The sequence below is a fragment of the Kumtagia sp. genome, assembly GCF_059502445.1.
On record NZ_JCACER010000017.1, the window covers coordinates 1 to 54,986 of the forward strand.

The window sequence follows — 54,986 nt, forward strand, 5'->3', positions numbered from 1 at the left end:
CGATCTCCCCCCTTGCGGGGGAGATGTCCGGCAGGACAGAGGGGGGTGCGAAGGAGCGCGCCCGGGCATAGAAATGACCACCTCTCCCTTCGCCCTCTTCCGCGACGATCTTGCCGGCCGCGGCGTGCTGTTCGAGCGGCCGCGCGACATCATCTCGGCCGACGATGCGGAGAGCTTCGAAGCCGCACTGGCCAACGCAGAGGCCGCGCGGCGCGGCGGCAAATGGCTGGCCGGCTATTTTTCCTATGAAGCCGGCTATCTGCTGGAGCCGAAGCTTGCGCCCCGCCTGCCCGACGGACGGCGCGTGCCGCTCGTCCTTCTCGGCGTCTTCGACGCGCCTTCCGACGCCCCGGTGCCGGCCGGGGCGCCCCGCCCGACCAACGGGCCGATCTTCGACGCGCGCGCCGCCTGGTCCTTCGACGACTACCGGCGCCGGTTCGAGCGGCTGCACGGCCATCTGCGCGCCGGCGACTGCTACCAGGGCAATCTGACCTTCCCGGTCCGCGCCGAATGGAGCGGCGAGCCGCTCGCCGCCTTCGACGCGCTGACGGCGCGCCAGCCGGTGAAATACGGCGCGCTGGTCGATCTCGGCGGACCGGTGGTGCTGTCGCGCTCGCCGGAGCTGTTCTTCGAGATCGGCCGCGACGGCTGGATCGAGACGCACCCGATGAAGGGCACGGCGCGCCGCGGCGCCAGCGAGGCCGAGGATATTCGGCTGAAGGACTATCTGCGCAACGATCCGAAGAACCAGGCGGAAAACCGCATGATCGTCGACCTCCTGCGCAACGACATCTCGCTGGTGAGCGAGGTCGGCACGCTCGACGTGCCGGAGCTGTTCAAGGTCGAGACCTATCCGACGCTCCACACCATGGTCAGCCATGTGCGCGCAAAACTGCTGCCCGGCCGCACCATCCGCGACGTCTTCGCCGCGCTGTTCCCCTGCGGCTCGATCACCGGCGCGCCGAAAATCCGGGCGATGGAGATCCTGCACGAGCTGGAAGGCACGCCGCGCGACGTCTATTGCGGGGCGATCGGCTGGATCGCGCCGGGCGGGCCGATGCGCTTCTCGGTGGCGATCCGCACCATCACGCTCTTTCCCGGCGGCGAGGCCGTCTACAATGTCGGCGGCGGCGTGGTGTTCGATTCCACGGCCTTGTCGGAGTATCAGGAATGCCTGTTGAAGGCCCGCTTCGCGACGGGAACGGTCCCGGCTTCGGACTGATCGAGACCCTGCGCTGGGAACCGGCGGCCGGATTCGTCCGGCTGGAACGGCATCTGGCGCGGCTCAGCCGCTCGGCGGCCGAACTCGGCTTCGGCTATGAGCCGGCGCGGATCGACCGGGCGCTGGCCGGTGTCGGCGGCGGCGCGCCGCTGCGGGTGCGGCTGCTGCTTTCGCGCGAAGGTGCCGCCGAAGTGACCGCGCAGCCGTTCGTTCCGCGGCCCGAAAACGCCGTCTGGACGCTGCGGATCGCCGCCACGAGGCTGGGTTCCGGCGATCCTCTGCTGCGCCACAAGACGACGCGGCGCGATGTCTTCCAGCGGGCACGCGCCGAGTTTTCCCCGGACGAGGCGGACGAGGTGATCCTGCTCAACGAGAACGGGTTTGCCTGCGAGGGCACGATCACCAACCTTTTCGCCGATTTGGGCGACGGCGGCCCGCTGCGCACATCGCCGCTGTCCTGCGGGCTGCTGCCGGGCGTGTTGCGCGGCGAACTGCTGGATACAGGCGAGGCGCGGGAGGCGGAGCTGACGCCGGCCGACCTGATGCGGGCGAAACGGCTGTTCGTCGGCAATTCGTTGCGCGGGTTGATTGCGGCCCGACTGTCCGAGGATTCCGCGGCCGATTTCTGAACATTACGATTTGACGGCTCGGGCGTGCTGTCTTACACTGTGTTCGCCTGAGTTCACCTGTGTTCGGGAGAAAAAATGGCTGCGAGCGAGACTTTTTCGGTACGCCTGCCCTCCGAGACCAAGAAGGAATTGGAGGAATACGCGCGCGCCACCCAGCGCTCCACTGCCTTCGTCGTCAAGGAGGCGGTCGAGGCGCATCTCGCCGAACGGCGTGCCTATCTCGCGGCGATCGAGGAAGCCGAGCGGGAGGCCGATGAAGGCGTGTTCGTCTCGGGCGAAGCGGTCATCAAGTGGCTGGAATCCTGGGGCACGGAAAACGAGCTGCCGCCACCCGAGCCCGATATATTTCCTGACGGCCGCAAGTGAAGCTCAAAGTCCTTCCGCGAGCGGTCCGGGACTTGGCCGGAATTCACGCTTACATCGGCGCAGACAATGAAGCGGCAGCCGACGCCGTGGCGGCGCGGATCAAGAAATCGCTGGTTCTTATCACCTTGCGGCCGGAGATCGGCCGTCCCATCCCGCAATCCAGGATCCGCGAACATTCCGTGCCCGGCCTGCCCTACGTGATTCCATACCGCGTCCGGGGCGAGACGGTGGAAGTCCTGCGTGTCTTTCACACGAGCCGCGAGCGGCCTTCGAAATGGATCGGATGACCGCGCTCCCCACCCACACCCCCTATGACGGCTCGTCGAAGCCGTTCACCATCGGGCTGAAGCCGCTCGAGCTCGCCGACTGGATCGAGATCGACGCGACCTTCGACCGGCAGCTGCGCGAGAAGCGGCGGCTCTATGCCGAGCGGGAGAGCGATGTGTTCGTCGCCGAGGCCGGCAGCGAGGACGGCCAGAGCGAGGTGCTGGCGCTGCTGCGCGAGCATCTGACGGCGCGTTTCCCCGAACGCTACCGGCAGCACTGCCGCGGCATCGAGATCGCCGGCCATCCCGCCTTGTCGACCGACGCGATCAAGGCGATGCCGCCCTTGCGCGCCGCGTCGCTGCTGGTGCAGGAGGATCTCATCCTCATGCGCAGGGGCGAGGCCGGCTGGCGGCTGGCCGCCGGGGCGCTGTGCTTTCCGTCCTCGTGGTCGCTCAGGGAAAAGTTCGGCAAGCCGCTGCACGAGATCCACGCGCCGGTGCCGGCCTTCGGGCCGGGCACGCGCATGGCCGAGCTGATCGCCCGCATGTTCGACAATCTGCAAGGCCAGGGCGCCCAGCGTTTCAACTGGTCGATCCAGGCGGGCGACGACCTCTATCACCCGCTGTCGAGCGTCGCGCGCATCGACCGCGCCACCAACCGCCCGTCGCGGTTTCCCGACCCCGAAGCCGCGGCCCGCGCCTTCATCCGGGTCGAGCGCCAGACTCTGCGGAAACTGCCGGTATCCGGCGACATCCTCTTCACCATCCGCATCCATCTCGATCCGCTGGCGCTGCTCGCGCGCCATCCCGAGCGCGCGGTGCTGGCAAGATCCTTCGCCGCACAGCTCGACGCGCTCGACGAGGCGCAGCTCGACTACAAGGGGCTGACCGCCGACCGCGACCGGCTGACGGAGCAGTTGCAGATCATCGCCGCCACCTGAAACGCCAGCCTATCGCCGGGCCAGCGCGCCGCTCACCAGCGAGAAGGCGGCGTCCCCGGCTGCGTCCATGTAGGCGGGGTCGCGGTTGAGCAGCACGACCGCGAAGGCGCCGTCGAGCAGGATAACCACCTGGCGGGCGAGCTGCGCGGCGTCATCGAGACCTTCAGCCGCGAACATCGCCGCGAACCAGCTCTCGAAATCCTTCTTGTGGGCGACGCCGATCCGGATCGCCGGATGTCCCGGCATGTTGGCGAGCTCCGCCGAGGTGCGCAGGAAGGCGCAGCCTTTCCAGCTCGGACGGCCCGCCGCGCGCGCCAGGTTGCGGAAGACGGCGCGGGTCTTCTCGGCGGCGCTGCCCTCGGCCTCGGCGTACCAGCGCCGGAAGCGCGCGAGGTTCGGCTGCTCGCGCTGCCGCAGATAGGCGGCGATCAGGTCGTCCTTGCTGGCGAAGTGATAATACAGCGTGCGTTTTGTGACGCCGGCCTTTTCGGCCACCGCGTCGACGCTGACGGCGCGGATGCCCTCTCCGTAGAACAGGTCGGACGCCGCGTTGACGATGCGGTCGCGGGTGGAGGGCTCGGCTGAAGTCATGCGCCTATGTATACCGACTAGTGAGTGTAATCAATCGCGGCGCGGACATAGGCTGGCGGCGACCGAAAGGAGCCTTCCATGCTGCATCGGACCCCCTCCCCCCGACCTGTCGCCATTCCCTGTTGCGACGGCGTGATGCTGGGCGGTCATTTCTGGAAAGCCGCGGGCGGCGAATGCGGCGGCACCGTCATCGTCAACCCGGCGACCGGCGTGCTCGCCCGCTACTACGGCCGTTACGCCGCCTTCCTCGCCGCCCACGGCTTCAACGTCTGGACCTACGACTATCGCGGCATCGGCGAGTCGCGGCCCGCCGACCTGCGCGGCTGCGGCTACCGCTGGCGCGACTGGGGCGAAAAGGATTTCGAAGCCGTGCTTCGCCTCGCCAGGGCGCGGGCCGGCGAAGCGCCGCTGCTCGTCGTCGGCCACAGCATCGGCGGTTTCCTGCCCGGCCTCGCCGAAAGCGCGCCGGCGATCGACCGCATGCTCACGGTCGGCGCGCAATATGCCTACTGGCCGGACTACGCGCCCCGGCACCGGACCCGGCTGTTCCTGAAATGGCATGTCGCGATGCCGCTGATCACGGCGCTCTGCGGCTACTTTCCCGGAAAGCGGCTCGGCTGGCTGGAGGACCTGCCGGCGGGCGTCGCCGACGAGTGGAGCTTTCGCGGCGCCCGCATGGAACGCAGCCATCCGCGCGCCGAGCGGCGGAAAATCCTTCGCCGTTTCGCCGCCGTGACCGCGCCGATCCTGGCGGTGACGGTCTCGGACGACGATTTTGCCACGCCGCGCGCCGTCCGCCGCGCTCTCGACTACTACCGCAATGCCGCCAAATGCGAGGCAATGCTGACGCCGGCCGATCTCGGCATGGATGCGGTCGGCCATTTCGGCCTGTTCCACGACCGCCACGCCTCGGGTTTCTGGCTGGACACGCTGATGTGGCTGCGCGACGGCACCAATCCGTGGCCGGACAAGGGTTTCGAACGGCAGCCGGACATGGGCGACGGCGGCACGCGGCAGGTGCGGCCTTACATCGTCCGCTACTATTGAAGACCGCCCGCCCAGCCCTGGCACGGCCGGAAACGGGAGATTTCGCTTTATTGTGACGCCATTCTATGGGAGCGAGAGGGATCGCCCGCTTTTCGGGCGTCAACCCACGGTTCAAATGGAGGGACCAGCATAAAATGGCGAAAGACAAATGGCCTGTTCACGGTGAGATCACCGGCCCCGTCGTGATGATCGGCTTCGGCTCGATCGGCCGCGGCACCCTGCCCCTCATCGAGCGCCATTTCAAATTCGACAAGTCGCGCATGGTGGTGATCGACCCCAGCGAGGAGAACCGCAAGCTCCTCGACGAGCGCGGCATCGCCTTCGTGAAGGAGGCGGTCACCAAGGACAATTACAAGGACCTGCTGACCCCGCTGCTGACCAGGGGCGGCGGCCAGGGTTTCTGCGTCAACCTGTCGGTCGACACCGGCTCGGTCGAGCTGATGCATCTGTGCCGCAAGCTCGGCGCGCTTTATGTCGACACCGTCATCGAGCCGTGGCTGGGCTTCTATTTCGACGCCAAGGCGAGCAATGCCGACCGCACCAACTATGCCCTGCGTGAGACGCTGCTGGCGGAACGCCGCAAGCACCCGGGCGGCCCCACCGCGGTCTCCACCTGCGGCGCCAATCCCGGCATGGTCTCGTGGTTCGTCAAGCAGGCGCTCGTCGACCTCGCCAGGGATCTGGGCATCGATTTCGACGAGCCCGAGCAGCATGACCGCGAAGGCTGGGCAAAACTGATGAAAAAGGCCGGCGTGAAGGGCATCCACATCGCCGAGCGCGACACCCAGCGCACCAAGAAGCCGAAGCCGATGAACGTGTTCTGGAACACCTGGTCGGTCGAGGGTTTCATCTCGGAAGGCCTGCAGCCCGCCGAACTCGGCTGGGGCAGCCATGAGAAGTGGATGCCCAAGAACGCCAAGGAGCACAAGAAGGGCAGCAAGGCCGCCATCTACATCGAGCAGCCCGGCGCCAACACGCGCGTGCGCACCTGGTGCCCGACGCCCGGCCCGCAATACGGCTTCCTGGTCACCCACAACGAGGCGATTTCGATCTCCGACTTTTTCACCGTGGTCGACAAGAAGGGCGAGGTCTCCTACCGCCCGACCTGTCATTACGCCTATCATCCCTGCAACGACGCCGTGCTGTCGCTGCACGAGATGTTCGGCGCTGCCGGCAAGTCGCAGCCGGTGCACCATGTGCTCGACGAGAACGAGCTGGTCGACGGCTCGGACGAGCTCGGCGTGCTGCTCTACGGTCACAAGAAAAACGCCTACTGGTACGGCTCGCAGCTGACGCTCGAGGAAGCACGCAAGCTGGCGCCATACCAGAACGCCACCGGCCTGCAGGTGAGTTCCGCCGTGCTGGCCGGCATGGTCTGGGCGCTGGAAAACCCGCAAGCCGGCATCGTCGAGGCCGACGAGATGGACTACCACCGCTGCCTCGAAGTGCAGCGGCCCTATCTCGGCCCGGTCAAAGGCTACTATACCGACTGGACGCCACTCGACGACAGACCGGGCCTGTTCCCGGAAGACATCGACACGGCGGACCCCTGGCAGTTCCGCAACATACTGGTCCGCTGACCGGCGCTTTCTGCCGCAACGGCAAAGCCTTGCAATCGCCCGGAAATCGGGCGATTGCTTTTTCGCGCGGACCCCACGGCATGTCGCGGAAGAAGGCCTTCACGCGACATGCCTAGGGTTCTTGATCTGCGCACGTCTTTGCCCCGGAACCGCGGACTCTTTCGGGAGACATGCTTTAGGAGAGGACTTACGATGATCCAAGCACGCAAGCTGCTCAGCGCAACGGCGGTTGCAATCCTGGCGGCCGGCATTTCCGGCTGCGTCAGCGGCGGCCCCTCCGGCCCCAACTCCTCGGCGATGCGCGGCGTCGAGGGCGACTGGGTCAGCACCGACGGAGTGGCGGTATCCCGCTTCTCGGGCGGGGTGTTCACCACCAACGCGCTCGATACCGGCAACAAGCTCGCCGACGGCAGCTACAGGATCAACGGCAACGTGGTCGAGATCACCGTCGTGTCGCTGATCCGCAATACCACCACCAACGTCAACTGCGCCCAGGTGTCGCCGAATCAGCTCAACTGCACCAGCTCGACCGGCCAGAACTTCGTGCTGACCCGCCGCTCCGCCGGCACGGCTTGACGCCATAGGCAAGCCCTGAAAAGGCATCGCGGCGATGGTCTTCCTCTTCGCCGCCATTGCCGCGATCATCCTCCTTCCGCAGCTATGGGTCCGCCTCACCATACAGCGGCATGCCGAAGACCGCCCGGACCTGCAGGGGACCGGCGGCGAGCTTGCCCGCCATCTGCTCGACCGCTTCGGTCTCGAGGACGTGAAGGTCGAGACGACCGATCGGGGCGATCATTACGACCCGGACACGAGGACGGTGCGGCTGCTGGCCCGGCACCATGACGGCCAGTCGCTGTCCGCCGTCGCCATCGCCGCGCACGAGGTCGGCCACGCCATCCAGCACGCCCGCGGCGACCGCTGGCTGGCCCTGCGCCAGCGCCTCGCCGCCTTCGCCATGCGCACCGACAGACTGGCCGTCGTCTTCTTCATCGCCGCCCCCGTGCTCGCCGGCCTCGCCCGCACGCCGGTGGCCTTTTTCGCGGTGGCCGCGATCGGCATCGCGCTGATGGCGATCCGCGTCGTCGTCGATCTCGTCACCCTGCCGGTCGAGTTCGACGCCAGTTTTTCAAAGGCGCTGCCGATCCTGCGGGAGGGCCGCTACGTCGACGACGGCGACATGCCGGCGGTGAAGAGCGTGCTGCGCGCCGCCGCCTTCACCTATCTCGCCGGGGCGCTGATCGCGCTCGTCAACCTTGCGCGGTGGATCAGGGTATTGCGATAACAGGCCGACCGGAGGAAGCGGCCATGACCGATCATTTCGACACGCTGGAGACGCGCACACCGTCGGACCGCGAGGCGGCGCTCTTCGGCGCACTGCCGTCCTTTCTCGACAAAGCGACAAGGGCCGCGCCGGCATTGGCCGCCCGGCTGGCCGGCATCGACCTCTCCACCGTCACCGACCGCGCGGCGCTGGCGAAGCTGCCGGTGCTGCGCAAATCCGAGCTGATGGCGATGCAGGCCGAGACACCGCCCTTCGGCGGTTTCGCCGACCTCGGCGCGCTCGCCGGCAGGCGGGTGTTCCAGTCGCCGGGGCCGCTGTGGGAGCCGGAGGACGACAGCGGCGAGGCGGCCCGCGCAACCGCCCGCGCCTTCTTCGCGGCCGGCGTGCGCGCCGGCGACGTCGTCCACAATGCCTTCAGCCATCACATGACGCCGGGCGGCTTCCTGCTCGACGCCGGCGCCCGCACGCTCGGCTGCACCATCTTCCCGGCCGGTGTCGGCAACACCGACATGCAGGTCGAGGCCGCGGCCGCGCTGAGGCCGTCCGTCTATTGCGGCACGCCCGATTTCCTGAAGACCCTGCTCGACCGCGCCGCCGAGACGGGCAAGGACCTTTCCTCGTTCAAGCGTGCGTTGGTGAGCGGCGGCGCGCTGTTCCCGTCGCTGCGCGCCGAGTATCTGTCGCGTGGCATCGCGGTGATGCAGTGCTACGCGACGGCGGAGTTCGGCGTCATCGCCTACGAGACGGCGGCGCCGGACGGCACGCCCAATCCGGGCATGCTGGTCAACGAGCACGTCGTCGTCGAGATCGTGCGGCCTGGCACCGGAGAGCCCCTGGCCGACGGCGAGGTCGGCGAGGTGGTGGTGACCGGCTTCAATCCCGCCTATCCGCTGGTCCGCCTCGGCACCGGCGACCTGTCGGCGGTGCTTTCCGGCCCCTCGCCCTGCGGCCGCACCAACATGCGCATCCGCGGCTGGATGGGCCGCGCCGACCAGCGCACCAAGGTCAAGGGCATGTTCGTCGATCCGGCACAGGTTGCCGAGGTGGCCCGCCGGTTTCCGGACATCGCCAGGGCACGGCTGGTGGTAAGCCGCGACGGAGCGGCGGACGTCATGACGCTGCAGGTCGAGCCGAAACCGGGGGCGGTTGTCGATGCCGCCGCCATAGGCACCGTGCTGCGCGACGTCACCCGCCTGGGCGGCGGCGTGACGATCGTGGAGCCGGGCGCTCTGCCCAATGACGGCAAGGTGATTGCCGATGAGCGCGACTACGAGAAGTGAGCCTGATGGCAGGCATCTTTCCTGCACCCGATTCCGCTTGCATCGGCCCGGCGCCGATGAAAACATGCGGGGACCGGCCGTGTCAGATAACAGTCAAGACGACGCGCTAGAGGCGCGTGGCATGGCTCACCCGGGGAGAAACAGATGAAGAAGCTTGCCGCCCTTGCCGCCCTGTCGGCATCGACGCTCGGCCTGTCGGCCGGCGTATCCTTTGCCGACTACACGCTCACCATCCTGCATATCAACGACTGGCACAGCCGCATCGAATCGAACAACAAATACGAATCGACCTGCTCGGCCGAGGAGGAAGGCAAGGGCGAGTGCATCGGCGGCGCCGCCCGCCTGGTGACGGCGATCGCCGACCAGCGCGCGCAGCTGAACGGCCAGAACGTGCTGCTGCTCAACGGCGGTGACAATTTCCAGGGATCGCTGTTCTACACCACCTACAAGGGCGCGGTCGAAGCCGAGTTCCTGAACCAGATGAAGTTCGACGCCATGACCGTCGGCAACCACGAATTCGACGACGGCGAGGACGCATTGGCGCCGTTCCTCGACGTGATCAAGTTCCCCGTGCTGTCGGCCAACGTGCAGGCGAGCGCCGCCGCCAAGGTGGGCGACCGGATCAAGCCGTCGGTGGTGCTCGACGTCGGCGGGCAGAAGATCGGCATCGTCGGGGCGGTGACCAACGACACCCCCGAAGTGGCCTCCCCCGGCCCGAACATCACCATCGAGGACGACATCAAGACCATCACCGCCGAGGTCGAGAGGCTGAAGGCCGAGGGCGTCAACAAGATCATCGCGCTCACCCATGTCGGCTATCCCCGCGACAAGGAGCTGATCGCCAAGATCCCGGGGGTCGACGTGGTGGTGGGCGGCCACTCGCATTCGCTGCTGTCGAACACCGACGCCAAGGCCGAGGGCCCCTACCCGACGATGATCGACAATCCGGACGGCTACAAGGTGCCGGTGACGCAGGCGGCCTCCTACTCGAAATATCTCGGCAAGTTCCAGGTGGTGTTCGACGACAACGGCGTCGTCAAGGAGGCCAAGGGCGACCCGATCTTCCTCGACAATTCGGTGAAGCCGGACGAGGCGGTGCTGGCCCGCATCGCGGAACTCGGCGCGCCGATCGAGGAGTTGAAGAAGAAGGAGGTTTCGGAGACGACCGGGCCGATCGACGGCAGCCGCGAGAGCTGCCGGGCGCGCGAATGCGAGATGGGCAACCTCGTCGCCGACGCCATACTCGACCGGGTGAAGGACCAGGGCGTGCAGATCGTCTTCCAGAACGGCGGCGGCCTGCGCGCCTCGATCGACGGGGGCGTCGTCACCATGGGCGAGGTGCTCGAGGTGCTGCCCTTCCAGAACACGGTCGCGACCTTCCAGCTTTCCGGCAAGGACGTCGTCGCCTCGCTCGAGGCGGGCCTGAGCGAGATCGAGGAAGGCAAGGGCAAGTTCCCGCAGGTGGCCGGGCTGAAATATTCCTTCGACAAGTCGGTGGCGCCGAATGGCGGCCGCGTGAAGTCGGTCGAGGTGATGGAGAACGGCGCCTGGGTGCCGATCGACGAGGCGAAGGAATACCTGATCGCCACCAACAACTATGTCCGCCAGGGCGGCGACGGCTACAAGCTGTTCGCCGACAACGGCAAGAACGCCTACGACTACGGCCCGAGCCTCGAACTCGTCGTCGCCGACTATCTCGGCGCCAACCGGCCCTACACGCCGAAGCTCGACGGCCGCATCACCGAGTTGGCGCAGGCCGCCGAACCGGCCGCGCCGGCCGAAACGGCCCAGGCTCAACAGCCCGCGCCGGCCGAAACCGCACCTGCCGCTACGGCTCCGGCCGGCGAGGTGAAGATGCCAGAACTCCCGGCCGGCTCCGGCGACATCGCCGCGCAGGCGCCCAAGGTCGACACGCCGGCGCAGCCGGCACCGGCCGCGGAGGGCACGGTGCCCGCGCAGACGACCCAGCCGGCGGCAGCCGAGACCGCTCCGGCGGGAACGGCAGCACCGGCCGAGGCCGCCACGCGAGCCCCGGCCGCGCCGGCGACGACCGAGCCCGCGCCGGCAGGCACCGCGGCGCAGGCGCCCGCCGCGCCGGCGGAGGCCTCGCATGTCGTGGCGGCCGGCGACAACTACTGGGACATCGCCGAAAAGGTCTATGGCGACGGCTTCCAGTGGAAGCGGATCGGCGATGCCAATCCCTACAAGCCGCGCGCTCTGCCGATCGGCGCGACGCTGACCATCCCGCCGGCCAACTGAGGCGGCGCGACGGCTCGAATGGCGGCCGGTCCGATCCGATCGGCCACCATTGGCGATGGGCCGCGCGCATGCGGCCAGACGCTGCATTGAATCCCGCTGGTTTCCGGCTAGGTAACGGCTGTCGCGGAGACCAGCCGAAATGAACGAACCGAAGCCCACCGACCGGAGCGTCACGCCTGAGGCAGGGCCGACGGCGCCACGCTCGAAGATCGGCGTGCTGCTGGTCAATCTCGGCACGCCGGATGGCACCGACTTCGGCTCGATGTGGCGCTATCTCAGGGAGTTCCTGTCCGATCCGCGTGTCATCGAACTGCCGCGCATCATCTGGTATCCGATCCTCTACGGGCTCGTGCTCACGACGCGGCCAAGCAGGTCCGGCGCGAATTACGCAAAGATCTGGAACCGCGAGAAGAACGAATCGCCGCTGCGCACCATCACCCGCGCCCAGGGCGAGAAGCTGGCGGACATCCTTGCCGGCGAGCCGGAGATCGTCGTCGACTGGGCGATGCGCTACGGCAGCCCGTCGATCAGGAGCGTGGCCGGGCGGCTCGCCGCCCAGGGCTGCGAGCGCATCCTCGCCTTGCCGCTCTATCCGCAATATTCGGCGACGACCACGGCGACCGCCAACGACAAGCTGTTCGCCGCGCTGGCGACCATGCGGCATGCGCCGGCGGTTCGCACCGTACCCCCCTACTATGCCGAGCCGGTCTATATCGACGCGCTGGCCCGCTCGATCGAGTCGCATCTGGCCACGCTGGATTTCCAGCCGGAGGTGGTGCTCGCCTCCTATCACGGCATCCCGAAACCCTATTCCGACAAGGGCGATCCCTACCGGCAGCATTGCGAAGAGACCACCCGGCTGCTCCGCCAGCGCCTGGACTGGAGCGCGGAGAGACTGGTGACCACCTTCCAGTCGCGTTTCGGCGCGCAGGAATGGCTGCAGCCCTACACCGACAAGACTGTGGAGAAGCTGGCGCGCGACAGCGTCAGGTCGATCGCCGTGGTCAATCCCGGCTTTTCGGCCGACTGCATCGAGACGCTGGAGGAGATCGCGGTGGAGGCGCGGGAGATATTCCGCCATGCCGGCGGCCGGAATTTCGCCCACATCCCCTGCCTCAACGACAGTCCGGACGGGATGCGGGTGATCGAGGCGCTGGTGCGCCGCGAACTGTCCGGCTGGCTCTGATCGCAATCGCCCACGCACGAACCTTCATCGGCGCGTCGGCATGCGCGTGATTGTATAGTCCGCGAAACGAAAGTGATTCGCGGGAATTCTGCGGACCACCGCAGGTCTGTCACGCAGCGCGAGGGGGAATGCATGACGTTCACCGGCTTCGACATCGTCATCCCGGCCCTGGTCATCCTGGTCTTGCTTGTCCTGTTCATGGGCATCAAGACGGTGAGCCAAGGCTACAACTACACCGTCGAGCGCTTCGGCCGCTATACCAGGACGCTGACGCCCGGCCTCAACCTGATCATCCCGTTCATCGACCGCATCGGCGCCAGGTTGAACGTCATGGAGCAGGTGCTCGACGTGCCGACCCAGGAGGTCATCACCCGCGACAACGCCACTGTGGCGGTGGACGCCGTCGCCTTCTACCAGGTGCTCAACGCCGCGCAGGCCGCCTATCAGGTCTCCAATCTGCAGAATGCCATCCTGAACCTGACCATGACCAACATCCGCTCGGTCATGGGCTCGATGGACCTCGACGAGCTGCTGTCGAACCGCGACCAGATCAACGAGCGGCTGCTGCGCATCGTCGACGAGGCGGCGCATGTTTGGGGCATCAAGGTCACGCGCGTCGAGATCAAGGACATCAACCCGCCGGCCAACCTGGTCGATTCCATGGCCCGGCAGATGATGGCCGAGCGCAACAAGCGCGCCCAGATCCTCGAGGCCGAGGGCCTGAAGCAGGCACAGGTGCTGGAGGCCGAGGGCCGCAAGGAAGCCGCCTTCCGCGACGCCGAGGCGCGCGAGCGCGCGGCCGAGGCCGAGGCCCGCGCCACCCAGGTCGTGTCGGAGGCGATCGCCAAGGGCGACGTCCAGGCGATCAACTATTTCGTCGCGCAGAAATACACGGACGCATTGGCCAAGATCGCGTCGGCCGGCAACAGCAAGATCGTGCTGATGCCGCTCGAGGCCTCCTCGCTGATCGGCACGCTGGGCGGCATCGGCGCGATCACGCGCGATGTCTTCGGCGCCGACGGGCCGGCTGCGGCGCCGCGTTCACCGGCGCGGCCACCGGTGACCAGGACGCCGGAGCAGAGCTGACGGAGTTTTCCGATGATCGAGTGGCTCATCACCGAGCTCGGCCCCTGGAACTGGATGGTGCTCGGCCTGCTGCTGCTGGCGATCGAGATCGTCACGCCCGGTTTCTACCTGCTGTGGATCGGCCTCGCCGCGCTCGTCGTCGGCGCGATCTCGCTGGTGCTGGGCGACGCCGCCTTCTGGCACTGGCAGGTGCAGGTGCTGGTCTTCCTGGCGCTGTCGCTCGCCGCCGCCTATGCCGGGCGCCGCATCATGGCCGGCCGCGAGGCCGAGAGCGACCAGCCGCTGCTCAACCGCCGCGGCGAACAGCTGGTCGGCCGGACCGCGACGCTGACCGAACCGATCCGCGAGGGTTACGGCCGCATCCAGCTCGGCGACACGCTGTGGCGCGTGAGGGGTCCCGACCTGCCGGCCGGAGCGCGGGTGAAGGTGGTGTCCGTCGACGACCTGGAGCTGGTGGTGGTCGCGGTGTGATCGCCGTTACCCGGCTGCCGCCCGCGACCGTCGCCGGGCGGAGGCGCGAAGCCTCGCCGTCCGCTCAGGCGGCGCCGATCTTCAAGAGGTCGTGCAGGTGGACGAAGCCGACCACCTTGTCGTCCTCGATCACGACCAGCGCCGTGATCGACGCCGTCTGGATGAGCTGCAGCGCGGCGGCGGCGAGCATGTCGGGCCCCACCGTCTTCGGATTGCGCGTCATCACCTGGTCGACGGTCTTCGACGGCAGGTCCTCGCCGATGCGGCGCCGCAGGTCGCCGTCGGTGATGATGCCCGCAAGGCCTCCCGCCGGGTCGACGATGACCGCGCAGCCGAAGCGCTTGCTGGACATGGCGACGATCGCGTCCATCATGCTGGTGCCGGCCGCGACCATGGGAATTTCGGTTCCCTGGTGCATGACGTCGCGGATCTTCGTCAGGCTGGCGCCGAGCTGCCCGCCGGGATGGAAGGTACGGAAATGATCCGGCGTGAAGCCGCGCATCTCCAGCAGCGCGATCGCGAGCGCGTCGCCGATCACCAGTTGCTGTAGCGTCGAGGTCGTCGGCGCCAGCCCGTGCGGGCAGGCTTCCGGCATCCTGGGCAGCAGGATCACCGCGTCGGAGGCGCGCGCCAGCGCCGAATTGGCACCCGACGTCACCGAAATCAGCGGGATGGAGAAGCGGCGGGAGTAGGCGATGATCCCCTTGAGCTCGGCCGTCTCGCCCGACCAGGACATGGCGATGATGGCGTCGTCGCGCGCGATCATGCCGAGATCGCCGTGATTGGCCTCCGCCGGATGGACGAAGAAGGCCGGCGTTCCGGTCGAGGCGAGCGTCGCCGCGATCTTCGAGCCGATATGGCCGCTCTTGCCGACGCCGGTGACGATCACCCGGCCGTTGATGCCGGAAATGATGTCGACCGCTTCGGCGAAGGGCTGCGACAGGCCATTCTGCAGGGCTTCCGCCAGCGCGTTCACGCCGGCCTGCTCCATCGCGACGGTCCTGAGCGCCGAGGCGATGGCAGATGAATGGTCCGACTGCTTCTTAAGTGTCCCCAAAGGCATGGTTGATGCGCTTAGCGCTTTGACGCGCCGCTGTCCATCGGGAAGACGCATCGACGTCAATCCGGCGCACCCTCAACCCAACGTTAACCATCCCGATTTACGGTTCGGTAAGCATGGCGCGCTGGCGCTGCCGAAGCATTGGGTATTCATGCCGCGGGTTCGCACACAGATACCGTCCAGCCTGCGCGCCGCGACATTCGGCCTGCTGCTCGCCTGCGGCCTGGCGATGGCGCTGCCGGCGGCCGGCCAGGAGGCCGGCGGGCTGCGCGGCGCCATGCGGCCGGAGGGCAACGCGGGTGCCCAGCAGCCGGGGCAGCAGCCTGGACAGCCGCCGAACCCCGGCCAGGATGCCCAACAAGCTCCGGTCTACGTGCCGGCCAGCGAGGGCGCCGTTCCGGACGATCCCGCCGTGGTGAATGCCGACGGCACCACCAGCCTGTTCGGCCAGCCGCAGGAGCAGCGCGGCGCCTTCACCGAGGATCTGCCTATCCCCAGGGCCAGGCCGCCTTCCACAGCACGCGACCGCAAGGCGGCGGCGTCGCGGACCAGCGAACCGGCGGAGCGCGCGACGGCACAGGAGCCGATCGGCCGGGATGGGCAGGACGACACGACCACGGGCACCATCCGCACCGAGGCGATCGGACCGGCCGAGCGGATCAGCGTGCCGGAGGGTGCCGGCCGCCTCGAGGCGATCGAGGACCTCGATCCGCTGAAGCCGGAGGACAACCCGTTCGCTCCACTGGGGATCAGGGTCGGCACCTTCGTGCTGCGGCCTTCCCTCGAGCAGGGCATAACCACGACCTCCAACGCCGACTACAGCGTCGACGGGCAGGAGGCGGTCCTTTCCGAAACGACGCTGCGCCTCAACGCCATCTCGGACTGGACGCGCCATTTCGCCACGCTCGACGCCTATGCGACGTTCCGCGAAACGCTGTCCGGCTACGAGATCAGCGAGACGCGGGCCGGCGGCGTCGCCGCGCTCGACCTCGACATCAACGAGGAGCTGCGCGGCCGGGCCACGCTGACCTACGAGCGCGCGCCGGAGACCGCCGCCTCGCCCGTGGTCATCGAAGGCACGGTCGAAGACCCGATCCGGCAGACTTTCGGCGGCAGCCTCGGCCTGGAGAAGGACGTCGGCAAGGCACGCTTCGGCATCACCGGCCGCGTCGAGCGCGACGTATATGGCGAGGCCGACCTGTCTGACGGCACCACCCTGTCGCAGGACGACCGCAACGCCACCCTGGCGACGCTGACGCTGCGCGGCGGCTACGAGATCTCGCCGGCGCTGACGCCGTTCGTCGAAGTGGAGGGCGGCCACCGGTTCTACGATGAGGACGTCGACAGCAGCGGCTTCCGCCGCTCCTCCGACCGGTTCGGGGCGCGTGGCGGCGTCGAGGTGAACCTCAGCGAGAAGCTGAACGGCGAGCTGTCCGCCGGCTGGATCCGGGAAAAATTCGAAGACGACCGCCTGACGCCGATCGAGGGCCCGACCCTCAACGCCCTGCTGACCTGGGAGCCGGAGCGCGCCACCCGGGTCGACCTCTCGGCCTCCACCACGGTGGAAGGCACGACGACCGCCGGCGAGAGCGGATCGCTGCTGCACTCCGGCAAGATCATCGTCGAGCGGCAGGTCCGCTCCAACCTGACGGCGAGCGCCGAGGTCGGCGCCAGCTATCGCGACTATTCGGGCAGCGACGACCACGACATCCTGTTCAATGCGCAGCTCGGCGCCACCTGGTGGCTGAACCGCTATGCCGGCCTGACCGGGCGCCTGCGCCACGAAAGCCAGACGAGCACGATCGAGGGCCGCGGCTACGAGGCCAACAGCGTCTTCCTCGGCGTCAAGCTGCAACGCTGATTCCGGGGCCTCGCGGTTCGGCCGGTCTACTCCGCGGCCTGCTTACGGCCGGACGGATCGAGGTCGGCGATCAGCCGGTCGAGCATGGCGAGCACGCCGGCCCGCATGTCCGGGCGGGCGAGCGCGAAGGCGATGTTGGCCTCGACGAAACCCTCCGGCGAGCCGCAGTCATAGGTGCCGCCGCGATAATGGTAGCCGAAGAAGGGCTGACGCTTCTCCAGCTTCAGCATGGCGTCGGTGAGCTGGATCTCGTTGCCGGCGCCCCGCTCCTGATTCTCCAGCACCCCGAATATCTCGGGCTGGAGGATGTAGCGGCCGTTGATGAACAGGTTGGACGGCGCCGTGCCCGCTTTCGGCTTCTCCACCATGCCGGTGATCTCGAAACCCGTATGGACGTCGTTGCCCTTGCCGACGATGCCGTATTTGTGGGCCTCGGCCGGGTCGCATTCCTGGACCGCGACGATGTTGTTGCCGGTGCTCCCGTAGAGCTCCACCATGCCCTTCAGGCAGCTCTTCTCCGACTGCATGATCATGTCGGGCAGAAGCAGCGCGAAGGGCTCGTCGCCGACCAGGTCGCGCGCGCACCAGACCGCGTGGCCGAGCCCGAGCGGCACCTGCTGGCGCGTGAAGCTGGTCTGGCCGGGCCCCGGCTGCAGGCGCTTCAGATAGTCGAGCTGCTCGGTCTTCCCGCGCTGCGACAGCGTGTCGTAGAGTTCGAACTGGAGATCGAAATGGTCCTCGATCACGGCCTTGTTACGGCCCGTGACGAAAATGAAATGCTCGATGCCCGCCTCGCGCGCCTCGTCCACGACATACTGGATTACTGGCCTGTCAACGACGGTGAGCATCTCCTTGGGAATCGATTTGGTCGCGGGAAGAAATCGGGTGCCGAGGCCGGCCACCGGGAAAACAGCTTTTCTGACTCGCTTCATGCCGCAATTTGATCCGTTTCTAGGGACGCCCCCGTAGGGAGCGACGAGACATCTTGATGCCGGAATTTAAGATTAGTTCATGGCGAAAGACAACATGGGGTGTCGCTTAGAACTTCCGTCGGAAATTTTCGTTCCGGCCGGCCTATGGTAAACTGATCGCTAACCGCCTCCTGTGATGAATGGGTATCCCTGAGTTCGTATTGGAGGAACACATGCTCGTTCGCACGACCGCAAGACGCGTTGCAAGCGTGGTGGCCGCCGCCGGCTTGTCGCTCGCCCTTCTCGCCGCCGCGAGCCCGGCTTTCGCCGATGCCGGCTTTCAGCGCTGGGTCGCGGGCTTCCGCGCCACGGCGGCCGAAAGCGGCGTCTCCAGGGCGACCTATGACCGGGCTTTCCGCGGCGTCACCGCTCCCGATCCGGAGGTGATCGAGAAAGCACGCTACCAGCCGGAATTCACCGCACCGGTCTGGGACTATTTCGACAACCGCGTGCATGAGCACTCGGTCCAGGTCGGCCGCGCCATGGCGAAGAAGTGGAAGCCCTGGCTCGACAGGATCGAGGCCCGCTACGGCGTCGACCGCCACATCCTGCTGGCCATCTGGTCGATGGAGTCCAACTACGGTGAGATCCTGAAGAACGACAAGGTGATGCGCAACGTCGTCCGCTCGCTGTCGACGCTCGCCTATGCCGACAAGCGGCGGGCGAAGTTCGCACGCACGCAGCTCATCGCCGCCCTGAAAATCCTGCAATCGGGCGACATCGACGAGAGCCACCTGACCGGCTCCTGGGCCGGCGCGATGGGCCACACGCAGTTCATACCGACCTCCTACCAGGCTTATGCCGTCGATATGGACGGCGACGGCCATCGCGACATCTGGAACTCGGTTCCCGACGCGCTCGCCACCGCTGCCAACCTTCTGAGGAAGAACGGCTGGCAGACCGGCAGGACCTGGGGCTACGAGGTGGCGCTGCCGGCCGGCCGGAAGTTCCCGAGCGGCTCGGTGACCCTGTCGAAATGGCAAAGCCTCGGCGTCACGCGCGCCAGCGGCAAGCCTTTCCGCAACGGCGGCGACAAGGCCGAGCTGAAGGTGCCGGACGGCAGGAGCGGCCCGGCCTTCCTGATGACGCGCAACTTCTTCGTCCTCAAGCGCTACAACAACGCCGACAAATACGCGATCGCCGTCGGCCTGCTGGCCGACCAGATCGCCGGTTACGGGCAGCTTGCGCAGGACTGGAACAGGCCCTTCACCAAGCTCTCCTTCAGCGAGAAGCAGGAGCTGCAGCAGCGGCTCAGCGCGCACGGCTATTACGACGGCAAGCCGGACGGCAAGATCGGCGAGGGATCGCGCAGCGCCATCAAGGCGTTCCAGGTCCAGGCCGGGCTCGAGGCCGACGGCCATCCCAGCATGGAAGTGCTGCGGGTGCTGCGCCAGAGATAGATCGGAGAGCGGATTGCGGGAGACTCCGCGAAGACGGTTCGTCTGGACAGGCTTCGCCATCGCCGCCGCGGTGGCGGGGCTGCTGGCCGTCGGCTTCGTCGCGGCGTCGGCACCGGTGGCGCTCGCCCAGGAAGCGCGCCCCTGGTCGCTCCGTAACCTGTTCTTTCCCCGCCGCGCCCAGCGCATGGAGCCGCGCCAGTGGCGCGAGCCGGGGGAGCGGCTGCGCAAACCGTCGACGCCGCGCACCAAGCCGCCGCAACGCAAGACGGCGATCAAGCGGGTCGTCGAGCCCGAGATCGTCATCGATCCCAAGGCGCCGGACGCCAAGGTCGTCCTCGTCATAGGCGACTTCATCGGAGGCGGGCTGGCCGAAGGGCTCGACATGCTGTTCGCGGAGAACCCGCGGGTTCGTGTCGTCGACCGCACCAACGGCGCATCCGGCTTCGTCCGCGAAGATCATTTCGACTGGCCGGGCAACGTGGCCGGCATCGTGGCAACCGAGAAGCCGGCCGTCGTGGTTGCGCTGGTCGGCGCCAACGACCGCCAGCAGATGCGGATCGGCGACAGGCGCGAGACGCTACGGTCGGAGGCCTGGACGCGCGAATACTCGGCGCGCGCCGCAAGCTTCGCCAGTGCCATCTGGGCGACGGACGTGCCGTTCGTCTGGGTCGGCACAACACCCTTCAAATCGCCCAAGGCAACATCCGACATGCTTGCACTCAACGACATCTACCGCAAGGTCGCGGCGGATGTCGGCGCCGAGTTCATCGACGTCTGGGAAGGCTTCGTCGACGAAAAGGGCAGCTTCATCACCAGCGGCGCCGACATCAGCGGCCAGCCGGTGCGGCTGCGCTCGGGCGACGGCATCAACTTCACGGCGGCGGGCAAGCGCAAGCTCGCCTTCTATGCCGAAAAGCCGCTCAAGCGGCTTCTCGGCGAGGCGGGAGCGGGTGCGCCGACAGGACCCGGCGTGGAGGGAGTGCCCCCCGGCGGGACCGGACCGATGATCCCGACCGACCGGACCGTGCCGATGGCGCTCAACGATCCGGAGCTCGACGGCGGTACCGAGCTGCTCGGCGCCACCGCTTCGTCCCGGCCGGAAACGCCGGCGCGCCCGGCGGCCGCGGCGGACGACGCGACGGTAGCGGGACGGGCGGACGATTTCTCGTGGCCGCGCGGACAGGCGGCGGCCGTGCCTCAGCCGGCGCGGGATGGCACCGCCACCGCGTCGACGCAGGCCGACCGACGGGGGGTCATGCCCGTCACCGCGGAATAGGGCGCCGGGTCAAAGCGGCAGGACGCTCGCGCCCATCAGCGCCTCGTCGATCGAGCGCGCGGCCTGCCGGCCTTCGCGGATCGCCCACACGACCAGCGACTGGCCGCGTCGAACATCGCCCGCGGCGTAGAGGCGGTCGACGCTGGTGCGGTAGTCCCGGTCGTTGGCGGCGACATTGGTCGAGCGCCGCATGTCCTTGATGAGTTGCAGCCGCCCGTCCAGTTCCTTGAGCACGCTGTCGGCAAAGGGACCGGCGAAGCCGATGGCGATGAAGGCGAGATCTGCGCGGATGACGAATTCCGTGCCGGCGATAGGCTGCCGCTTCTCGTCGACCTCGCAGCATTTTACGCCGGTCAGCGCCCCGTCCTCGCCGATGAACTCCAGCGTGGCCACCTGGAACTCCCGCTCCGCGCCCTCGGCCTGGGAAGACGAGGTGCGCATCTTGGTCGCCCAGTAGGGCCAGACCGTCAGCTTGTTCTCCTTCTCCGGCGGCTGCGGACGGATGTCGAGCTGGGTGACCCGCACCGCGCCCTGCCGGAACGCCGTGCCGACGCAGTCGGACGCCGTGTCGCCGCCGCCCACGACAACCACATGCTTGCCGCCGGCGAGGATCGGCTCGGCCGGCCATGCGACCGACTGGATGTCCTCGTGGCCGACGCGCTTGTTCTGCTGCACCAGATAAGGCATCGCATCATGCACGCCCTCGAGATCGGCGCCCGGAATGCCCGCCGGGCGCGGCGTCTCGGAGCCGCCGCAATAGAGCACGGCGTCATGGCCGGCGAGCAGTTCGTCGATGGTCTTGTCGACGCCGACGTTGACGCCGCAATGGAAGGTGACGCCCTCGCCGCGCATCTGCTCGACGCGGCGGTCGATGAAATGCTTCTCCATCTTGAAGTCGGGGATGCCGAAGCGCATCAGCCCGCCCGGCTTCGACTCGCGCTCGTAGACATGGACGTCGTGGCCGACACGCGCCAGCTGCTGGGCGGCCGCCATGCCGGCCGGGCCGGAGCCGACGACGGCGACGCGCTTGCCCGTCTTGCTCTCAGGCGGCTGCGGCCGGACCATGCCGAGTTCGTAGGCCTTGTCGGCCAATGCCTGCTCGATCGTCTTGATGGCGACCGGGATGTCCTCCAGGTTGAGGGTGCAGGCCTCCTCGCACGGCGCGGGACAGATGCGGCCCGTGAATTCCGGGAAATTGTTGGTCGAGTGCAGGTTGCGGATCGCATTCTCCCAGTCGCCGGCGTAGACGAGGTCGTTCCAGTCCGGGATCTGGTTGTGGATCGGGCAGCCGGTCGGGCCGTGGCAGAAGGGCACGCCGCAATCCATGCAGCGCGCGGCCTGTTTCTCGACCTCCTTGTCCGACATCGGCAGCGTGAACTCGCGGAAGTGCCGGATGCGGTCGGAGGCCGGCTGGTACTTGTGCACCTGCCGGTCGATCTCGAGAAAACCAGTTACCTTGCCCATTCTAGTTCCGTTCCTGCCCGGCGATATCGTCTCGCCAGTTCTCTAATTTCAATCCCGCGATGTCAGCCTCCTGTATGGCCGCGTCGCTGGTTACAAGCACCGCATCGCGGACTATGGCATGAGCCGCGATCCAGAGATCGTTTGGCGACAGCCCCTTGCCGATCCGCTCGACCTTAACGCGAATATCTCCATAAACGTCGCCGACTTCCGGCTCCAGTTCATCAATGCGCAGGCTGCTCAACAGATAGGCCATACTCGGATTGGAGCGCGCGTCGGGTCGCTTCTTCATTCCGTACCTGATCTCGCTTGACACGATCACACTGATGCCCATGTGTCCTTTGGTCATCGTCTGGAACCGCTTTCCGACGACGCCATCAGGCTCTCGCGCAACATCGATGAGAACATTGCTGTCGAGCATGTAGCCGCTCATAGCTTGATATCGTCCAAAGGCAGCATGTCGCTGTCATCAATGTCCGGGAAATCATCCTCTGTCAGCTTGGGCTGCTGACGCAACCACTCGATGATCTCCTTCGGAGAGCGTTCGCGCCTGTCCGGAATCACAGTCAAGCTTCCATCTGCTTCCTTGCGGATCGTGACCTCGTCACCTTCAAATTCGAACTCCTTCGGTATGCGGATCGCGCGGCTTCGTCCATTCCGGAAGACGCGGGCGCGTTGCTCAGTCTTGGGCTTGTTCAGCATCGCGGCCTCCGTATGGCATATGCTTAGACATATGCCATACCAGGTTTTCGTTCAAGAAGAAGGCTACTCCGCCGCCACGTTCATCCTGAGCCGCTCCATCTCCTGCAGCGCGCGGCGATACTCGACCGGCATCACCTTCCGGAATTTCGGCCGGTAGGCCGCCCAGTCCTCGAGGATCGCCTTGGCGCGCGTCGAGCCGGTGTAGTGCGCATGGTTGGAGATGAGCTGCACCAGCCGCTCCTCGTCATGCCTGGTCATGTCGCCCGACACGTCGACGCGGCCCTTGTGGGCGATGTCGCCGCCGTGGTGGTGCAGCTTCTCCAGCATGTCGTCCTCCTCGGGGACTGGCTCGAGTTCGACCATCGCCATGTTGCAGCGGTTGGCGAAATCGCCGTCCTCGTCGAGCACATAGGCGACGCCGCCGGACATGCCGGCCGCGAAGTTGCGGCCCGTCCGGCCGAGAACCACCACCACGCCGCCGGTCATGTATTCGCAGCCATGGTCGCCGACGCCCTCGACCACCGCCGCGGCACCGGAGTTGCGGACGGCAAAACGCTCGCCGGCGACGCCGCGGAAGTAGCACTCGCCTTCGATGGCGCCGTAGAGCACGGTGTTGCCGACGATGATCGATTCTTCCGCGACGATGCGGGCATCATCGGCGGGGCGGATGATCAGGCGGCCGCCCGACAGTCCCTTGGCCACATAGTCGTTGCCGTCGCCAACCAGTTCGAAGGTGATGCCGCGCGTCAGGAAGGCGCCGAAGGACTGGCCGGCGGTGCCGGTGAGCTTCACCGAGATCGTGCCGTCCTTCAGTCCCTTGTGCCTGAACCGCTTGGCGACCTCGCCGGCGAGCATGGCCCCCGCCGAACGGTCGACGTTGCGGATCGGCATCTCGATCTTCACCGGAAGCCTGCTTTCCAGCGCCGGCCGCGCCTGCTCGATCAGCGTGCGGTCGAGCACGTCGTCGATCGGGTGCTTCTGCCGCTCGGTCCAGTGCGTCGCCTCGGCCGGCGCGTCCGGCTTGAAGAAGACGCGGCTGAAGTCGAGGCCCTTGGCCTTCCAGTGGTCGATCAGTTCCCGCTTCTCCAGCAGGTCGGAGGCTCCGACGATCTGGTCGAGATGCGAGAAGCCCATCTCCGACAGCAGCTCACGCACCTCCTCGGCCACGAAGAAGAAGTAGTTGATGACGTGCTCGGGCGTGCCCTTGAAGCGCTTGCGCAGAACCGGGTCCTGCGTGGCCACGCCGACCGGGCAGGTGTTGAGATGGCACTTGCGCATCATGATGCAGCCGGCGGCGATCAGCGGCGCCGTCGAGAAGCCGAATTCGTCGGCCCCGAGCAGCGCGCCGATGATGACGTCGCGGCCCGTCCTCAGGCCGCCGTCGACCTGCAGCGCCACGCGCGAGCGCAGGCCGTTCAGCACCAGCGTCTGGTGCGTCTCCGCCAGCCCCATCTCCCACGGCGAGCCGGCATGCTTCAGTGAGGTCAGCGGCGAGGCGCCGGTGCCGCCGTCGTAGCCGGCGATGGTGATGTGGTCGGCGCGCGCCTTGGCGACGCCTGCCGCGACCGTGCCGACGCCGACTTCCGAGACCAGCTTGACCGACACGTCGGCCTCCGGGTTGACGTTCTTCAGGTCGAAGATGAGCTGCGCCAGATCCTCGATCGAATAGATGTCGTGGTGCGGCGGCGGCGAGATCAGGCCGACGCCCGGCGTCGAATGGCGGGTCTTGGCGATGGTCGCGTCGACCTTGTGGCCGGGCAATTGCCCGCCCTCGCCCGGCTTGGCGCCCTGCGCGACCTTGATCTGCATCATGTCGGAGTTGACGAGATACTCCGTGGTCACACCGAACCGGCCCGACGCCACCTGCTTGATCGCCGAGCGCTCGGGATTGGCCCCGCCGCCGGGCAGCGGCAGGTAGCGGTCCGGCTCCTCGCCGCCCTCGCCGGTGTTCGACTTGCCGCCGATCTGGTTCATGGCGCGCGCCAGCGTGGTATGCGCCTCGCGACTGATCGAGCCGAACGACATGGCGCCGGTGGAGAAGCGCCGCACGACCTCGGCGGCCGGCATCACCTCGTCGAGCGGCACCTTCTTGCGGCCGCTGGCCTCCGCCAGCTTGATGTTGAAAAGGCCGCGGATCGACTTTGCCCGCGCGGTCTCGCTGTCGATCTGCTCGGAAAATTCCTTGAAGGTGTCCCACGAGCCCTGCCGCACGGCATGCTGCAGCGAGGCGACGGCGTCGGGCGACCAGACATGCGCCTCGCCGCGCATGCGGAACAGATACTCGCCGCCGACCTCCAGACTGTTGCGCAGCACCGGGTCGTCGCCGAAGGCGTCGCCGTGGCGCAGCACGGTCTCGGCCGCCACCTCGTCCAGTCCGACGCCCTCGATCGTCGTCGCCGTGCCGGTGAAGTACTTTTCGACGAAATCGGACTTCAGCCCGACCGCGTCGAATATCTGCGCGCCGCAATAGGACTGGTAGGTCGAGATGCCCATCTTGGACATGACCTTGAGGATGCCCTTGCCGATCGACTTGATGTAGCGGCCGACCACCTCGTAGGCGTCGACCTCGGCCGGCAGCTCGCCGCGCTTGTGCATGTCGAGCAGCGTGTCGAAGGCGAGATAGGGATTGATCGCCTCGGCGCCGTAGCCGGCCAGGCAGCAGAAATGATGCACCTCGCGCGGCTCGCCGGATTCGACCACGAGACCGACCGACGTGCGCAGGCCCTTGCGGATCAGGTGATGGTGCACCGCCGCCGTCGCCAGCAGCGCCGGGATGGCGATGCGGTCCGGCCCGACCTGGCGGTCGGACAGGATGATGATGTTGTAGCCGCCGGCCACGGCCGCCTCGGCACGGTCGCACAGGCGGTCGACCGCACCCGGCATGCCGGAAGCGCCTTCCGTCGCCGCGTAGGTGACGTCGAGGGTCTTGGTGTCGAAGCGGTCCTCGGTATGGCCGATCGAGCGGATCTTCTCGAGATCGCCATTGGTGAGGATCGGCTGGCGCACCTCGAGCCGCTTGCGGCGCGAATTGCCGACCAGATCGAAGATGTTCGGACGCGGCCCGATGAAGGACACCAGGCTCATTACCAGCTCCTCGCGGATCGGATCGATCGGCGGGTTGGTGACCTGGGCGAAATTCTGCTTGAAATAGGTGTAAAGCAGCTTCGACTTGTCCGACATGGCCGAGATCGGCGTGTCGGTGCCCATCGAGCCGACGGCCTCCTGGCCCGTGGTCGCCATCGGCGACATCAGCAGCTTCGCATCCTCCTGCGTGTAGCCGAAGGCCTGCTGGCGGTCGAGCAGCGACACATCCCTGCGCAGGGCGCGCGGCTCGACCGGGCTCAGATCCTCCAGCACGAGCTGGGTCCGCTTCAGCCAGTCGCGGTAGGGATGCTTCCGGGCGATCTCCGACTTGATCTCGTCATCGGAGACGATGCGGCCCTTGACCAGGTCGATCAGCAGCATCTTGCCCGGCTGCAGGCGCCACTTCTGGACGATATGCTTCTCCTCGATCGGCAGCACGCCGGCCTCCGAGGCCAGGATGACCCGGTCGTCGTCGGTGACGATGTAGCGCGCCGGCCGCAGCCCGTTGCGGTCGAGCGTCGCGCCGATCTGCCGCCCGTCGGTGAAGCAGACCGCGGCCGGGCCGTCCCACGGCTCCATCAGGGCGGCGTGGTACTCGTAGAAGGCCTTGCGCTCGGCATCCATCGACTTGTTGCCGGCCCAGGCTTCCGGGATCAGCATCATCATCGCATGCGCCAGGCTGTAGCCGCCCTGGAACAGGAATTCGAGCGCGTTGTCGAAACAGGCCGTGTCCGACTGCCCCTCGTAGGAGATCGGCCAGAGCTTGGAGATGTTGTTGCCGAACAGTTCGCTGTCGACCGAGGCCTGGCGCGCCGCCATCCAGTTGTTATTGCCGCGCACGGTGTTGATCTCGCCATTGTGGGCGACCATGCGGTAGGGATGCGCCAGCTTCCACGACGGAAACGTGTTGGTGGAGAAGCGCTGGTGGACGAGGATCAGCGCCGTCTCGAAGCGCGGATCCGACAGATCCTTGTAATAGGCGCCGACCTGGTAGGCCAGGAACATGCCCTTGTAGACGATGGTGCGCGCCGACAGCGACACGCAGTAGGAGCCGATGTCCCTGTTGTCGTTCTCGGCATAGATGCGGCCGGAGATCACCTTGCGCAGCAGATAGAGCCGCGCCTCGTACTCCTCGTCGTCGGTGATGTCGGGCGGGCGGCCGATGAACACCTGCCGGTGGAACGGCTCCGACGCGACGATGTCCGGCGCCTTCGACAACGAGGAGTTGTCGACCGGAACATCACGGAAGCCGATGAGCGGCAGCCCCTCGGATTGCGCGGACTCCGCGATGATCTCGTTGACGTGCTCGCGCAGCGCCGCGTCCCGCGGCATGAACCAGTGGCCGACGCCATACTGGCCGGCGGGCGGCAGCTCGATGCCCTGCCCGGCCATCTCCTCGCGGTAGAAGCGGTCGGGAATCTGAACGAGCACGCCGGCGCCGTCGCCCATCAGCGGGTCGGCGCCGACGGCGCCGCGATGCGTCAGGTTCTCGAGCATGGCGAGCCCGTCCTTGACGATCTGGTGCGACTTCACGCCCTTCATCTGGGCGATGAAGCCGACGCCGCAGGCGTCATGCTCGTTGCGCGGATCGTACAGGCCCTGGGCGCCGGGAACGCGTTTGGCGGCGACGGCATTGGTCGGGGCGGCAAACTGCCGCGCGCGCGTCGCAAATGGCATGTCCGTCATCGCTCGGTCCTCCGTCGTCTTCCGCTTCCCCGGCGTCCGCCGTCGGTCAGGCCGGCGGCATCGGGATCGGGTTACGGTGGTCTCTCGAATTCACCGCGTCTTCGTCGCACCGGATAGCGCCCGCAGACCGGCTCCCTGTCAATCCGGCAATGCGGGTACTGGTCACAGAACGAGCCGGAACGGCGCATTTGACGCGCTCGATCCGGCGACTACTGCGCGGATAAATAAGACAGCACTGCTGTCCTAAATTTCTTATGACAGAAACCGGCGCCCCGCACAAGACCGAATTGGAAACAAACCATGAGCACCGCGAAAGAAAATGTCTTCCCGCGCGGCGCTTCACGCAACTTCCGGTCGCGGAGCAGCTGGAACCTGCCCTGTCGCCCAAGCACGTCCTGGCCCTTGAAAGCCGCCGCGGAATGGCGTCTTGTCGCCCTTCCCGCCTGATCGACCCATGGACCTTCGCATGCAGTTTTCTTCCGACAATTGGGCCGGCGCCCACCCCAGGGTCGCCGAGAACCTGACGCGACGCACTGCCGGCTACGATGCCGCCTATGGCGGCGGAGCGCTCGACAAGGCGGTCGCGGCAAAGTTCAACGATATCTTCGAGCGCGAGGTCGACGTCTTCTTCGTTGGTACCGGCACCGCCGCGAACGCGCTGTCGCTCAGCCTGTACAACCCTCCGGGCGGCATCTCCTTCTGCCACCGCGAAGCGCATGTCATCGAGGACGAATGCGGCGCGCTCGAATATCTCAGCGGCGGCGGACGCCTGCGCACCGTCGACGGCGCCGAGGGCCGCATCTCGGCCGAAAGCCTCGACCGGGCGATCGGCCGCTTCGTGCCGACCTTCGTCCATGCCGGGCGGCCGGCGGCTGTGACCATTACCCAGGCCACCGAAGCCGGCACCGTCTATTCGCTCGACGACATCGCGGCGATCTCGAACGTGGCCAAGACATATGGCCTGCCGCTGCACATGGACGGCGCCCGCTTCGCCAATGCGCTGGTCGCGCTGAAGGCGACGCCGGCCGAGATGACCTGGAAGCGCGGGGTCGACATCCTGTCCTTCGGCGCCACCAAGAACGGCTGCTGGTGTGCCGAGGCGGTGGTGCTGTTCGACCGCGGCAAGGCCGAGGAGTTCCCCTTCCTGCGCAAGCGCGCCGCGCAGCTCTTCTCCAAGTCGCGCTTCATCGCCGCCCAGTTCGAGGCCTATTTCGCCGACGGCCTGTGGCTGGAGACGGCGGCCCATGCCAACGCCATGGCCGCCCGTCTGGCCGCCGCGATCCGGGCATCGAGCAACGCCAGGCTGGCATGGCAGCCCCAGGCCAATGAGGTGTTCGCCATCATGCGCAAGGAGGCAATGCAGATGGCGCTCGCCGCCGGCGCGTCCTTCTACGACTGGCCTCCGCCGCACAGCTTCGTCGGCACGATCGGCGAGGACGAGACGATGTGCCGGCTGGTCACCAGCTTCGCGACCACGGCAGCGGAGGTGGATGCGCTGGCGGGGCTGATCGGCTGAAGAGGGCCCGGCCGCGCGATCGGGCCACACGCACCGAAGGAGGCCGGCGTCGGAGCAAAGCGGAAGAGAGCAAGGCAACGCCGGCGCTAAGCAGTTGCCTCTGCCTTCTATCCGTCGAGCCCTTGACCTCAACCTAGATTGAGGAATTACAGCGAAGGCAATGGCACACCTCACCGGCCGCCTCCCGGCCGGCCCAGCGATCGGAGCAGCAGCGTGACGTCAACCCAATCGGCCGCGTCCGACACGCATGCGGCGAGGCAACCGGGCTTCGGCCGCAAGGCGACGCTCTTGTCCGTCGCCACGCTCACCATCATGGCGGGCACGACGATCTCGCCATCGCTGCCGGCGATCGAGGCCGCTTTCGCCGAGGTCGACAATGTGCAGTTGCTCGCCCGCATGGTGCTGACCCTGCCGGCGCTGTTCGTCGCCTTCTGCGCACCGCTGATCGGCGGCCTTGCCGACCGCTACGGCCGCCTGCGCCTGCTGACCGCCTCGATCGTGCTGTACGGCGTCGCAGGCGTTTCCGGACTGTTCGTGGACAGCCTCGCCGCGCTGCTCGTCGGCCGCGCCGCGCTCGGCGTCGCCATCGGCGGCATCATGACGCTGGTCACCGCGCTGGTCGGCGACTATTTCGCCGGCCCGGAGCGCGAGCGCTATCTCGGCCTGCAGCAGGCCTTCACCGGCCTGGGGGGTGTCGTCTTCGTGCTCGGCGGCGGCATGCTGGCCGATTTCCACTGGCGGGCGCCCTTCGCGGTCTATGCGATGGCATTCGCCATCATCCCGGCCATCATCCTGTTCCTGACCGAGCCGAGGCGCTTCGGCGCCGCGTCGCCGGTCGCCGCAAGCCAAGCCGAAGCGCCGGTGAAATGGCTGCCGGTGGCCGCGCTTTGCCTTCTGTCCTTCCTGATCAACATCGCCTTCTACGTCGTGCCGTCGCAACTGCCGTTCCAGATGCGCGCGATCGGCCTGACCGCCCCGAGCAGCGCCGGCCTGGCACTCGGCCTGCACAACCTCGTCATGGCCGGCACGGCCTTGTGTTACGGGCGCTTGCGCGCCTCGCTGAGCATCCCGGCGATCTTCGGCATCGGCCTCGCGCTGATGGCGCTCGCCTTCCTGCTGGTTTCAGCATCCGACACGATGCCGTCGGTCCTGATCGCGATGGCGGTCTGCGGCGCCGGCCTGGGTGTCGCCGTGCCGAACCTGATGTCGGCGGCGATCTCGGTGGCGACACCGTCGACGCGCGGGCGCATCGCCGGCACGGTCACGGCCAGCATGTTCATCGGCCACTTCGCCTCGCCCTTCGCAAGCCAGCCCTCGATCGACGCCTTCGGCTATGCCGCGACCTTCCGCGATGCGGGTTTCGGCCTCGTCCTGCTGGCATTCGCCGCCATAGCCGTCGGCCTGTTTTGGACAGGCCTCACGTCGCATCGAAGCTGAGCGCCGACCCGTCGCTGCGCGGCGATCCGGCCGGACCTGTCACCGGCGGCCCGATGCTGGCGCGTATTTGGAACCTGCGGCTCCTGGCTGCTTTCCCCCGTGAAGGAAAGGAGTTTCCGCATGTCGACATTCAGCGAATTCATGAAAGAGCGCGAGAAGGCGGCGGCGGCCTATTGCCAGGGCGATGGCGAACCCGTGCTGGCGTTGAGCACGGCGCGGGAGCCCGCCAGCTTCTTCGGCCCCGACGGCAAGGTCTTGCGCGGAGCGGAGTCGGTCCGGAACGCCTACGAGACCGGCGCAAGACAGTTCGGCCGGGACGGCGAGAGCCGGCTCGAGGTTCACCAGACGGCGGAGGCCGGAGACATCGCCTACTGGAGCGGCGTGCAGCGGGCGATCGTAGAGCTGGGCGGCCGTCGCGTGCCGATGGACCTGCGCGTCACCGAACTGTTCCGCCGCGAGGACGAAGCATGGAAGCTGGTCCATCGCCATGCCGACATCCTGAAATCCGGCGAGTGACCACCAACGAAAGCGGCGCCCGAAGGCGCCGCCGCAATCGTCAGATCAAAGCCGGTCTTAGTTGACGCTGGTCTCGATCTGCTTGGCCTTAGCCGGCGCAGCCGCGATGGCGATCTTGCGCGGCTTCAGCTCCTCCGGAACGTTGCGCTTCAGATCGATGTGGAGAAGGCCGTTCTTGAGGGTGGCGCCGACGACCTCGACATGGTCGGCGAGCTGGAAACGGCGCTCGAAGGCGCGCCCGGCAATGCCGCGATAGATCACTTCGCTGCCTTCGCCGTTGCCCTCCTCCTTGCGCTCGCCCTTCACGCTGAGCACGTTGCGGTGCGACTGGATGTCGATGTCGCTGTCGGCGAAGCCCGCCACCGCCATGGTGATGCGGTAGGAGTCCTCACCGGTCCGCTCGATGTTGTAGGGCGGATAGGACTGGCCGCTCTCCGGCTGGCCGAGCGAGTCGAGCAGCGTGAAGAGCCGGTCGAAGCCGACGGTGGAACGATAGAGAGGGGAAAAATCGACGTGACGCATTGTCTGTTCTCCTGTTGAGCAACATGGCGTTTTTGACCGTCGCGAGGACCCGTACTGGCGTCCCGCAGTGATCAGCGGCCCCGTTCTGGCGGCCGCAAAATTTATTTGGGTGGGGCTTCCGCGCATTTCAAGGGAATATCCCCGCCCCTTCCGCGTTCATGAACCGGAGATGAACCGCGCCTTCGGCCGCCGTTCAGCCGGCACGACCTAGGCTCGCGACGTCTCGAGAAAGCGCCGCGCCCGCGCGGCGTGACGGGGCCGAGCCGGGTGCATCGTCCCTTCCGCCCGGATCGAAAAGGCCGGAATGCCGTGTAAGGCGGCTTCCGGCCTGCTCCGTCGTCCAACGCTCCGTTGCAATTGCCGGCCAAGCGCCTAGTTTCGCGAGGGTGCCCTCTTTCCAAGCCCCGACGGGCGAGCCCAATGACCGAACTCTTCTTCGACATCCCCGGCAATCCACGCCCGGATCGCGCCACCGGCGGCTTCCTGAAGACGCGCGACGGCTACCGGCTGCGCTACGCCCACTTCCTGCCCGACGGGCAGCCGGCGCGGGGCACGGTGGTCGTCCTGCCCGGCCGCAACGAATGCATCGAGAAGTATTTCGAGACCATCCGTGACCTTTCCGCACGCGGTCTCGGCAGCGTGATCATGGATTGGCGCGGCCAGGGCGCGTCCGACCGGCTGATCCGCAACCCCATGCCCGGCCATGTCATCTCCTTCGATCATTACGCCGACGACCTCGACCAGCTCTTCACCGAGATCGTGCTGCCCGACTGCCGTGGTCCCTATTTCGTGCTTGCCCATTCGACCGGAGCGCTGATCGCGCTGCTCGCGGCGCCGCGGCTCGCCAACCGGGTGCAGCGCATGGTGCTGATCGCGCCGTTCCTCGGCCTTGTCGGCATGCCATTGTCGATGAGGAACATCCGCCGCATCCTCGGCCTGCTCTACTGGATCGGCCTGCGCCGCATCTATGCCTCCGGCGGCAGGCGTCCCGAGCAGGCACCGCCCTTCGCCACCAACAAGCTGACCACCGACGTCGACCGCTACCGCCGCAACATGTCGTTGTGGGCGGCCCACCCGCAGCTGACGCTCGGCGGCCCCACCGTCTCCTGGGTGCGCGCCGCCTGCATCGCCGCCGACATGATCCAGAGCCCCGCCTTCGTGGAGCGCTTCCGTATCCCGACGCTGGTGGTGGCGGCGGGCGCCGATGAAGTCGTGTCGACCCGCGCCATCGAGGATTTCGCCCGACGGCTGAAGACCGCCTCGCTGCTCACCATAGACGGCGCCCGCCACGAGATCCTGCAGGAAGCCGACCGCTACCGCGAGCAGCTTCTGGCGGCCTTCGACGCCTTCGTCCCGGGATCGGCGGCCGAGGCCGTCGAGGCTGCGGATTGACGCGAGCGCAAACCAGGCACCCCGGCCGGCTGGTGCATTCAGGTGCCGTCGCGACGATGTCGCCGTCCCGACAGTCGGCGACCGGTCAGCGCGCCTCAACCAGAATGCCAGGCATGAAAGCGCGCCTGCCGGTGCGGAATCACGCCGCGCGGCTGAACCGCATATCCCAGTTTGTCTCCCAGGTTTCGCCGCCATCGGCGGAAAAGGCCTGCTGCCATCGTGCGGCGCTTTCGGTGATCTCGGACCAGATGAAGCGAACCTTGATCGGCTTTCCGTCGAAGAGGTCGTCGCACAGGAACGTGCCCACGCCGTCCTTGAACGAGCCACGCACCGGCACGTCGATGACCGATGGGTTGCGCCCGTCGATCCACCAGATCGCCCAAAGCCCCGTCGCGGGATCGAAGGTCCGGACAGCCGCAGCGCGATAGGTGCCGTCGGGAAATTCGATCAAATTGTCCTCGACATTGCCGAAGCCGCCGAGCATCGGCCGCGTCTCGCTGGTGCCGGCGAACTCGTCCCATCTGGTGTCGCCCTCGAGCCGCTTTTGCAGCCGACGATGGCGGACGTTCCAGCGCCCGAACAGGCGATCGAAATCGGTATGGCCGTCACCTTGCGTGTCGTGGCTGTGGATGACTTGTTCCGGCATTGCGGTTATCTCCGATGCGAAGATTTCGCTGAGTTTGCAGGCTAGTCCGGTCCTGCTGACACCTCTGTGTCAGGAGGTTTCAGGCGGCGGTCCGTGGCCGGACAGGCGGCGAGCATTCAGCCCCGCAACATCGCCATCGCCGCTTCGTGCAGCTCCGGCGTCGCCGCAGCGACGATGTCGCCGCCGTCCTCGGCCGGACCGCCGTCGAAGGTGGTGACCACGCCGCCGGCCTGCTCGATGATCGGGATCAGCGCGGCGATGTCGTAGGATTGCAGCCCCGGATCGGTGACGATGTCGACCTGGCCCGCCGCGACCATGGCGAAGGCATAGCAGTCGGTGCCGTAGCGGGAGAGCCGGACCGCCTGCTCCAGCCGGTCGTAGCAGCCGCGCATCCCGCCCTTGAACAGCGCCGGCGTGGTGGTGAACAGGATGGCGTCGGCCAGCGCCGTTGTCTTGCGCGTGGCGAGCGGCCGCTCGCCGCGCGGACCCTCGTAGCGGGACCCGGTGCCGGTGGCGTAGAAGAGCTCGCCGGTGAAAGGCTGCGACATCATCCCGGCAATCGCCTCACCGTCGACGGTCAGCCCGACCAGCGTGCCCCACACCGGAATGCCGGAGATGAAGGCGCGCGTGCCGTCGATCGGGTCGATGATCCACTGGTAGGGGCTGGACGGGTTCTCGGCGCCGTGCTCCTCGCCGAGGATGCCGTGGTCGGGATACTCGGCCTTGATGATCGCCCGGATCGCATGCTCCGCCTCGCGATCGGCCTCCGTCACCGGATCGAAGCCGGCGGCAAGCTTGTTGGCGACGGCGCCCTGGCTGCGGAAGCGCGGCAGCGTTTCGGCCGCCGCCGCGGCGGCGATTCGGCGCAGGAAATCTGCGGGAACGATCACGGGAGGTCCTTTCCGGGATTTTTCAGCGGCAAGTATGTGGCAAAAATGTCACAAATCCGGCCGCCTGAGAATCAAACATCACTCTGAATTAAGAATTCTGCCAGGATCGCTTGACATTTGTGCAATGCACAATATGCTTATTGATGAACAGGGTTTCCCTGTTCATGCCCTCCTTGGGCGTTTCCTCCCTAGACTTCGACCGCGTTGTGCGAACAACGCGGTTTTTTTTGACCGCCGCCGGCCGAGCCCGCTACGCTATTCGGCGGCGAGCGGCACCCCCCCGAAGACATGGTCGGGCAGCGACATCAGGTCGGCTGAGAAGCGGCTGAGATCGTCGGCGAGCGCGTCGAAGCCGGGCGACTTCTGAAACGTCCGCTCGTTCATGTAGAGCCCGCGGTTGATCTCGATCTGCAGGGCGTGCAGGCTGCGGGCCGGCCGGCCGTAATGCTCGGTGATGAACCCCCCGGCATAGGGCTTGTTGTGGGCGACGGTGTAGCCCATCGCCGACAGCAGCGAGATCACCACTTCCACGAAGGAAGCCGAAGCGGAGGCGCCGAAACGGTCGCCGACAATGAAATCCGGGCGGATGCCGCTGTCGCCCACGCGGATGCTTGCCGGCATGGAGTGGCAGTCGACCAGGACGGCATAACCGAAGCGCGAATGCGTCTCGGCCAGCAGGCGCTTCAGCGTGTCGTGATAGGGCTTGTAGACGCCCTCGATGCGGCCGAGCGCCTCGCCGAGCGGCAGCCGCGACGGATAGATGTCGAGCCCCTCGCCGACCAGCTTGGGGATGGTGCCGAGCCCGCCCGCCACCCGCGCCGAGCGGATGTTGGCGAAGGACGGCACCGGCTCGTGGAACATGCGCGGGTCGAGCTCCCACGGCTCGCGGTTCACGTCGAGATAAGCGCGCGGAAAGTTGGCGGCCAGCAGCGGAGCCCCCAGCGCCACCGCGCCGCCAAAAAGCTCGTCGACATAAGAATCCTCCGAGCGCCGGATCGCGGTTGCGTCGAGCCTGGTCATCGCCAGGAAACGCTCGGGATAGTAGCGGCCGCTGTGCGGCGAGTTGAAGACGAACGGCACCCGCTGTTCGACGGCGGCGCGAATCTCGAAAGGCGCGACCGCGCCGAAGTCGGCGGCGGTGGTCATCTGCGCTGTTCCTGGACTCGGTACACCATTGTTCGAAACTGCCATCTGCCGCGGCCCGTGTCCAGCTTCGCCCGGCCCGGCGGAACCGCAGGCATTCACTTGATATTTACCCGCCGCTCTTCATATACAAGTCATGGTTAACGGGCCGTCCCGCGACGGCTCGCCGAACTGATTCGGACGGGAAGACATGGCACGCATCCTGCTGGCGGAAGACGACGACGACATGCGCCGGTTCCTGGTCAAGGCGCTGGAGCGCGCCGGCTACGACGTGAGCGATTTCGACAACGGCGCCAGCGCCTACGAACGGCTGCGCGAGGAGCCGTTTTCGCTGCTCCTGACCGACATCGTCATGCCGGAGATGGACGGCATCGAGCTGGCCCGCCGCGCCACCGAGATCGACCCGGACCTCAAGGTCATGTTCATCACCGGCTTCGCCGCCGTGGCGCTGAACCCCGACTCCAAGGCGCCGAAGGATGCCAAGATCCTGTCGAAACCCTTCCATCTGCGCGAGCTCGTGAGCGAGGTCGAGAAGATGCTGCAGGCCGCCTGAACGCGGTTTTCGCCCGGCAGAGCGACCTGCCTGCGCTGGCGCAAATAGCCGCCATCGGAACTATTGACGCGCCCGATCAAACATGGTGTATGCGCGGCATTCGGATGGGCGTGTAGCTCAGCGGGAGAGCACTACGTTGACATCGTAGGGGTCACAGGTTCAATCCCTGTCACGCCCACCATTCGAAGCGATTGCCGGACCACACCACGCGCGCAGCGATGTGGCACGCAAATGAAATAGCCACACCAATAGGTACATCTAAGCTCCAGTCTGGTCCCAATGCACTCCGGGCCTTCCAGAATCCTCAGGAACAACTAGAGAATGTCCTGGCAAGGGCCAACGGGTGCTGTGAGACCCTACTTTGTACGGCACCATAGTCTCTGTGATTGCCCAACTCTCATTCTTTCGCGTTGTGGCTTCGGGCACGAAAATATTCCCGTAGACCCAACGGAGTCGTGAGCTTCGTGGTTCGAAAAAACGTGCTTGGAAACTATTGGAAATATGGCGAGTGAAATCTACGTACGAGCCCGCGTAGCTCTCGATCCCAATGTGAATCACCCCCGGTCGATCGGATGGCAACAGGCCTTCGGCATCGGCTAAGACCTTGCGGAAATGCCGCGCTTTTCGAGCAATAGCTTTTTTCGAATGGCTCAACCAACTGACAACGCTCGCTTGATATACAGCGTCCGCGTAGGCAGGCATCTGTGACCAGGGCCGCCACTTCGCTGCTATGCTGTGATCCGCCTCATGCGTATAGTGTCCGGCCAAGAGTTCGATCATTCGACTTCCGCCGAAGTAGACATGGTCCTTAACCAAAACTTTGCGGATGAGTGGCCAGTTTACAGGACGGACACTTCCCCAAGCGATTTCATCTTCCCATGGATTTAGTGATCGCCTCTGGATTGCCAAGCGGACAGGCGCAACAAGATAGTCGTCTGGCACATTGTCGAGCTCGACCTTGTACTTAACCTCGACCACAACAGATTCGCTCATATCTAGGCAAAGAGCGTGAATCGGTTTTGCGAGTTCCATACCTCGCGCTTTCTCTCGGGCGGCATAGGACGAGGGCGTAAGCCTCTTGCACTCTACGGCCCACCGACTCCCTTTTCGAAAGACATGCAAGTCGGGTGTTCTGCCCCGCCCTGGCGTTTCGGGTACAAACTCCACGCGATCCCAGCCGTTACGCTTATATGCGAGCGCGACCAACAACTCATAGATGCCACCATCGGGCTGGCGTCGTTCCGACAGCATGATGCGCCCCGCTCGTTCCTCGACGTCTCTCACTTTCAGTAGAAGAGGGAGTTCCTTGCCAATACGAGTCAGGAACGGAACAGCACGCATTACTCCTTCTGGGGTCCAGAATTTTCGATCAACAGGATATGTTTCCGCCTGGAGAATATACCAAGCAGCGGTATCCGCAGGATCGAAAAGAGGTGTTGGGAGCCCTTCACGCATTCTATCTCGCGCAGAAACAAGGAAGCTCTTAGCAGCGTCGAGACGTTTTTCCATTTGACTGCTCGGAACAAAGGACTTGAACCAAGCGACGGCTAGCATGAGTACGTCGTCACGCCAGTCGTGCCCCTCGAGCGGCGCCGTCCAATCGGGATCAATCCTCTGCATTCCCGTCAGTCCATTCATATCAAGCGGAATTTTTTTAAATTTGCACAAAAGCGGCACGTGATGAATACCGTCTGTCCAATCAGCACTGCTGATAGTGGTAGCGTAGCCTGCGGTCCCCACTCCCAAGTTCGAGCGCGTCCGAGCCAACGTCGCTGTCCGTGCCTTCGCTATCCCTCTGACCGAAAGTCGAAAGGCCTTGCTCTGGTCATCGCGCGCTCATTCCGTATGATCGTCGGCGGCCATCGGATTTCGGCGTGGAGGAGGCCGCGCGGGACATCGGGGTATGCAGGAGGCATGTCCCGGTCACGCTCGCGATCGCCGCGTCACGGAGGAAATTCGCAGCACCGGATGCAGGACGTGGCGGTGAACCGTTGCGTCGACGTTCGAGTTCGCCGTTGGCCGGACAGCCAGTGTAGGGAGGAATGCATGCTCGACAAGGCCCCGAACCAGAAACTCGCCGGACTTCTCGAAAAGTTCGGCGCGGCCCTGGCCTCCGGCGACATCGACGCCGCGGTGTCGCTGTTCCAGGACGACTGCTACTGGCGAGACCTCGTCGCCTTCACCTGGAACATCAGGACGATGGAGGGCAAGGAGCAGATCCGCGACATGCTGAAGAGCCGGCTCGCCGATGTCGGGCCGTCGAACTGGGCGGTTGCCGAGGGCGAGGACGCCGCAGAGGCGGACGGGCTGCTGGAAGGCTGGATCAGCTTCGAGACGAAGGTGGCGCGCGGCTACGGCCAGATCCGGCTGAAGGACGGCAAGATCTGGACGCTGCTCACCACCATGGCCGAGCTGAAGGGGCATGAGGAGAAGGCCGGCTTCACCCGCCCGCTCGGCGCCAAGCACGGTCACGGCAAGGGCCGCAAGTCGTGGAAGGAGGAGCGCGAGGAGGAGATCGCCGAACTCGGCTTCAGCCGCCAGCCCTATTGCGTCATCGTCGGCGGCGGCCAGGGCGGCATCGCGCTCGGCGCCCGGCTGAAGCAGCTCGGCGTATCCACCATCATCGTCGAGAAGAACGAGCGCCCCGGCGACAGCTGGCGCAAGCGCTACAAGTCGCTCTGCCTGCACGACCCCGTCTGGTACGATCACCTGCCCTATATCGACTTCCCCAAGAACTGGCCGGTGTTCTCGCCAAAAGACAAGATCGGCGACTGGCTGGAGATGTACACCAGGGTGATGGAGCTCAACTACTGGACCTCCACGACCGCGAAGAAGGCCAGTTACGACGAGGCCGCAGGGGAATGGACCGTCGTGGTCGAGCGCGACGGCAAGGAGATCGTGCTGAAGCCGAAGCAGCTCGTGCTGGCGACCGGCATGTCCGGCAGGCCCAACCTGCCGAAATTCCCCGGCATGGAAAAATTCAGGGGCGACCAGCACCATTCCTCGCGACATCCGGGGCCGGACGCCTATGCCGGCAAGAAGGCGGTCGTCATCGGCTCCAACAACTCCGCCCACGACATCTGCGCGGCGCTGTGGGAAGCCGGCGCCGACGTCACCATGGTGCAGCGTTCGTCCACCCACATCGTGCGCTCCGAGACGCTGATGGAGGTCGGGCTGAGCGCGCTCTATTCCGAGCAGGCGGTGCGCAACGGCATGACCACCGCCAAGGCCGACCTGATCTTCGCCTCGCTGCCCTACAAAATCCTGCACGAGTTCCAGATCCCGCTCTACCGGCAGATGAAGGATCGCGACCAGAAGTTCTACGCGGATCTGGAGAAGGCCGGCTTCATGCTCGACTGGGGCGACGACGGCTCCGGCCTGTTCATGAAATATCTGCGGCGCGGCTCCGGCTATTATATCGACGTCGGCGCCTGCGATCTCGTCATCGACGGCTCGATCAAGCTGAAGAGCGGCTCCGGCGTCAAGGAGATCACCGAGGATGCGGTGCTGCTGGAGGACGGCACAAAACTGCCGGCCGACGTGATCGTCTACGCCACCGGCTATGGTTCGATGAACGGCTGGGCGGCCGAGCTGATCTCGCGCGAGGTGGCCGACAAGGTCGGCAAATGCTGGGGTCTCGGCTCCAACACGACCAAGGATCCCGGTCCCTGGGAGGGCGAGCAGCGCAACATGTGGAAGCCGACGCAGCAGGAGGGTTTGTGGTTCCACGGCGGCAACCTGCACCAGTCGCGCCACTATTCGCAGTTCCTGGCGCTGCAGCTGAAGGCGCGGCAGGAGGGCATCCCGACGCCGGTCTACGGCCTGCAGGAGGTGCATCACAAGGGCTGATGCCGCGGGCGTTGTGCTGCGAAACGCAACCCTCACCGGCCCTTCGAGCCCCTCTCCCACACTTGGGGCGAATGCGCAGCTCCAGCGATAGGCGCTCACCTTGCGGCCAGCGCTCCTCTCCCCGGGAGGGCCGGGCTATCGCATATGAGTTTACCCCCACCCCTAACCCCTCCCCACAAGGGGGAGGGAGACCGGCTGACGTCTCCGCCGAGCACTCATCGTCGACGGTCGTGCATTGCATCGCGGCCGCAAAGTCGCCCTCCCCCCTTGTGGGAAGGGGTTAGGGGTGGGGGTACAGGTCGCAACGCTATCGCAACGCCCCATCAGCCCTTCAGCACGTCCGCCCATTCCGGATGCCGGCGGAACTGCGCGTTGGCGAACGGGCATAGCGGCATGATCTTCTTGCCGGCGGCGCGGGCGTCCTCGACCGCGCGGGTCACCAGCCGCAGGCCGACCCCCTGCCCCCGAAAAGCGTCGGGGACGCCGGTGTGGTCGATGATGATCAGCTTTTCGCCGGCCTTGGAGAACGTCATCTCCGCCTCGGCGCCGTCGGCGCGGTAGAGATAGCGGCCTTTCGAGCCGCTCTCCTCGAATTCGATCTCCGGCACCTGCTCAGACATTGTTCTTCTCCTTCACCACACCGGCCAGAAAGCGCCGCGCCGCCTCGATCTCGCCGGGCCGCACCTCGTGCCCGCCCTCGTGCCAGTCGACTGTGACATCCGCGCCGGCCGCGCGCAAACCGGCGGCCAGCCGCGACGTCAGCTCCGGCGGGCAGATCGGATCGCGGCGCCCGGCCGTGACGAGAATGCGGCGGCCGGCCAGACTGCCTTCAATCTTCGGCTCGAAAGGGATCAGCGGATGCATCAGCACGGCGGCGTCGAACAGCTCCGGCTGCCGGAACAGCACCGAAGCAAGAATGTTGGCGCCGTTGGAATAGCCGATGCCGAGCACCGCCGACGGCTTCTCGGCCGCCCGGTGCGCCTCGACGAAGGCAGCCATCCTGGCCGTCGCCCGCGCCAAGTCGGCCATGTCGTAGACGCCCTCGCCGGTGCGCCGGAAGAAGCGGGCGGCGCCGCCCTCCGACACGTCGCCGCGCGGCGACACGATCGTTGCCTCGGGCACGAGATCGCGTCCGAGGGATACCAGCTGGTTCTCGTCGCCGCCCGTGCCGTGGAAGGCGAGGAGCAGGGGCCCGCCCGGCTCTCCGGGCAGGCGCTTGTGGATGTAGGAAGTCGACATCGGCATTCTCCCGTCAGGCGCCCAGCGGCTGCAGGTGCTGTTCCAGATAAGGCCGCAGATGCGCATGCTGCGCCGGCAGCTTCAGCGCCTCGCCGAGATGGGCGGCATCCTCGTCGCGGTCGAATCCGGGCTCGTTGGTGGCCACCTCGAACAGCACGCCGCCGGGCGTGCGGAAGTAGATCGCCCAGAAATAGTCCCGGTCGATCACCGGCGTCACATGATGGCCCGTGTCGATCAGCGCCTTGCGCACCTCGAGCTGCTTCGCCCGGTTCTCCACCGCGAAGGCGATGTGATGCACGGAGCCGGCGCCGAGATCGGCGAAGTTCGCTCCCGGAACGGTCTCGATGTCGATCACATCGGCGCCGTTGCCGTCCCTGATCGCCAGCCGCTTGACGTTGCCGGAGCTATCGACGGACTCGTAGCCCATGAACTTCAGCAGCTCCTCGGTCGCGCCGCCGTCGCGCAGCCTGAGCGAGGCGGAATGGAAGCCGCGGATCGCCTCGTCGGCCGGCACGCCGCCCTCGCCCCATAGCGCGCGTCCGTCATCGGCGATCTCGACCAGAGCGAAACCGTCGCCGTCGGGACCGTCGAAGCGCAGGCGGTTCTCGCCGAAGCTGGTCTCGCGCAACAATCCGGTCACGCCCTGTTCGGCGAGACGCTGCTCCCAATAGCCCAGCGAGCCGGCGGGAACGGAGAACACGGTGGTACCAACCTCGCCGGCGCCGCGGCGACCCTTGCCGATGTTGGGGAACGGGAAATAGGTCTTCACCGAGCCCGGCGTGCCCTGGCCGTCGCCGTAATAGAGGTGGTAGACGTCGGGCGCGTCGAAGTTCACCGTCTTCTTGACCCTGCGCAGCCCGAGCTTGCCGGTGAAGAACCGGTTGTTCTCGCTGGCGTCCCTGGCCATCGACGTGACGTGGTGAATGCCTCTGATCTGGTTGAGCATGATCTGTCTCCCTTCTTTCGAGTTGCAGGGGTGTTGCTCGGATGGCTTCTATGTCGGGCAAAAGCGCTTCGCCCGGTAGGCGCCAAACAGAGGATGGATCGTTCATTGGTTGGAAACGATATTGCAGAATCGTTCATAGGATATGGAACGGCGCCGACGGCGACTGCCGGTGGGAAGGAGCGGCCGAAGAAGACCGGCCGCCCGGCCGCCCCTCGGAACATCCTGTTCGTCACCTGCGACCAGTGGCGCGGCGACTGTCTCTCGGCCGCCGGCCATCCCACGGTGAAGACGCCCAACGTCGATGCGCTGGCACGGGAAGGCGTGCTGTTCCGGCGGCATTTCGCCGGCGCCGCGCCCTGCTCGCCGGCGCGCGCCTGCCTCTATACCGGCCTCTACCAGATGACCAACCGCGTCTGCCGCAACGGCACGCCGATGGACCGGCGCCACTGGAACGTGGCGCTCGCCGCCCGGACGATGGGCTACGATCCGACGCTGTTCGGCTACACCGACGTGGCGTCCGATCCGCGCAGCCATGCGCCGGGCGATCCGGTGCTCAGGACCTACGAAGGCATGCTGCCCGGCTTCACGCCGCGGCAGCTGCTGCCGGAGCACCAGAGGCAGTGGCTCTCCTGGCTCGCCGCCCGCGGCGTCGATGCGAGGCCCGGCTATCCCGATATCCATCGGCCGGCGCGTTCGGGTCATGGCGAGGTGACACGGGCCGCGCCGGTCTATTCCAGCGACGAGACGCCGACCGCCTTCATGGCCGGCGAGTTCATCCGCTGGCTCGGCGAGCAGGAGGCGGGGCGGCCCTGGTTCGCCCATCTCTCCTTCATCAGCCCGCATCCGCCCTTCGTCGTGCCGGCGCCGTTCAACGACATGTACGATCCCGGCGATGGCCCCGCTTTCCACCGCGCCCGGCGCTGGAAGGACGAGGCGAAAAGCCACCCCTGGCTCGCCTACGAGCTCGCCCGCCAACGCAAGGCGAAATTCCTGCCCGGCGCCCGGGGCAAGGTGCGCGACTGGAGCGAGCGCGAACTCCGCACCATCCGCGCCATCTACTACGGCATGATCTCGGAGGTGGATTCTCAGCTCGGCCGCATCTGGACTGCGTTGCGCGCTGCCGGCGCCTGGGAAAGCACGGTGATCGTGCTCACCTCCGACCATGCCGAGATGATGGGCGACCATTTCATGCTGGGCAAGGGTGGCTACTTCGACCAGAGTTTTCACATTCCGCTGATCGTCCGCGATCCCGCCGCCGCAAAGACGGCCGGCACCACGGTCGACCGCTTCACCGAAGCGGTGGACGTTGCGCCGACGATCGTCGAATTGGCCGGCGGCAAGGCGCCGCCCTGGCTCGACGGCCGCTCGCTTGTGCCCTTCCTGCGGGGCGCGAAAACGCCGCATTGGCGCGACTGCGCCCATTGGGAATTCGACTTCCGGTCGGTGGCGAAGGGCGAGGCGGAAGCGCATTTCGGCCTAAGGCCGCAGCAATGCAATCTCGCGGTGATCCGCTCAGAGCAATTCAAATACGTTCATTTCGGCGGAAGGCTGCCGCCGCTTCTGTTCGACCTGACCGACGACCCAGGCGAGCTGCGCGACCGCGCGGCGGATCCGCTCTACCGCTCGACGCGGCTGGACTTCGCGGAGCGGCTGCTGGCCTGGCGAGCCGAGCATCTCGATCAGTCTCTGGCCTTGACGGAACTCACCGGCAAGGGACCGGTGAGTTTGGATGAGGTGACAAAAAGTCCGCGCCGTCGCCGGCGCGGATTTTTGTTTGAGCAGGATCGGACAGCTTAGCGCATGATGATGCGCTGCGTGTCGCGGTTGTCGGCCCAGGTGCTCTTGTCGTAGGCCGGTGCCGCGTCGAGCTGCTCCTTGCTGAAGTTGGTGTACAGATACTTGTTGCCGTCCGCGTCGGTCATGAATGCAAGATTGTCCATGCCGACGGCAACCTCCTTCTCACCTACGCCGAGGAAGCCGCCGACATCGATGATGAGCGCGTCGACCTTGCCGTCCTGCGTCAGCACGACATCGCCGATCTCGCCGATATTGGCGTCGTTGGCGCCGTAGACCGTGGTGCCGACGAGGTCTTCGGCGCGGATGTCGCCGGCCGGCATCTCGGTGAGCTGCGACCTGTCGATCGCACCGGTCTGGGTCTGGTCAGGAGCCGCAGCCGGCGCCTGGGCCGTGGTGTCGTCCGCAGGCGCTGCCGGCGCCTGGGCGGTCGTGTCATCGGCAGGCGCCGCCGGCGTCTGGGCCGTGGTGTCGTCCGCAGGCGCTGCCGGCGCCTGAGCGGTCGTGTCGTCGGCAGGCGCCGCAGGTGCCTGGGCAGTCGTGTCGTCCGCCGGCGCAGCCGGAGCGGCCGCCGTATTGTCAGTCGGCGCCATGGTGCCGTCCGGCGCGGGCGCCGAGGACGTAGTGGCCGGGGCCGGATCATACGGGCGGCGGTCGAAGTCGGCCTGTGCCTGCAGCTGCTCCTTGGTGGCGTTGACGACGATCCAGCGGTCGCCGTCGCGCTCTGCCCAATCGATATCGCCATAGTTCATGGCGACATTTTTCTCGCCGATGCCGAGGAAACCGCCGACGCCGATCACCACCGACTCGACATTGCCGTCGGAGCCGATGACGACGTCGTTGACCTGGCCGATGTTCTCGGCATTGTCGCCGGTGCCGTTGTAGACGGTTTCGCCGATCAGATTCGTTGCGAGGAACCCGTCAGCCTTGGCGACTGGAGCCGCCGGGGCCTCGGTCGCCGGCGCCGGGGACGCCGGCTGCGTGGCCTCCTGCGCATAGGCGCCGCCCGCCAGAAGGGTCATCAGCGCGGTGGTAGCCAAAAGTTTGCGGACCATGATACTCTCTCCTTGTGCGTGAAATCCATGCACGGGCGCGTCCGACTGAACCGTCGCAGGGGAGGCCGGGCGCGTCGTTACATGCTCACAACGTGATCGCTGAAATTCGGTTCCGTGACAGAGATTTGCCGGTCGGGCAGATCCGACCCAGACGCGGCTCTCGTGGCGGGATGAAACAGAAGCCGACGAACGTCCCGTCGAAAGCGTCAGTTGGAATCGGTGCTGATGCCGCCGGCGTCGTCGGCGGCCGGCGTATCGATCCGTTCACCCCAGAACTCGACTCCGGCCCAGACGACCATCGCCAGGACCAGTGCGGCGATAAGGACGACCAGCACGGGACGGCCGAGCTTGCCTTGCCGGGCTTTCTCGGGGGGGAGGGGTTTTGGCATGATTGGGGTCTCCGGTCTTGGGGGCGGTTGTCGATCGACAATGCCCGCCGGACGGGGAGGTTCCCCGTCTGCCGGAGATCACCAGATAAGCTCAGTCCTCAGACGTATCGTCGGAGGACGGTCGGCTGCTGTTCTCGCGGTAGATCGCATAGGCGATCGCCGCGACCGCCGGGACGAGAAGCGAAGCCAGTCCCGCCCGCCCCTTCAGGAGAACGGGCGCGGCGGCAATGCCGGCGGCGATTGCCGCCTTGGTGAAATCGCGGCTCCGCTGCCTCGCTGCGATCTTGGCCCGGGCACGCCTCGTCATGCCGTGAACAAGCACAACCAGCAGAGCCGCCACCAGAAAAACCGCGCCGATGACCAGCGTAGCCTCGACAGCACCGTAGCGGTCCGCCGCCCAGATGGTGAGGGCGGCCAACAGGTACAAGAATCCGGCCAGCGCCAGCAGGCCGGCGAGCGCATAACTGATCAATGCCCGCTTCGTCCGGCGCAGCGCCGCCATGGTCTCCCCGGTCGCCAGACCGGCAATCAGCGAAGCCAGCATGACCCCTCCGCGCCGGCGTCAGCGTCGCGACAGGAGCGCGAGCAGGTAGCCGACGCCTGCGGCGATCGCCAGCGACGTGATCGGCTTTTCCCGGACGGTCGTCGTCAGCTGGTCCTCGAGGTCACGCGCATTGCTTTTCAGGTTCTGTATGGCCGCCTCGCCCTGCGCCCGCAATTGCTCGGCGCCTTCGGCCGCCGCACGCCGCGCCGTGCCGTAGGAGTGTTGCCCGGTCTTGGTCAACTGCTCTGCCAGCTTGGCGATGTCCTGCCGCAACTGGCGGATATCCGCTTCCAGATCGGGTCGCGCCGCATCTTCCGCGATGTCTTCCGCCGCCTTGGCCGCCGTCGCCATCGACTTGCTTGCTGTTGCCATTTGGGTCGCTCCGTTGTTGAACGGGTTCGAAACGCTCTGGCGCGGGCGTTGTTCCGCTGCGTCGGCCGAAAGCTACGGGATCGTAGAGCCGAAAGCGAGAGGTGCCGCGAAAATGCCGGCGGCTCAGCCTTTCCGTCGGCGGGCGGATATCAAACCAGCGGCCGGACCGTCTCGCTCAGCCCTTCCCACCGAGCCGCCGCCAACAATCCGTCGAGATCCCTGATCTGGCAGCCGCCACCTCGCCAGGTGATCAAGCCGCGGTCCGCCAGCTTGCGGATCGTCTTGTTGGTGTGAACAAGCGACAGCCCGAGCGTGTCGGCGATGTGCTGCTGGGTGATCGGAATGAGCAACGGCACCTCGCCGTTGAGCCCGACGCTGCGGGCGCGGCTGCCGATGAAGGAGAGCAGATAGGCCGTTCGCTCGACGGCGGAGCGTCGCCCGACGCTGAGCAGGTTCTCGTCGAGTATCTGCTCCTCGCGCGAGGCGATCCAGGTGATGTCGAAGGCCAGTCCCGGATGGTTGCGATAGAGGTCGAGCAATCTTTCCCGTTCGAAGACGCACAGCACCATCGGCGACAATGCCTCGACCGAATGCTGCATCTCGCCGGTCAGGCTGCCCTGCAGGCCGATCAGGTCGCCCGGCATCGCGTAATTCAGGATCTGCCTGCGGCCGTCGGGTAGGAGCTTGTAGCGAAAGGCCCATCCCGCCAGGACAGTGTACAGATGGACGCTGTCCACTCCTTCGGTCAGGACCGTCTCACCCTTGCCGATACTGAGTTCTCCGCGCTTGAAATGGCCGATGAAAGCCAGCTCCTCCGCTTCGAATTCCCGGAAAGTCTTCAGGCGCCGCAGTGGACATTTCTGACACGGCGTGTAAGCGGCGGACGTCGGATAGGCCTCCAGCCCGAACAATCAGGACCTCCAATTTTGACGAGGGATAGTTGCGAGAGCGACAACGCTTCGGGAGGCGATGGGGTTCCCGAGGAAAACATGTCAAAGTTAAATGACACGCCGTGCTTTTGCCGCGATGACAGGCAGCTTGCTGGAGGGATTTCCGTGACGAAACTGCTGGAAGGGCGTCGCATTCTGGTGCTCGAGGACGAATTTCTCATCGCCATGGACGTCGAGCAGATCTGCCGCGACCACGGCGCCTCGCAGGTGCTCATCGCCCGCACGCTCGAAGAGGCCGAGGCGGCGGCGGCCAATTCGGTCTTCGACGCGGCAATCATCGACATCATGCTGGGAAACGACTCGACCCTTGAATTCGCGGCTTCCCTGCGGGAGCGCCGGATCCCCTTCGCCTTTGCGTCGGGCTATTCCGATCTGGACGAGATCGCCAGCGCGTTCCCCGAAATCAGGATCATCGGCAAGCCCTATTCCGGCGACGACCTGGTGCAGGCAATCGCCGCCGCAGGCAGGCGTCCCTGACACGCCGCCCCACCGTCGCGATCAGGCGGCGTTCGACCCCAGCACCTGTGTCGCGATGGCGTCGGGACCGTAGTCCTCTTCCCCGGATATCTGCAGAATGTCCTGCAGCCGCGTACGGGCCCGGCTGACCCGGCTTTTGATCGTGCCCACGGCGCAATCGCAGATCACCGCCGCTTCCTCGTACGAGAAGCCGGAGGCGCCGATCAGGATGATCGCCTCGCGCTGGTCCTCCGGCAGCAGTTCCAGGGCGGCACGGAAATCGGCGAGATCGAGCTTGCCGTGCTGGCTCGGATGGACGGCGAGCCGCTCGGTCATCACCCCTTCCGAATCCTGCACTTCCCGGCCACGCTTGCGCATCTGCGAATAGAACTCGTTGCGCAGGATGGTGAACAGCCAGGCCTTGAGGTTTGTGCCCATCTGGAAACTGTGGTGCTTGTCCCACGCCTTGACCAGGGTTTCCTGGACGAGATCGTCGGCCCTGTCGGAATTTTGGGTCAGCGATACCGCGAAAGCCCGCAGGCTGGGTATGGCCGCGAGCAGTTCGCTCTTGAACTCAGGCGCCACCGCCATCCCCTTCAGCCCTTTTTCTGCGCGGTTTCGGCTGCTTCGAGCTCGCTCAGGAGCTGCGTGAAGCGGTCCGGCACATCGCTTGAAACGAGCTCGTCGTAATATTGCTTGAGCTTGCGACCTATCTCGGAATTGGTGCCGAGCACATCTGCCGAGCCGCGCGCCGGCGGTGGCGATTCGCCGGGGGCGAGACTTTCCTTCATCAATTTCACCGTGTTGCCCTGTTTCTTGGTCAGTTTTCAGACTCCCGCGGCCCCCTGCCGCGTGACCCAAACCCGTTGGGGGCGGAAACGCGGCTGCTCAAATATGGTTCCGGACGCGCGGAACTTTTTATGGAGGGGCCCGTTGTGGGCGCATCTCGCCTATGCAATTCGTCACGCATTCAATGAGGGACCCCATGAGTTTGTCAGCAAGCATCGCCCCCCACCTGCCTTATCTGCGCCGATTCTCGCGCGCCGTCTCCGGCTCGCAGCAGAGCGGCGACGCCTTGGTGGCGGCGATGCTGGAGGCGATCGTCGCCGACGTCGACATGTTTCCGCAGGCGTCGAACGCCCGCATCGCGCTCTACAAGGTCTTCGCGCGGCTGTTCACCTCGGTTGTCATCCGGGTTCCGGACGAGCAGGCGGCGACGGGATGGGAGAGGAAGGCCGCGGCCAATCTCACCGCCATCTCGCCGCGCGCCCGGCAGGCCTTCCTGCTGGTTGCGGTCGAAGGCTTCACCGACGAGGAGGCCGCGGAGGTTCTCGATGTCGACGTGGACGAGTTCGGCCGGCTTCTGGCCCAGGCCAGCGCCGAGATATCGCGTCAGGTTGCGACCGACATCATGATCATCGAGGACGAGCCCCTGATCGCCATGGACATCGAGCAGATGGTCGAGAGCCTTGGCCATCGCGTCGTCGGGACGGCGCGCACCCATAGGGAGGCCACCGATCTCTTCAAGCGCACCCAGCCGAAGATGATCCTGGCCGACATCCAGCTTGCCGACGGCACCTCCGGCATCGAGGCCGTCAACGAGATCCTGACGACCGCTTCTGTGCCGGTGATCTTCATCACCGCCTTTCCCGAGCGGCTTCTCACCGGCGAAAGGCCGGAGCCGGCCTTCCTGGTCACAAAACCGTTCAGCCCGGAGATGGTCAAGGCACTGATCAGCCAGGCGCTGTTCTTCGACAGGCAGGCCAAGGCCGCCGCATAGATCGGCGTCACCCTGGAACCATCCAGCGCGGCGGGCGTTTTCGCTTCACAAATCAGGAGACGGAACAATGCTTTATTGGGCACTCGTGTTTCTGGTCGTGGCGATCATCGCGGGCGCGCTCGGCTTCGGCGGTATTGCAGGCACGTCGGCGGGCATCGCGCAGATTCTGTTTTTCATCTTCCTGGCTTTCCTGGTGATCTCGCTGATCGCGGGTCTCATCCGGCGCGCTTAGCCGAGGACGCAGAACTGGAGACCGCTCCCCTCAAACGGTTTCCAGCCGCCGCCGGGCCGTGCTAGCGAAAGCGGTGCGGTCCGGCGGAACCGCCTCAATAGCTAGAGTCTCCAGTGAAACCAGCAGCCAAGATAGATACCGAGGTCGGGCACCGCGCCCGTTGTTGGGGAGACATCGGGCACACGGGGGCAGGATATGGGCACCCGGGATAGCAGCACGACCACGTCCGATCGCGGCAGCAGCCTGCTCAAGGCACTGTCGAATACCGGCATCTCGGTGATCTATTTCGACCTGGATCTGCGCGTCGTCTGGACGGAGAACCTTCCGCCCGCCTGGGCCGACAGACCCATCGAAGGCCTGCCCGTGGGCGAATTCCTTGCCGCCGATGCTGCCGCGGCCTTGTCGCTCGCCAAACAGGAAGTGCTATCCTCGGGACTGTCGCAGACCCTCGAGATGAGCCTGCCGGACGACGACGGGGCGCGCTGGTTTTCGGTATGGATCGATTCCGACTGGTCGGCGAAGGACGAAGCGCTCGGCATCGTCACCACCGCCGTCGACATCACCGACCAGAAGCGCCGCGAGCAGACGCTCCGCACGCTGTTGCGCGAAGTCGCGCACCGTTCGAAGAACCTGCTCGCCATCATCCAGAGCATCGCCACACAGACGGGCCGCCATTCGGAGACCGTGGACGGATTTCTGTCGCGCTTCCGCGGGCGCTTGCAATCGCTGGCATCCACGCAGGATCTGGTGACGTCCTCGGACTGGCGTGGCGCCGCGCTGCAGGATCTGGTGGTGGAACAGGTCGCCAGATATACCGCCGATCCGGCGGTCAGCATCCGGCTGGGCGGCGACAAACCCTATCTCAACCCCAACGCCTCGCTGCATATCGGGCTCGCCTTGCACGAGCTTGCCGTCAATTCGGTGAGCTACGGTGCGTTGGCCCGGCCGGACGGCTACGTATCCATCAACGCTACCCGGATGAACGGGGGCGCGGCCCCTGCTCTCTCCCTCGTCTGGACGGAGACGATCAGCCTCGCCGACCAGACGATCGGTCGCAAACGCTTCGGCAGCGTGGCGCTGGAACGCGTGGTGCCGGCTGCGCTGAACGGCTCGGCGACGCTGGAACTCACCAGCGACCGTCTCACCTATTCCCTGCTCGTGCCCCACGGCAGCTTCCAGGCCGACTGACGGCCCAGGTCCTCCAAGACCGAAGAGGCCGCTCTTCCACCGCAAATCTTTGACGAAATCACCGCCCTTCAGTCGTCCGGCGATCGTCCCAAGACTCTCACGACTTCGTTATTCGGGAACTCGGCGAAGCCTTCCTACGTTAATGCATTGGAAAGGGAAATCGCCATGGAACACATAGCGGCTCTTCTTCTGATCGTCGGATGCTCCGGAGACCTGAAGGTCTGCAACGAGATGCCGGTGGATGTCTCCATCTACGAAACCTACGAGGAATGCCAGGCTGATCTTCAGCCGACGCTCTCCCATTTTGCCGGACGCCGTGACAGGATCCTGGGGCAGTGCGTCTATGTCGACCCTGCCATGGAAGAGGCGGACGCCGAGCTCGTCTGGGACGTTACGCCCGATGGCAAGCTGACGGCGTCGGTCGAGTCCTATAACGCCGATGTCGCCTCGCGGGTCGACCGTAGCGCCAAGACCGCCAGCGTCCACCATTGACCGCCTTTGGATTTCCACACCTGAAAATAACCAGCAGAACAGCCGACGGATAGGCGAGATCGCCCTCTGCGTGTTATCCCTTGCAGTGAATGGGACTGGCACCAGGAGTGATCTATGAGGAAAATGGTTCTCGCGCTGGCGGCTGTCGCTGCGCTTGCCGGATGCACGACGGCGGAAAAGGACGCCGCGCTCGGCGGCACCGCCGGCGCCGTCATCGGCGGATTGGCCACGGGTGATGCCGGCGGAGCGCTGGTCGGCGGCGCGATCGGCGCGGTCAGCGGCGTGCTGATAGGCAAGGCGACGCGCACCGGCTGGTGCGTCTATCGCGACCACCGTGGCCGGCTTTATGAGGCGCGCTGCCGCTAGGCCTGCCCGTTGCGATTGAGTTCCCGGTCGAGCGGGATGTCGATCTCGATCGTCAGCCCGCCGTCGCCATATTCACGCGCGATCTTTCCCCGAAGCTCGCGCGTGATGTTCATGTCGATCAGTTTGGTGCCGAAACCGGCCGGCCTCACCGGCTCCTGAGCCGATGGCCCGCGTTCTTCCCATCGCAGTTTCAGCCGCCTCTCGGAAGAGCCGCGTTCGACCGTCCAGGTGACGGCAAGCGCCGCGGCCGAGGAGCCGATGGCTCCGTATTTCAGCGCGTTGGTCGCGAGTTCGTGGAATGTCAGTCCCAGTGCCTGAGTGCTGGTTTCGTTGAGCAGCACCTTCGGCCCCTTCAGGGCATCCTCCGGCAGTTCCTTGCCGAAGACCTGTTCCAGCTCGATCCGCAGCAGATCGCGCAGTTCCGCTTTCTGCCAGCGCGACCGCGTCAGCATGTCCTGCGATGCCGACATGGCCTGCAGCCGCGACGCGAAGGAATCCGAGAACTCCTTGATGTCGGCGGAATTCGCCGCGGTCTGCCTGGCTATCGCCAGCACCCGCGCGATCGAGTTCTTGATGCGATGCTTCATCTCCTGAAGCATCAGATCCTTTTCGGCAAGGCTCCGTTCCGTCGTCTCGTGCAGCCGCGATTTCGCCTCGTAGGCCCGCTGCTGGTAGCGCGCCACGGTGGCGATCGCACCGGCGAGCATGAGGCCGGCGAGCCCCAGCAGCACCGGCAGGGCGCGTGACGACGGGCGTTCGAAGGCGCTGGTCGGGCGGAACTGGAAGGTCCATTTGCGGCCGGCGACCGTCAGTTCGCGGGTGACCAGGAAATCGTCGGAAAACCGCTGGTCGGGCGGAACCTCCGAGCGGAACAGCAGTCTGTCGATGGACGGCTCGCCGTCGAAGACCTCGACACTGGCCGGCAGCAGCGGCGGCCTGGCCAGCGCTGCATAAAACAGCTCGGACGTTCTGAAGGAAGCGTAGACCAGGCCGGCCGGCGGATCGTTCTTGTCCTCCCGCCCGGGCAGCTTGGACCTCAGCGCGGAGAACACCAGGATGCCGGGCGCCGGCTGCGCTCCACCCGTTGCCTGGCCGAGCACGACCAGTCCGGAGGACCGCGCCTGTCCGGTAGCCAGCGTCGCCTCGATCGCGGCCCGGCGCACCTGGTCCGAATACATGTCGTAGCCGATCGCCGTCCGCGTATCGTCGTCGAGCGGCTCGAACAGCGTGATCGGCGTGCGCCATTCCTGATCGGACGGCGGGTAGACCTTCAGGTCGGTGCCATGCTCGGTCGCCAGGCGCTGTTCCAGCAGGGGCTCGCCGCCCGGGGCGACCAGCGCGGCGAAGCCGAGGCCGCGCAGGCCGGGAAAGTTGTCCTTGACCTCGAGCGCGCGGTAGTAGTCGCGGAACTCGACCCGGGTGACATTGCCGAACCGCGCCTCGAAGAAGGCCTGCGTCGACACCAGCAGCGACAGATCGAGCTGCAGCCTGCTCTGCAGCCGGCTGAGCGCATCGTCGGCCGCCGCCTGGAACTTGTAGCGGGCGGCTTCCTCGCCAGTCCGGTAGGCGTAGCCGGCTGTCACGAGGCTCGCAATGGCCACCGCCGCGAACGCCAGATAGGGTAGCAGCTTCTTCAAGTACGACATGCTCTCTCTGAGGTGCCGACTTTATGGAGGCTGGCCGCGGCGAAAGCAATGATGTCGCGTGGCCGGTCTGCAACAGGGCCAAGATCATCGTGTCGGCGCAGCGACTTGGTGCCGTTCAGGCGGCGGCCATCCGCATTGCGCCGGGACCCGGCGTGGCGCCGGGCGGGCATTTGCCGAGGATGATCATGCCGAGCACCTCGTCCTTGGTGACGTCCTGCGTGCGCGCCGTCCCGACCACCTGGCCGTTCTTCATCACGCAGACACGGTCGGCGAGGTCGAAAACGTCATGGATGTCGTGGCTGATCAGGAAGATGCCGATGCCGTCGGCCTTGAGCTGCTTTACCAGTTCGCCGACCTGCGCCGTCTCCTGCGGGCCGAGTGCGGCCGTCGGCTCGTCCATGATCAGGATGCGGGCGTTGAAGAGAATGGCGCGCGCGATGGCCACGGACTGGCGCTGGCCGCCCGAAAGCTTGATCACCGGTTCCTTGAAGCGCTGGAAGCGCGGATTGAGGCGGCCCATGACCTTACGCGCCTCGGCCTCCATGGCGACGTCGTCCAGCGTGCCGTATGTCGTCATCAGCTCGCGGCCGAGGAAGAGGTTGGCGGCGGCGTCGACATTGTCCGCCAGCGCGAGCGTCTGGTAGATCGTTTCGATCCCGTATTTCTTCGCGTCGCGCGGATTGGAGATCGATGCCTCCTCGCCGTTCACGAAGATCTGGCCGGCGTCGCGCTTGTAGGCCCCTGACAGGACCTTGATCAGCGTCGATTTTCCCGCGCCGTTGTGGCCGAGCAGGGCGACCACCTCGCCGGAATGGAGATCGACGGAAGCGTCGTCGACGGCGCGGATGCCGCCGAAGGCGATCGAGATGTTCTTCATCTCGATCAGAGGCGTGCGGCTGTCGGCCATGATGTCCTCCTTCAGACGCGCTTGCGATAGACGGTGTCGAGCCACACGGCGATGACCAGCACCGCGCCGACGACGATGCTTTGCAGCGGCGAGTCGACGCCGAGCAGCACCATGCCGGACTGCAGCGACTGCATCAGCAGCGCGCCGAGCATGGCGCCGATGACCGTGCCCGAGCCGCCGGCGAGCGAGGTGCCGCCGATGACAGCGGCTGCGATGACCAGCAGTTCGTCGAGCGTGCCCAGCGAATTCGTGGCCGAGTTGAGACGCGCCGACGACACCGCCGCGCTGATCGCCGCCAGCACGCCCATGATCATGAACACCTTCATGGTCACCCAGCGCGTCTTGATGCCGGCGAGGTTCGCCGCCTCCGGATTGCCGCCGATGGCGAAGACGTAGCGGCCGAAGCGGGTGCGATTGGTGACGAAGGTCATGACGATGCCGACGGCGATCGCGATC

General features: G+C 66.2%; 55 protein-coding genes and 1 tRNA gene (1 of these 56 running past the window's edge). 31 read left to right on the plus strand and 25 right to left on the minus strand.

What is annotated here, in order from left to right; all coding sequences use genetic code 11:
• Positions 1-73 precede the first annotated feature (73 nt).
• From AC5JDC_RS06695 to AC5JDC_RS06715, 5 genes are all read left to right on the plus strand, one after another.
• On the plus strand, positions 74-1,222 hold the full coding sequence (locus AC5JDC_RS06695) for an aminodeoxychorismate synthase component I (protein ID WP_495840252.1): 1,149 nt from the start codon (positions 74-76) through the stop codon (positions 1,220-1,222).
• A complete protein-coding gene (locus AC5JDC_RS06700) occupies positions 1,171-1,851 on the plus strand; it encodes an aminotransferase class IV family protein (RefSeq protein ID WP_495840254.1) in 681 nt (226 codons plus the stop codon). Before AC5JDC_RS06695 ends, AC5JDC_RS06700 begins: the two co-directional genes overlap by 52 nt.
• Before the next feature lie 75 nt (positions 1,852-1,926).
• Positions 1,927-2,217, plus strand: a complete 291-nt coding sequence (locus AC5JDC_RS06705) for a ribbon-helix-helix domain-containing protein (RefSeq protein ID WP_106771447.1) — start codon at positions 1,927-1,929, stop codon at positions 2,215-2,217.
• Positions 2,214-2,504, plus strand: coding sequence for a type II toxin-antitoxin system RelE/ParE family toxin (locus AC5JDC_RS06710; protein ID WP_495840257.1), 291 nt, complete (start codon positions 2,214-2,216; stop codon positions 2,502-2,504). The genes AC5JDC_RS06705 and AC5JDC_RS06710 overlap by 4 nt, the downstream gene beginning before the upstream one ends.
• Positions 2,501-3,424, plus strand: coding sequence for a heme-dependent oxidative N-demethylase family protein (locus tag AC5JDC_RS06715; protein ID WP_495840259.1), 924 nt, complete (start codon positions 2,501-2,503; stop codon positions 3,422-3,424). Before AC5JDC_RS06710 ends, AC5JDC_RS06715 begins: the two co-directional genes overlap by 4 nt.
• Before the next feature lie 9 nt (positions 3,425-3,433).
• On the opposite strand, the gene AC5JDC_RS06720 is transcribed toward AC5JDC_RS06715, so the two are convergent.
• Positions 3,434-4,015, minus strand: a complete 582-nt coding sequence (locus AC5JDC_RS06720) for a TetR/AcrR family transcriptional regulator (protein WP_495840261.1) — start codon at positions 4,013-4,015, stop codon at positions 3,434-3,436.
• A 78-nt stretch (positions 4,016-4,093) separates the two neighbouring features.
• Between AC5JDC_RS06720 and AC5JDC_RS06725 the strand changes: the two genes are divergently transcribed.
• From AC5JDC_RS06725 to AC5JDC_RS06765, 9 genes are all read left to right on the plus strand, one after another.
• A complete protein-coding gene (locus AC5JDC_RS06725; protein WP_495840263.1) occupies positions 4,094-5,062 on the plus strand; it encodes an alpha/beta hydrolase family protein in 969 nt (322 codons plus the stop codon).
• A gap of 134 nt (positions 5,063-5,196) precedes the next feature.
• A complete protein-coding gene (locus AC5JDC_RS06730; RefSeq protein ID WP_495840265.1) occupies positions 5,197-6,642 on the plus strand; it encodes a homospermidine synthase in 1,446 nt (481 codons plus the stop codon).
• Between the two features lie 192 nt (positions 6,643-6,834).
• Positions 6,835-7,218, plus strand: a complete 384-nt coding sequence (gene omp10, locus AC5JDC_RS06735; RefSeq protein ID WP_106771453.1) for an outer membrane lipoprotein Omp10 — start codon at positions 6,835-6,837, stop codon at positions 7,216-7,218.
• Positions 7,219-7,252: 34 nt separating this feature from the next.
• Positions 7,253-7,927: a zinc metallopeptidase gene (locus AC5JDC_RS06740; protein ID WP_495840267.1), complete on the plus strand. Its 675-nt coding sequence runs from the start codon at positions 7,253-7,255 to the stop codon at positions 7,925-7,927.
• 23 nt (positions 7,928-7,950) lie between these two features.
• Complete coding sequence (locus tag AC5JDC_RS06745; protein ID WP_495840269.1) at positions 7,951-9,207, plus strand: phenylacetate--CoA ligase family protein; 1,257 nt, start codon at positions 7,951-7,953, stop codon at positions 9,205-9,207.
• Between the two features lie 144 nt (positions 9,208-9,351).
• Complete coding sequence (locus tag AC5JDC_RS06750; protein WP_495840271.1) at positions 9,352-11,466, plus strand: 5'-nucleotidase C-terminal domain-containing protein; 2,115 nt, start codon at positions 9,352-9,354, stop codon at positions 11,464-11,466.
• Between the two features lie 139 nt (positions 11,467-11,605).
• Positions 11,606-12,652 carry a ferrochelatase gene (gene hemH, locus AC5JDC_RS06755; protein ID WP_495840273.1) on the plus strand — a complete coding sequence of 349 codons (1,047 nt, stop codon included), beginning with the start codon at positions 11,606-11,608 and terminating at the stop codon, positions 12,650-12,652.
• A gap of 132 nt (positions 12,653-12,784) precedes the next feature.
• Positions 12,785-13,738 carry an SPFH domain-containing protein gene (locus AC5JDC_RS06760; RefSeq protein WP_495840275.1) on the plus strand — a complete coding sequence of 318 codons (954 nt, stop codon included), beginning with the start codon at positions 12,785-12,787 and terminating at the stop codon, positions 13,736-13,738.
• 12 nt (positions 13,739-13,750) lie between these two features.
• On the plus strand, positions 13,751-14,209 hold the full coding sequence (locus AC5JDC_RS06765; RefSeq protein ID WP_495840277.1) for an NfeD family protein: 459 nt from the start codon (positions 13,751-13,753) through the stop codon (positions 14,207-14,209).
• Positions 14,210-14,273: 64 nt separating this feature from the next.
• On the opposite strand, the gene AC5JDC_RS06770 is transcribed toward AC5JDC_RS06765, so the two are convergent.
• Positions 14,274-15,272 (minus strand): KpsF/GutQ family sugar-phosphate isomerase, encoded by a 999-nt coding sequence (locus AC5JDC_RS06770; protein ID WP_495840279.1) that lies wholly within the window; start codon positions 15,270-15,272, stop codon positions 14,274-14,276.
• Between the two features lie 148 nt (positions 15,273-15,420).
• On the opposite strand from AC5JDC_RS06770, the gene AC5JDC_RS06775 reads away from it, so the two are divergent.
• A complete protein-coding gene (locus AC5JDC_RS06775; protein WP_495840281.1) occupies positions 15,421-17,130 on the plus strand; it encodes an outer membrane beta-barrel protein in 1,710 nt (569 codons plus the stop codon).
• Positions 17,131-17,156: 26 nt separating this feature from the next.
• Here AC5JDC_RS06775 and galU read toward each other — a convergent pair whose 3' ends face one another.
• Positions 17,157-18,062, minus strand: coding sequence for a UTP--glucose-1-phosphate uridylyltransferase GalU (galU, locus tag AC5JDC_RS06780; protein WP_106771462.1), 906 nt, complete (start codon positions 18,060-18,062; stop codon positions 17,157-17,159).
• Between the two features lie 212 nt (positions 18,063-18,274).
• Between galU and AC5JDC_RS06785 the strand changes: the two genes are divergently transcribed.
• Together AC5JDC_RS06785 and AC5JDC_RS06790 are read left to right on the plus strand one after the other, a co-directional pair.
• On the plus strand, positions 18,275-19,501 hold the full coding sequence (locus tag AC5JDC_RS06785) for a lytic murein transglycosylase (RefSeq protein ID WP_106771463.1): 1,227 nt from the start codon (positions 18,275-18,277) through the stop codon (positions 19,499-19,501).
• A 13-nt stretch (positions 19,502-19,514) separates the two neighbouring features.
• Entirely contained in the window at positions 19,515-20,777 is a 1,263-nt protein-coding gene (locus AC5JDC_RS06790) for an SGNH/GDSL hydrolase family protein (RefSeq protein ID WP_495840284.1), read from the plus strand.
• Between the two features lie 9 nt (positions 20,778-20,786).
• Here the strand turns inward: AC5JDC_RS06790 and AC5JDC_RS06795 are convergent, their stop codons facing one another.
• The 4 genes from AC5JDC_RS06795 to gltB all read right to left on the minus strand — a co-directional run bounded on the left by AC5JDC_RS06795 (position 20,787) and on the right by gltB (position 27,710).
• Positions 20,787-22,241 (minus strand): glutamate synthase subunit beta, encoded by a 1,455-nt coding sequence (locus AC5JDC_RS06795; protein WP_495840286.1) that lies wholly within the window; start codon positions 22,239-22,241, stop codon positions 20,787-20,789.
• 1 nt (position 22,242) lies between these two features.
• Entirely contained in the window at positions 22,243-22,671 is a 429-nt protein-coding gene (locus AC5JDC_RS06800) for a PIN domain-containing protein (RefSeq protein ID WP_495840288.1), read from the minus strand.
• Positions 22,668-22,940 (minus strand): antitoxin, encoded by a 273-nt coding sequence (locus AC5JDC_RS06805; RefSeq protein ID WP_106771467.1) that lies wholly within the window; start codon positions 22,938-22,940, stop codon positions 22,668-22,670. Before AC5JDC_RS06805 ends, AC5JDC_RS06800 begins: the two co-directional genes overlap by 4 nt.
• Before the next feature lie 63 nt (positions 22,941-23,003).
• The gene (gltB, locus tag AC5JDC_RS06810; RefSeq protein ID WP_495840291.1) at positions 23,004-27,710 is read right to left on the minus strand and encodes a glutamate synthase large subunit; all 4,707 of its coding nucleotides are present in this window, start codon (positions 27,708-27,710) and stop codon (positions 23,004-23,006) included.
• Between the two features lie 466 nt (positions 27,711-28,176).
• Here gltB and AC5JDC_RS06815 point away from each other — a divergent pair, with 466 nt between their 5' ends.
• The 3 genes from AC5JDC_RS06815 (at position 28,177) to AC5JDC_RS06825 (ending at position 31,179) form a co-directional block, all read left to right on the plus strand.
• Positions 28,177-29,226 (plus strand): threonine aldolase family protein, encoded by a 1,050-nt coding sequence (locus tag AC5JDC_RS06815; RefSeq protein ID WP_495840293.1) that lies wholly within the window; start codon positions 28,177-28,179, stop codon positions 29,224-29,226.
• Between the two features lie 213 nt (positions 29,227-29,439).
• Positions 29,440-30,663: an MFS transporter gene (locus tag AC5JDC_RS06820; RefSeq protein WP_495840295.1), complete on the plus strand. Its 1,224-nt coding sequence runs from the start codon at positions 29,440-29,442 to the stop codon at positions 30,661-30,663.
• 120 nt (positions 30,664-30,783) lie between these two features.
• Complete coding sequence (locus AC5JDC_RS06825) at positions 30,784-31,179, plus strand: YybH family protein (RefSeq protein ID WP_495840297.1); 396 nt, start codon at positions 30,784-30,786, stop codon at positions 31,177-31,179.
• Between the two features lie 57 nt (positions 31,180-31,236).
• On the opposite strand, the gene AC5JDC_RS06830 is transcribed toward AC5JDC_RS06825, so the two are convergent.
• Positions 31,237-31,701 (minus strand): Hsp20 family protein, encoded by a 465-nt coding sequence (locus AC5JDC_RS06830; RefSeq protein WP_495840299.1) that lies wholly within the window; start codon positions 31,699-31,701, stop codon positions 31,237-31,239.
• A gap of 420 nt (positions 31,702-32,121) precedes the next feature.
• Between AC5JDC_RS06830 and AC5JDC_RS06835 the strand changes: the two genes are divergently transcribed.
• Positions 32,122-33,093, plus strand: a complete 972-nt coding sequence (locus tag AC5JDC_RS06835) for an alpha/beta fold hydrolase (RefSeq protein ID WP_495840301.1) — start codon at positions 32,122-32,124, stop codon at positions 33,091-33,093.
• Positions 33,094-33,232: 139 nt separating this feature from the next.
• Here the strand turns inward: AC5JDC_RS06835 and AC5JDC_RS06840 are convergent, their stop codons facing one another.
• The 3 genes from AC5JDC_RS06840 to AC5JDC_RS06850 form a co-directional block, all read right to left on the minus strand.
• Positions 33,233-33,739: a DUF1579 family protein gene (locus tag AC5JDC_RS06840; RefSeq protein WP_495840303.1), complete on the minus strand. Its 507-nt coding sequence runs from the start codon at positions 33,737-33,739 to the stop codon at positions 33,233-33,235.
• 116 nt (positions 33,740-33,855) lie between these two features.
• Complete coding sequence (hisN, locus tag AC5JDC_RS06845; protein ID WP_495840305.1) at positions 33,856-34,629, minus strand: histidinol-phosphatase; 774 nt, start codon at positions 34,627-34,629, stop codon at positions 33,856-33,858.
• 255 nt (positions 34,630-34,884) lie between these two features.
• Positions 34,885-35,775, minus strand: a complete 891-nt coding sequence (locus AC5JDC_RS06850; protein WP_495840307.1) for an N-formylglutamate amidohydrolase — start codon at positions 35,773-35,775, stop codon at positions 34,885-34,887.
• Positions 35,776-35,962: 187 nt separating this feature from the next.
• Between AC5JDC_RS06850 and cpdR the strand changes: the two genes are divergently transcribed.
• Entirely contained in the window at positions 35,963-36,325 is a 363-nt protein-coding gene (gene cpdR / locus AC5JDC_RS06855) for a cell cycle two-component system response regulator CpdR (RefSeq protein ID WP_106771475.1), read from the plus strand.
• Between the two features lie 106 nt (positions 36,326-36,431).
• Positions 36,432-36,506: transfer RNA gene (locus tag AC5JDC_RS06860), tRNA-Val, on the plus strand.
• Positions 36,507-36,583: 77 nt separating this feature from the next.
• On the opposite strand, the gene AC5JDC_RS06865 is transcribed toward AC5JDC_RS06860, so the two are convergent.
• Complete coding sequence (locus AC5JDC_RS06865) at positions 36,584-38,071, minus strand: hypothetical protein (RefSeq protein ID WP_495840309.1); 1,488 nt, start codon at positions 38,069-38,071, stop codon at positions 36,584-36,586.
• A 300-nt stretch (positions 38,072-38,371) separates the two neighbouring features.
• Between AC5JDC_RS06865 and AC5JDC_RS06870 the strand changes: the two genes are divergently transcribed.
• Positions 38,372-40,174, plus strand: coding sequence for an NAD(P)/FAD-dependent oxidoreductase (locus AC5JDC_RS06870; RefSeq protein ID WP_495840311.1), 1,803 nt, complete (start codon positions 38,372-38,374; stop codon positions 40,172-40,174).
• 323 nt (positions 40,175-40,497) lie between these two features.
• On the opposite strand, the gene AC5JDC_RS06875 is transcribed toward AC5JDC_RS06870, so the two are convergent.
• Genes AC5JDC_RS06875 through AC5JDC_RS06885 form a run of 3 tightly spaced genes read right to left on the minus strand, consistent with a single transcriptional unit; the run spans position 40,498 to position 42,359 of the window.
• Positions 40,498-40,794, minus strand: a complete 297-nt coding sequence (locus AC5JDC_RS06875) for a GNAT family N-acetyltransferase (protein ID WP_106771477.1) — start codon at positions 40,792-40,794, stop codon at positions 40,498-40,500.
• Positions 40,787-41,413 carry an alpha/beta hydrolase gene (locus AC5JDC_RS06880; protein ID WP_495840314.1) on the minus strand — a complete coding sequence of 209 codons (627 nt, stop codon included), beginning with the start codon at positions 41,411-41,413 and terminating at the stop codon, positions 40,787-40,789. Before AC5JDC_RS06880 ends, AC5JDC_RS06875 begins: the two co-directional genes overlap by 8 nt.
• 13 nt (positions 41,414-41,426) lie before the next feature.
• Positions 41,427-42,359: a VOC family protein gene (locus AC5JDC_RS06885; protein ID WP_495840316.1), complete on the minus strand. Its 933-nt coding sequence runs from the start codon at positions 42,357-42,359 to the stop codon at positions 41,427-41,429.
• 219 nt (positions 42,360-42,578) lie between these two features.
• On the opposite strand from AC5JDC_RS06885, the gene AC5JDC_RS06890 reads away from it, so the two are divergent.
• Positions 42,579-44,156 (plus strand): alkaline phosphatase family protein, encoded by a 1,578-nt coding sequence (locus AC5JDC_RS06890; protein WP_495840396.1) that lies wholly within the window; start codon positions 42,579-42,581, stop codon positions 44,154-44,156.
• Here AC5JDC_RS06890 and AC5JDC_RS06895 read toward each other — a convergent pair.
• The 5 genes from AC5JDC_RS06895 to AC5JDC_RS06915 form a co-directional block, all read right to left on the minus strand.
• On the minus strand, positions 44,153-45,208 hold the full coding sequence (locus AC5JDC_RS06895; RefSeq protein WP_495840318.1) for a PRC-barrel domain-containing protein: 1,056 nt from the start codon (positions 45,206-45,208) through the stop codon (positions 44,153-44,155). The two genes, AC5JDC_RS06890 and AC5JDC_RS06895, sit on opposite strands and share 4 nt — an antisense overlap.
• Positions 45,209-45,414: 206 nt before the next feature.
• Entirely contained in the window at positions 45,415-45,597 is a 183-nt protein-coding gene (locus AC5JDC_RS06900) for a hypothetical protein (protein ID WP_106771482.1), read from the minus strand.
• 91 nt (positions 45,598-45,688) lie between these two features.
• On the minus strand, positions 45,689-46,141 hold the full coding sequence (locus AC5JDC_RS06905; protein ID WP_495840320.1) for a hypothetical protein: 453 nt from the start codon (positions 46,139-46,141) through the stop codon (positions 45,689-45,691).
• An 18-nt stretch (positions 46,142-46,159) separates the two neighbouring features.
• Positions 46,160-46,492: an ElaB/YgaM/YqjD family protein gene (locus tag AC5JDC_RS06910; protein ID WP_106771484.1), complete on the minus strand. Its 333-nt coding sequence runs from the start codon at positions 46,490-46,492 to the stop codon at positions 46,160-46,162.
• Positions 46,493-46,662: 170 nt separating this feature from the next.
• Entirely contained in the window at positions 46,663-47,355 is a 693-nt protein-coding gene (locus AC5JDC_RS06915; protein ID WP_425351309.1) for a Crp/Fnr family transcriptional regulator, read from the minus strand.
• On the opposite strand from AC5JDC_RS06915, the gene AC5JDC_RS06920 reads away from it, so the two are divergent.
• Positions 47,236-47,940 (plus strand): response regulator, encoded by a 705-nt coding sequence (locus AC5JDC_RS06920; RefSeq protein ID WP_495840322.1) that lies wholly within the window; start codon positions 47,236-47,238, stop codon positions 47,938-47,940. The genes AC5JDC_RS06915 and AC5JDC_RS06920 overlap by 120 nt on opposite strands.
• 21 nt (positions 47,941-47,961) lie before the next feature.
• Here the strand turns inward: AC5JDC_RS06920 and AC5JDC_RS06925 are convergent, their stop codons facing one another.
• A complete protein-coding gene (locus AC5JDC_RS06925) occupies positions 47,962-48,510 on the minus strand; it encodes a sigma-70 family RNA polymerase sigma factor (RefSeq protein WP_106771486.1) in 549 nt (182 codons plus the stop codon).
• Between the two features lie 5 nt (positions 48,511-48,515).
• Entirely contained in the window at positions 48,516-48,710 is a 195-nt protein-coding gene (locus AC5JDC_RS06930; protein WP_106771487.1) for a NepR family anti-sigma factor, read from the minus strand.
• A gap of 194 nt (positions 48,711-48,904) precedes the next feature.
• Between AC5JDC_RS06930 and AC5JDC_RS06935 the strand changes: the two genes are divergently transcribed.
• From AC5JDC_RS06935 to AC5JDC_RS06955, 5 genes are all read left to right on the plus strand, one after another.
• Complete coding sequence (locus tag AC5JDC_RS06935) at positions 48,905-49,699, plus strand: response regulator (protein ID WP_106771488.1); 795 nt, start codon at positions 48,905-48,907, stop codon at positions 49,697-49,699.
• A 67-nt stretch (positions 49,700-49,766) separates the two neighbouring features.
• A complete protein-coding gene (locus AC5JDC_RS06940; protein ID WP_027166587.1) occupies positions 49,767-49,931 on the plus strand; it encodes a DUF1328 domain-containing protein in 165 nt (54 codons plus the stop codon).
• 195 nt (positions 49,932-50,126) lie between these two features.
• Positions 50,127-51,119: a sensor histidine kinase gene (locus AC5JDC_RS06945; protein WP_495840324.1), complete on the plus strand. Its 993-nt coding sequence runs from the start codon at positions 50,127-50,129 to the stop codon at positions 51,117-51,119.
• Between the two features lie 165 nt (positions 51,120-51,284).
• Entirely contained in the window at positions 51,285-51,611 is a 327-nt protein-coding gene (locus AC5JDC_RS06950) for a hypothetical protein (RefSeq protein WP_495840326.1), read from the plus strand.
• 114 nt (positions 51,612-51,725) lie between these two features.
• Positions 51,726-51,977, plus strand: a complete 252-nt coding sequence (locus tag AC5JDC_RS06955) for a YMGG-like glycine zipper-containing protein (protein WP_106771491.1) — start codon at positions 51,726-51,728, stop codon at positions 51,975-51,977.
• On the opposite strand, the gene AC5JDC_RS06960 is transcribed toward AC5JDC_RS06955, so the two are convergent.
• The 3 genes from AC5JDC_RS06960 to AC5JDC_RS06970 all read right to left on the minus strand — a co-directional run.
• Positions 51,974-53,614: a CHASE domain-containing protein gene (locus AC5JDC_RS06960; RefSeq protein ID WP_495840399.1), complete on the minus strand. Its 1,641-nt coding sequence runs from the start codon at positions 53,612-53,614 to the stop codon at positions 51,974-51,976. The two genes, AC5JDC_RS06955 and AC5JDC_RS06960, sit on opposite strands and share 4 nt — an antisense overlap.
• Positions 53,615-53,738: 124 nt before the next feature.
• The gene (locus AC5JDC_RS06965) at positions 53,739-54,530 is read right to left on the minus strand and encodes an ATP-binding cassette domain-containing protein (protein ID WP_495840328.1); all 792 of its coding nucleotides are present in this window, start codon (positions 54,528-54,530) and stop codon (positions 53,739-53,741) included.
• Between the two features lie 11 nt (positions 54,531-54,541).
• On the minus strand, positions 54,542-54,986 hold the final stretch of the coding sequence (locus AC5JDC_RS06970) for a sugar ABC transporter permease (protein ID WP_106771493.1). It continues 908 nt past the right edge of the window; only the last 445 of its 1,353 coding nucleotides appear in the window; its start codon lies beyond the right edge, outside the window; its stop codon occupies positions 54,542-54,544.

Bases quoted from the DNA above. Each gene is read 5' to 3' on its own strand.
- AC5JDC_RS06775 (WP_495840281.1), top strand. From the start codon at position 15,421: ATGCCGCGGGTTCGCACACAGATACCGTCCAGCCTGCGCGCCGCGACA.
- AC5JDC_RS06940 (WP_027166587.1), top strand. From the start codon at position 49,767: ATGCTTTATTGGGCACTCGTGTTTCTGGTCGTGGCGATCATCGCGGGC.
- AC5JDC_RS06955 (WP_106771491.1), top strand. From the start codon at position 51,726: ATGAGGAAAATGGTTCTCGCGCTGGCGGCTGTCGCTGCGCTTGCCGGA.
- omp10 (WP_106771453.1), top strand. From the start codon at position 6,835: ATGATCCAAGCACGCAAGCTGCTCAGCGCAACGGCGGTTGCAATCCTG.
- AC5JDC_RS06900 (WP_106771482.1), bottom strand. From the start codon at position 45,597: ATGCCAAAACCCCTCCCCCCCGAGAAAGCCCGGCAAGGCAAGCTCGGC.
- AC5JDC_RS06805 (WP_106771467.1), bottom strand. From the start codon at position 22,940: ATGCTGAACAAGCCCAAGACTGAGCAACGCGCCCGCGTCTTCCGGAAT.
- AC5JDC_RS06720 (WP_495840261.1), bottom strand. From the start codon at position 4,015: ATGACTTCAGCCGAGCCCTCCACCCGCGACCGCATCGTCAACGCGGCG.
- AC5JDC_RS06905 (WP_495840320.1), bottom strand. From the start codon at position 46,141: ATGCTGGCTTCGCTGATTGCCGGTCTGGCGACCGGGGAGACCATGGCG.
- AC5JDC_RS06725 (WP_495840263.1), top strand. From the start codon at position 4,094: ATGCTGCATCGGACCCCCTCCCCCCGACCTGTCGCCATTCCCTGTTGC.
- gltB (WP_495840291.1), bottom strand. From the start codon at position 27,710: ATGACGGACATGCCATTTGCGACGCGCGCGCGGCAGTTTGCCGCCCCG.
- AC5JDC_RS06800 (WP_495840288.1), bottom strand. From the start codon at position 22,671: ATGAGCGGCTACATGCTCGACAGCAATGTTCTCATCGATGTTGCGCGA.
- AC5JDC_RS06815 (WP_495840293.1), top strand. From the start codon at position 28,177: ATGCAGTTTTCTTCCGACAATTGGGCCGGCGCCCACCCCAGGGTCGCC.
- AC5JDC_RS06750 (WP_495840271.1), top strand. From the start codon at position 9,352: ATGAAGAAGCTTGCCGCCCTTGCCGCCCTGTCGGCATCGACGCTCGGC.
- AC5JDC_RS06950 (WP_495840326.1), top strand. From the start codon at position 51,285: ATGGAACACATAGCGGCTCTTCTTCTGATCGTCGGATGCTCCGGAGAC.
- AC5JDC_RS06785 (WP_106771463.1), top strand. From the start codon at position 18,275: ATGCTCGTTCGCACGACCGCAAGACGCGTTGCAAGCGTGGTGGCCGCC.
- AC5JDC_RS06925 (WP_106771486.1), bottom strand. From the start codon at position 48,510: ATGGCGGTGGCGCCTGAGTTCAAGAGCGAACTGCTCGCGGCCATACCC.
- AC5JDC_RS06885 (WP_495840316.1), bottom strand. From the start codon at position 42,359: ATGCTCAACCAGATCAGAGGCATTCACCACGTCACGTCGATGGCCAGG.
- AC5JDC_RS06945 (WP_495840324.1), top strand. From the start codon at position 50,127: ATGGGCACCCGGGATAGCAGCACGACCACGTCCGATCGCGGCAGCAGC.
- AC5JDC_RS06840 (WP_495840303.1), bottom strand. From the start codon at position 33,739: ATGCCGGAACAAGTCATCCACAGCCACGACACGCAAGGTGACGGCCAT.
- AC5JDC_RS06715 (WP_495840259.1), top strand. From the start codon at position 2,501: ATGACCGCGCTCCCCACCCACACCCCCTATGACGGCTCGTCGAAGCCG.
- galU (WP_106771462.1), bottom strand. From the start codon at position 18,062: ATGAAGCGAGTCAGAAAAGCTGTTTTCCCGGTGGCCGGCCTCGGCACC.
- AC5JDC_RS06850 (WP_495840307.1), bottom strand. From the start codon at position 35,775: ATGACCACCGCCGCCGACTTCGGCGCGGTCGCGCCTTTCGAGATTCGC.
- AC5JDC_RS06795 (WP_495840286.1), bottom strand. From the start codon at position 22,241: ATGGGCAAGGTAACTGGTTTTCTCGAGATCGACCGGCAGGTGCACAAG.
- AC5JDC_RS06700 (WP_495840254.1), top strand. From the start codon at position 1,171: ATGCCTGTTGAAGGCCCGCTTCGCGACGGGAACGGTCCCGGCTTCGGA.
- AC5JDC_RS06730 (WP_495840265.1), top strand. From the start codon at position 5,197: ATGGCGAAAGACAAATGGCCTGTTCACGGTGAGATCACCGGCCCCGTC.
- AC5JDC_RS06910 (WP_106771484.1), bottom strand. From the start codon at position 46,492: ATGGCGACGGCGGCCAAGGCGGCGGAAGACATCGCGGAAGATGCGGCG.
- AC5JDC_RS06880 (WP_495840314.1), bottom strand. From the start codon at position 41,413: ATGTCGACTTCCTACATCCACAAGCGCCTGCCCGGAGAGCCGGGCGGG.
- AC5JDC_RS06835 (WP_495840301.1), top strand. From the start codon at position 32,122: ATGACCGAACTCTTCTTCGACATCCCCGGCAATCCACGCCCGGATCGC.
- AC5JDC_RS06935 (WP_106771488.1), top strand. From the start codon at position 48,905: ATGAGTTTGTCAGCAAGCATCGCCCCCCACCTGCCTTATCTGCGCCGA.
- hemH (WP_495840273.1), top strand. From the start codon at position 11,606: ATGAACGAACCGAAGCCCACCGACCGGAGCGTCACGCCTGAGGCAGGG.
- AC5JDC_RS06705 (WP_106771447.1), top strand. From the start codon at position 1,927: ATGGCTGCGAGCGAGACTTTTTCGGTACGCCTGCCCTCCGAGACCAAG.
- AC5JDC_RS06920 (WP_495840322.1), top strand. From the start codon at position 47,236: ATGGACGCTGTCCACTCCTTCGGTCAGGACCGTCTCACCCTTGCCGAT.
- AC5JDC_RS06745 (WP_495840269.1), top strand. From the start codon at position 7,951: ATGACCGATCATTTCGACACGCTGGAGACGCGCACACCGTCGGACCGC.
- AC5JDC_RS06695 (WP_495840252.1), top strand. From the start codon at position 74: ATGACCACCTCTCCCTTCGCCCTCTTCCGCGACGATCTTGCCGGCCGC.
- AC5JDC_RS06895 (WP_495840318.1), bottom strand. From the start codon at position 45,208: ATGGTCCGCAAACTTTTGGCTACCACCGCGCTGATGACCCTTCTGGCG.
- AC5JDC_RS06825 (WP_495840297.1), top strand. From the start codon at position 30,784: ATGTCGACATTCAGCGAATTCATGAAAGAGCGCGAGAAGGCGGCGGCG.
- AC5JDC_RS06770 (WP_495840279.1), bottom strand. From the start codon at position 15,272: ATGCCTTTGGGGACACTTAAGAAGCAGTCGGACCATTCATCTGCCATC.
- AC5JDC_RS06760 (WP_495840275.1), top strand. From the start codon at position 12,785: ATGACGTTCACCGGCTTCGACATCGTCATCCCGGCCCTGGTCATCCTG.
- AC5JDC_RS06740 (WP_495840267.1), top strand. From the start codon at position 7,253: ATGGTCTTCCTCTTCGCCGCCATTGCCGCGATCATCCTCCTTCCGCAG.
- AC5JDC_RS06870 (WP_495840311.1), top strand. From the start codon at position 38,372: ATGCTCGACAAGGCCCCGAACCAGAAACTCGCCGGACTTCTCGAAAAG.
- AC5JDC_RS06875 (WP_106771477.1), bottom strand. From the start codon at position 40,794: ATGTCTGAGCAGGTGCCGGAGATCGAATTCGAGGAGAGCGGCTCGAAA.
- AC5JDC_RS06830 (WP_495840299.1), bottom strand. From the start codon at position 31,701: ATGCGTCACGTCGATTTTTCCCCTCTCTATCGTTCCACCGTCGGCTTC.
- AC5JDC_RS06765 (WP_495840277.1), top strand. From the start codon at position 13,751: ATGATCGAGTGGCTCATCACCGAGCTCGGCCCCTGGAACTGGATGGTG.
- cpdR (WP_106771475.1), top strand. From the start codon at position 35,963: ATGGCACGCATCCTGCTGGCGGAAGACGACGACGACATGCGCCGGTTC.
- AC5JDC_RS06930 (WP_106771487.1), bottom strand. From the start codon at position 48,710: ATGAAGGAAAGTCTCGCCCCCGGCGAATCGCCACCGCCGGCGCGCGGC.
- AC5JDC_RS06965 (WP_495840328.1), bottom strand. From the start codon at position 54,530: ATGGCCGACAGCCGCACGCCTCTGATCGAGATGAAGAACATCTCGATC.